The following is a 57671-nucleotide window of genomic DNA, read 5'->3' on the forward strand; positions in this document are numbered from 1 at the left end:
AGCCTGAAACCCCGAAGGGGCGGCCGCCAGGCCGGGCTTGACATCCGGACCGCAGCCCCCACAATCCACCAAACCACGGGGATGGCCCAAGGACAACAGAACCCCTAAAAGCCCCAACCACAACCCCAACAGAACCGACCGGCGCCCGACGGAGACGAAGCACCACCGGCACCTTGACAACTACACAGCGGAAAAGAAAAAGGGGCACCGAGCAACAAGCCCAGCACCCCTGATCCCGAAGACCGAGATCGGAAGATCACACGGTGAACCCGAGAGCACGCAACTGCTCGCGGCCTTCCTCGGTGATCTTCTCCGGCCCCCACGGCGGCATCCACACCCAGTTGATGCGGAAGTCCTTCACCAGACCACCACCGGGGCCACCGGTCAGCGCAGCCCGCGCCTGGTCCTCGATGACATCGGTCAGCGGGCAGGCCGCCGAGGTCAACGTCATGTCGACGGTGGCGGTGTTGTCCTGCTCGACCCGGATGTCGTAGACCAGGCCGAGGTCGACGACGTTGATCCCCAGCTCGGGGTCCACGACGTCGCGCATCGCCTCCTCGACGTCCTCCAGCGCGGCGACCTCCGCGGAGGGCGCGGCCTGCTCCGGCAGTGCCTCGGCGGTCCGCTCCACGTCGGTTTCCTGCTGCACCGGGGCTGCTTGCTCGCTCATGAAGCCTCCTCGACAACTACGCGGGACACCGCGTCCTTGAAAGCCATCCAACCCAGCAGCGCGCACTTCACGCGCATCGGGTACTTCGCCACGCCTGCGAACGCGATGCCGTCCTCCAGCACGTCCTCGTCAGGTTCCACCTTGCCGCGGCCGTGCATCAGCTCGCTGAACGCCGCTTCGGTGACCATCGCCTCCTTCAGCGGCTTGCCGACCACCAGGTCGGTCAGCACCGACACGGAGGCCTGGCTGATCGAACAGCCCTGCCCCGCGTAGGACACGTCCTCCACGATCGCGTCCTCGTCGGTGCCGGTCAACCGCACCCGAAGGGTGACCTCGTCGCCGCAGGTGGGGTTCACCTGGAACGACTCGGCGTCGAAGGGGTTCCGCAGCCCGTGGCGGTGCGGGTTGCGGTAGTGGTCCAGGATGATCTCCTGGTACATCTGCTCCAGCTGCATGAAGAATCCCCGGCAGGGTCCGGGTCAAGCCACCCCGAAGAAGCGCTGCGCCTCGCGCACCGCTTCCACCAACGCCTTGACCTCGTCCAGTTCGTTGTACAAGTAGAAGGACGCTCGCACGGTCGCCGGAATTCCCAACCTGCGGTGCAGCGGCCAAGCGCAGTGGTGCCCGACCCGGACCTCGACGCCCTGGTCGTCCAGCACCTGACCGGCATCGTGCGGGTGCACGCCGTCGACGGTGAACGACACCGTGCCACCGCGGTTCTCGGTGCTGGTCGGGCCGATGATGCGCACGCCGTCGACAGCCGACAGCTCCCGCAGCGCCAGCTCGGTCAGCTGCCGCTCGTGGTCCTCGACGCGGTCCATGCCGATCGCGTTCAGGTAGTCCACCGCCGCACCCAGGCCGATGGCCTGGGAGGTCATCGGCACACCGGCCTCGAACCGCTGCGGCGGCGCGGCGAACGTGGAGCGCTCCATGTGCACCAGCTCGATCATCGAACCGCCGGTGATGAACGGCGGCATCGCCGCCAGCAGTTCACGCCGGCCGTAGAGCACCCCGATGCCGGACGGGCCGAGCATCTTGTGCCCGGAGAACACCGCGAAGTCCACGCCGAGCGCCTTGAAGTCCACCGGCTTGTGCGGCACCGACTGGCAGGCGTCGAGCACCACCAGCGCACCGACCTGGCGCGCCCGCTCGACGATCTGCTCCGTCGGGTTCACCGTGCCCAGCACGTTCGACTGGTGGGTGAAGGCCACCACCTTGGTCCGCTCGGTGATCACGCTGGCCACATCGGACAGGTCGAGTCGGCCTTCGTCGGTGACGCCGAACCAGCGCAGCGTGGCACCGGTGCGCTCGCACACCTGCTGCCACGGCACCAGGTTCGCGTGGTGCTCCATCTCGGTCACCACGACCTCGTCGCCCGGGCCGAGGCGGAAGCGCTCGGCTTCCGCCCCGGCCGTCGCGGCGTTGCTCATCGCGTAGGCGACCAGGTTGACGCCCTCGGTGGCGTTCTTGGCGAACACCACCTCGTCGGCGTCGACCCCCACGAACTGGGCGATCCGTTCTCGGGCGCTCTCGTAAGCGTCCGTGGCCTCCTCGGCGAGTTGGTGCGCGCCGCGGTGCACAGCCGCGTTGGAGTGCTCCAAGAAGGCACGCTCCGCGTCGAGCACCTGGCGCGGCCGTTGCGAGGTCGCCCCGGAATCGAGGTACACCAGGCGTCGCCCGTCGCGGATGGTGCGTCCCAGGATCGGGAAGTCCGCGCGGATCGCCGCCACGTCCAACGGCGTGCTCGCACCCTCGGTGCGAGGAGGCTGAACGGTCATGACTGGGCTGCCGCCTCCTTCTTGCCGGTGAAGCGCACGTAGCCGTTGGCCTCCAGCTCGTCGGCCAGCTCGGCGCCACCGGACTCCACGACCTTGCCGTCGGCGAAGACGTGCACGTAGTCCGGGGTGATGTGCTTCAGGATCCGGGTGTAGTGCGTGATCAGCAGAACGCCCTTGCCGCCCTTGGCGTGGTAGCGGTTGACGCCCTCGGAAACCACCCGCAGCGCGTCGACGTCCAGACCGGAGTCGGTCTCGTCCAGGATCGCGAACTTCGGGTCCAGCAGGTCCAGCTGCAGGATCTCGTGGCGCTTCTTCTCACCACCGGAGAAGCCCTCGTTGACGCTGCGCTCCGCGAACGACGGGTCGATGTCCAGGTCGGACATGGCCTGCTTGACTTCCTTGACCCACTTGCGGATCTGCGGGGCCTCGCCGCGGACCGCGGTCGCCGCGGTGCGCAGGAAGTTCGACATCGACACGCCCGGCACCTCGACCGGGTACTGCATGGCGAGGAACAGACCCGCGCGGGCCCGCTCGTCGACGCTCATCTCCAGCACGTCCTCGCCGTCCAGCAGCACCGTGCCGGAGTCGATCTGGTACTTCGGGTGACCGGCGATGGCGTAGGCCAGCGTCGACTTGCCGGAACCGTTCGGGCCCATGATCGCGTGGGTCTCACCCGAGCGGACGGTCAGGTTGACGCCGTTGAGGATCGGCTTCGCGCCTTCCTCGGTGAGGACCGAGCCGTGCAGGTCCTTGATCTCCAGGGTGGCCATTCTTCTTCGTTCTCCTGTTTCAGGCTTGCGGGTCAGGCGCCGACGACGGCGAGTTCGGCCTCGATGGCGGCTTCCAGCCGCTCCCGGACCTCGGGCACGGCGATCTTCTGCAGCAGCTCGCCGAAGAACCCGCGGACCACCAGGCGCCGGGCCTGGTCCTGCGGGATGCCCCGGGCCATCAGGTAGAACAGCTGCTCGTCGTCGAAGCGGCCGGTGGCGCTGGCGTGGCCGGCGCCCTCGATCTCGCCGGTCTCGATCTCCAGGTTCGGCACCGAGTCGGCCCGCGCACCCTCGGTCAGCACCAGGTTGCGGTTGAGCTCGTAGGTGTCGGTGCCCTCGGCCTCGGCGCGGATCAGCACGTCGCCGATCCACACCGAGTGCGCCGAATCGCCCTGCAGCGCGCCCTTGTAGAGCACGTTGCTGCGGCAGTTGGGCACCGCGTGGTCGACCAGCATCCGGTGCTCCAGGTGCTGGCCGGCGTCGGCGAAGTACAGCCCGAGCAGTTCGGCGTCGCCGCCCTTGTCGCCGTAGCTCACGGTGGTGTTCACCCGCACCAGGTCACCGCCGAGGGTGACCGCCAGGTGCCGGAACACCGCGTCGCGGCCCAGCGTGGCGTGCTCGGAGCTGACCTGGGTGGCGTCGTCGGCCCAGTCGTGCACCGACACGACGCGCAGCTGCGCACCGTCGGCGACGACGAACTCGATGTTGTCGCCCAGCGTGCCGGAACCGCGGTAGTCGACGACGACCACGGCTTCGGCGAACTGCTCGGCGCGCACCTGCAGGTGCCCGAACGCGACCTGGCCCTCACCGGGACCGTGCACCGTGATGGTGATCGGGCCTTCCGGCTTGGTGTCCTTGCCGATGGTGACGACGGTGGCCTCGGTGAACGAGCTCCAGGCCTGCGCGGCGATCCGGTCGGCGGGGATGCCGCCGTTGCCGATCCGCGCGTCGTCGCGGCCCACGGTCTCCACGGTCGCGCCCTCGCCGGCGACCTCCACCTTGATGTTGCCGGTGGCGGTCGCGGTGCCGTCGTGGAGGCCCTTGAGCCGCTTCATCGGCGTGAACCGCCAGTCCTCCTCGCGACCGCCGGGGACCTCGAAGGCCTCGACGTCGTAGGAGGTGAAGCGCGAGCCTCGGGACGACTGCGGGATCCCGGTGCCGCCGCCGTGCGAGTGCTCGCCGAGGCCGTGCTGGGCGTCGGTCTTGGTGGTGCTCGTCATCTCAGCCGACGGCCCCTTCCATCTGCAGCTCGATCAGTCGGTTCAGTTCCAGTGCGTATTCCATCGGCAGCTCGCGGGCGATCGGCTCGACGAAGCCGCGCACGATCACCGCCATCGCCTCGTCCTCGGTCAGACCGCGCTGCATCAGGTAGAACAGCTGGTCATCGCTGACCTTGGACACCGTCGCCTCGTGGCCCATCGACACGTCGTCGACGCGGACGTCCACGTACGGGTAGGTGTCGGAGCGGCTGATGGTGTCGACCAGCAGCGCGTCGCACTTGACGTTGGACGAGGACTGGTGGGCGCGCTTGGCGACCTTCACCAACCCCCGGTAGGAGGCGCGGCCACCACCGCGGGCGATCGACTTGGAGACGATCGTCGAGGAGGTGCGCGGCGCCAGGTGCTCCATCTTCGCACCCGTGTCCTGGTGCTGGCCCTCACCGGCGAACGCCACCGAGAGCACCTCGCCCTTGGCGTGCTCGCCCATCAGGAACACCGACGGGTACTTCATGGTGACCTTGGAGCCGAGGTTGCCGTCGACCCACTCCATGGTCGCGCCCTCTTCGGCCTTGGCGCGCTTGGTGACCAGGTTGTAGACGTTGGTCGACCAGTTCTGGATCGTCGTGTAGCGGCAGCGGCCGCCCTTCTTGACGATGATCTCCACGACGGCCGAGTGCAGCGAGTCGCTGGAGTAGATCGGCGCGGTGCAGCCCTCGACGTAGTGCACGTAGGCACCCTCGTCGACGATGATCAGGGTCCGCTCGAACTGGCCCATGTTCTCGGTGTTGATCCGGAAGTAGGCCTGCAGCGGGATGTCCACGTGCACGCCCGGCGGCACGTAGATGAACGAACCGCCCGACCACACCGCGGTGTTCAGCGCGGAGAACTTGTTGTCGCCGGCCGGGATGACCGAGCCGAAGTACTCCTTGAACAGCTCCGGGTGTTCCTTCAGCCCGGTGTCGGTGTCCAGGAAGATGACGCCCTGCTCCTCAAGGTCCTCGCGGATCTTGTGGTAGACGACCTCCGACTCGTACTGGGCGGCCACACCCGCGACGAGGCGCTGCTTCTCGGCCTCCGGGATGCCCAGCTTGTCGTAGGTGTTCTTGATGTCCTCGGGCAGGTCTTCCCAGCTCTGGGCCTGCCGCTCGGTCGAGCGGACGAAGTACTTGATGTTGTCGAAGTCGATGCCCGACAGGTCGGCGCCCCAGTTGGGCATCGGCTTGCGGTCGAACAGCCGCAGCGCCTTGAGCCGGTCCTCGAGCATCCACTCGGGCTCGTCCTTCTTCGACGAGATGTCGCGGACGACGGTCTCGTTGAGGCCACGGCGGGCGCTGGCACCCGCAACGTCCGGGTCGGCCCAGCCGTACTCGTAGCTGCCGACGCTGGCCAGGATCTCGTCCTGGCTCAACTGCTGGTCAGCCGTGGTGGGTGTGCGCTGCTCCGCAGCGGCAGTCATACGGACTCCCCTCCATCAGGAATCGGGGCGGTGTTCGGGTCGGGATCCGCGAACCGCGTGGTCGGCACGTGCGTGGTGCAGACCGAATCGCCGTTCGCGATGGTGGCCAGCCGCTGCACGTGGGTGCCGAGTACTTCGGCGAAAGCCGCTGTCTCGGCCTCGCACAGCTGCGGGAAGTCCGCAGCGACGTGCGCCACCGGGCAGTGGTGCTGGCAGAGCTGCTCGCCGCTTCCGACGCTTCGCGTCGAGGCAGCGTAGCCCTCCCTGGTGAGCGCGTCGGCAAGGGCCTCCGCGCGTTCGGCAGGGCTGTCGGCGGAGGCCAGCGCCTCGCGGTGGTTGGCCACCAGGGCGGCCATCCGTCGCTCGGCGAACTCGCGCACCGCCTGCTCACCGGCGTTCTCGGCGATGAATCGCAGCGCCGCCACCGCCAAGTCGTCGTAGGCGTGCCCGAACCGCGCCCGTCCCACCTCGGTGAGCAGGAAGAGCTTGGCGGGTCGGCCACGACCGCGACGGCTCCGCGGGGAGGCTTCCCGGGTGTAGGCCTCACCTTCGGCGACCAGCACGTCGAGGTGCCGGCGCACCGCGGTGGGGCTGAGCCCGAGTTCTTCGGCCACCGCCGCGGCGGTGATCGGTCCCCGTTCCAGCAGCAACCGCGCAACCGTGTGCCGGGTGCGCCCATCGCCGTGCGCACCGTGCTGGGCGGCCTGGCCCGGCTCGGCCGCCGCAGCGGTTGACGTCCCGACTTTTTTCACAACACGAATGTTACCTATTTCAGCTCAGGGCACCAGGATGCGGGGCACGCCCGTGAGCTGACTCACGCGATTACGCTTCGTCGTCGTGGCGGCAGGCGAAGCGACGAGCAGACGACCAGTGACCGAAGAGGCGGCGGAGCCGCTGGACCGCGGCGAGCGGCGACAGCTCGACGTGGTCCGCCGGTTCGGCACCACCGGTTCGCTGGTGCTCGCCGTCGGCTCGATCGGCGCCGGGGCGGCCCCGGTGGACAACCCGCTGTCCGGGGCCCGGCTGATCGGCCTGCCGGTCCGGGTGCCGACGGTGGCGATGGCCTGCTGCTGGCTGGGCATCCTGATGATCGTGGTGGCCTGGCTGTGGCTGGGCCGGCTGTGCTGGCCGGGCCGCGGCCGGATGCTGTCGGTCACCCAGCTGGCCCGCACGCTGGCGATGTGGGCGCTGCCGCTGGCCCTGGCGCCGCCGCTGTTCAGCACCGACATGTACAGCTACCTGGCGCAGAGCGAGGTGGCCGCGCGCGGCTTCAACCCGTACGTGCTCGGTTCGGCCGCGGCGCTGGGCGTGGACCACCCGTTCACCGCGAACGTGCCCAACATCTGGCGCGACACCCCGTCCCCGTACGGCCCGCTGTTCCTGATGTTCGGGCAGGTCATCTCCCGCATCGTGGGCGACAACGTGGTGTTCGGGGTGCTGGTGTGGCGCGCGGTGATGCTGTGCGGCCTGGCCCTGGCGATCTGGGCGATCCCGCGGCTGGCGCGGCGCTGCGGCGTGCACCCGTCCGCCGCGCTGTGGCTCGGCGCGGCCAACCCGATCGTGCTGTTCCACGTGGTCAGCGGCATGCACAACGAGGCGCTGATGGTCGGCATCATGCTGGCCGCGATCGAGCTGGGGCTGCGCTACCAGACGGTGCCGGGCATGATCGCCGCCGGCGTGCTGCTGAGCGTGGCCGGGGCGATCAAGCCGCCGGGCTGGATCGCGCTCGGCTTCTTCGGCATCTACCTGGCGCTGCGCAAGGGCGGCCGGTTCCGCGACCTGGTCCAGGTGGCGGCGCTGCTGACGGCGGTGTTCCTGGCCACCATGACGGTGATCACGCTGGCCAGCGGCTGGGGCCTGGGCTGGATCGACACCTTCGACGTGCCCAACCGGGTCAAGACGTTCATGGCGCCGCTGACCGCGTTCGGCATGACCGGCGGCGGGCTGAGCACGCTGCTGGGGCTGGGCAACCAGACCGACGCGATGCTGGTGATCACCAAGATCGTCGGCTACCTGGTCGTCGCCGTGGTGTGCCTGCAGATGCTGTGGCTGTCCTTCCGCGGCCGCATCGAGCCGCTGGCCGGGCTGGGCATCACCTACCTGACGCTGGCGCTGGCCGTGCCGGTGCTGTGGCCCTGGTACCTGCTGTGGTCGGTGGCGCCGCTGGCGCTGGCGACCAACAACAGCCGGTTCCGGGTCACCGCCGCGGTGATCTGCGCCGCGGTGTCGCTGTTCGTGCCGCCGACCGGCGCCGGATTCCCGCTGCGCGCCTACCAGATCCCGCTGGCCGTGATCGCCGCGGCGATCGCCTTCGCGATCACGCTGTGGCTGGTGCGCGGCAAGGTGCCGAGGCTGCTGCCGACCCGCGGCGGTGTTCGGCCGGTCACGCAATAGGCTTGGATTTCGTGAGCAACGCCGATGGTCCGGCCGTCCAGCTGCGCGGGCTGAAGAAGCGCTTCGGTGACACCGTCGCCGTCGCAGGCCTCGACCTGTGCATGCCGCGCGGCAGCGTGCTGGCGCTGCTCGGGCCGAACGGCGCGGGCAAGACGACGACGGTGGAGATCTGCGAGGGATTCCAGCGCCCCGACTCCGGCGAGGTCCGCGTGCTCGGCCTGGACCCGCGCACCCAGTCCGAGGCCTTGCGGCCGCGGATCGGCGTGATGCCGCAGGGCGGCGGCGCCTATCCCGGGGTGCGGGCCGACGAGATGCTGGACCTGGTCGCCGCCTGCGCCGCCGACCCGCTGGATCCGGCCTGGCTGCTGGAGGTGCTCGGGCTGGACAACGCCCGCCGCACCCCGTACAAGCGGCTTTCCGGTGGTCAGCAGCAGCGGCTCTCGCTGGCGTGCGCGCTGGTCGGGCGCCCGGAGCTGGTGTTCCTCGACGAGCCCACCGCGGGCTTGGACCCGCAGGCGCGGCGGCTGGTGTGGGACCTGGTCGGCGCGCTGCGCCGCGACGGGGTCGGCGTGCTGCTCACGACCCACCTGATGGACGAGGCCGAGGCGCTGGCCGACCGGGTGGTGATCGTGGACCACGGGCGCGCGGTCGCCGACGGCACCGCCGCGGAGCTGACCGAGCCGGAGGACGGCAAGCAGGAGCTGCGGTTCCGCTCCCAGACCGGGCTGGACCTGAACCTGCTGCTGGCCGCGCTGCCGGAGGACTGCCAGGCCGCCGAGCTGCGGCCGGGCGACTACGTGGTGCGCGGGCACGTCGACCCGCAGGTGGTGTCCACGGTGACCGCGTGGTGCGCGCAGCACGGGGTGCTGGCGAACGAGCTGCGGGTGGCGCGCCGCAGCCTGGAGGACGTCTTCCTGGAGCTGACCGGACGGGAGCTGCGATCGTGAACGCCGAGGCCAACGCCGCGCCCCAGCTCGGCGCCCAGTTCCCGGCCGGGACCTTCGCCCCGGCGCCCGGCCGCGGCCGCCCGCTGCGGATGCTGCTGGCGCAGACCCGGGTCGAGGCGCTGCTGATCATCCGGCACGGCGAGCAGGCGCTGCTCACGCTGATCATCCCGCTGGCGCTGCTGATCGGCCTGAGCACGCTGAACATCGGCGAGCTGCCGGAGCCCCGGGTGAACTCGGTGATGCCGCGCATCCTGGCGCTGGCGGTGATGTCCACGGCGTTCACCGGGCAGGCCATCGCGCTCGGCTTCGACCGCCGCTACGGGGTGCTGAAGCGCCTGTCGGCGACGGCGCTGCCGCGCTGGACGCTCATCTCCGGCCGGGTGCTGGCGACGCTGCTGGTGGTGGCGTTGCAGGCGGTCGTGCTGGGAGTGGCCGCGGTGCTACTGGGGTGGTCGCCGGAGCTCTCCGGGCTGCTGCCCGCCGTCCCACTGCTGGTGCTGGGCACGCTCGCCTTCGGCGCGGCCGGGGTGCTGGTCGGTGGAGCGTTGCGCGCCGAGATCGTGCTGGCGCTGGCCAACGCGATCTGGTTCGTGCTGCTGCTGGCCGGCGGGCTGGCGCTGCCCGCCGCCGATCTGCCCGGGCCGCTGGGCGTGCTGGCCGGGTTCCTGCCGTCGGGCGCGCTTTCCGCGGCGCTGGACGCGGTGCTGGTCGACGGTTCGCTGCCGGGCGTGCAGCCGATCCTCGTGCTCCTCGTCTGGGGCGCGGTGTGCGGCGGTGTGGCGGTGCGCACCTTCCGCCTGACCTGACCCGGTGGCAGGGTGAGGCCATGACGGAGATCGCCCGCCAGGCCAAGAACGCCCTGGAAGTCATCCACTCGATGATCTACTTCGCTCCGGAGGCCGCGGACGGTTTCGCCGGGCTCGGTCTGGGGCGGGGCCGGATGGCGTACTACGCGGGCCGCTCGGCCGCGATGGGCCCGGTCGGGCCCGGTGTGGTGGCGGCGACGTTCTACAACTTCAACCCCGTCTCGGTCGCCGAGGCCATTCCGCGCGCCTGGTCGATCGCGCCGCCGAGCGCGGTGGTCGACACCCGCTTCCGCGCGGCCGATGCGGCGCTGCGCCGGATGCTCGGCGATGCCGTCGGCTCCGCGACTGTCGCCGAAGCAGCCGAGCTGGCGCGCGAGGCCGCCCAGGCGTGCGGTCCGGAGGGCAAGCCGCTCTACGCGGCGCACGCCGACCTGGAGTGGCCGGATGAGCCGCACTTGCAGCTCTGGCACGCGGCGACCCTGCTGCGCGAGTTCCGCGGCGACGCGCACATCGCGGCGCTGCAGCGCGCCGAGCTCAGCGGCCTGCAGGCGCTGGTGCTGCACAGCGCGACCGGTGAGGGCTTCAAGCCTTCGGCGGCGCGGGAGCTGCGCGAGTGGAACGAGTCTCAGTGGGCCGAGGCCGAGCGGGAGCTGCGCGAGCGCGGCCTGGTCGGGGACGACGGCGGCATCAGCCAGGTGGGCGTCGCGCTGCGCGAGGAGCTCGAGGCCGAGACCGACGCGATGTCGATGGCCCCGTGGCGCGCGCTGGGCGAGGCGAAGTCGGCAGCGCTGATCGACAACGGCCGCCAGCTGACCCGAACGCTGCTGAAGGCCGGTGCGGTTCCCCGCGATCTCTTCGGCCGGGACTGAATCAGGCCTGCGAACGGGTGATCGGCGGGCCGCGGCTACCATCGGACCGTGCCGCTTCCTACTTGGATCTCCCGCCCGTCCCCGCGCGTCGTGCGCAACCTGGCGCTCGCGGTGCTGGTGATGCAGGCGCTGATCTCGGTGACCGGTGTGACGGTTCGCGTGACGGGTTCCGGGCTCGGCTGCCCGACCTGGCCGCAGTGCTTCCCCGGCAGCATGGTGCCCATCGAGCACCCCGAGGTGGCGACGCTGCACCAGGTGATCGAGTTCGGCAACCGGCTGCTGACCGGTGTGATCGGTTTCGTCGCGCTGGCCTGCTTCCTGGCCGCGCTGCGGTGCGCGCCGCGGCGCCCGCGGCTGATCCGGTTGGCGCTGATCATGCCGCTGGGCGTGATCGCGCAGGCGATCATCGGCGGTGTCACGGTGCTGGTGAACCTGGCCTGGTGGAGCGTGTCGGTGCACTTCATGGCATCGGCGGTGCTGATCTGGCTGGCCACGATCCTCTACAAGGCCACCAAGGAGGGCGACCGCGAGCCGGTCGGCGTGGTGCCGACGCCGATGCGCAGGCTGCTGGTCGCGCTGACCGCGGTGACCGCGGCGGTGCTGATCGCGGGCACCCTGGTGACCGCGGCGGGCCCGCACGCCGGTGATCCGGACACGCCGCGGCTCGACCTGCCGGTGCAGACCCTGGTCCAGGTGCACGGCCTGCTGGTGATGGCCTACGTGCTGATCCTCGCGGTGTTCGGCGTGTGGCTGCGCAGCGCCCGCCCCACCAAGGCGCTGCTGAAGACCTACGGCTCGGCCTGCGCGATGGTGCTGGTCCAGGGCGTGATCGGATCGGTCCAGTACTACCTGGGCGTGCCGGAAGCGATGGTCGTGCTGCACATGGCGGCGGCCACCCTGGTGATCATCATCACCGCCCTGCTGTGGGGCGAGTCCCGCCACCGCGGCCCGCTGCCCGAGCCGGCCACCACCGCGAAGGACGCCGAGCCCGCGGCGGTCTGAGCTCAGCCGAGGATGCCGCGGTCGTAGCCCGCGGCGACGGCGGCGGCCCGGTCGTTGACGCCCAGCTTGCCGTAGAGGTGGGTGAGGTGGGTCTTGACCGTGGCCTCGCTGACGAACAGCTCGGCGGCGATCTCCCGGTTCGACCGGCCTCTGGCCACCAGCCCCAGCACTTCGCGCTCCCGCGCGCTCAACGGCTGCTCCCCCGGTGATCGCACCCGCGACACCAGCCGCGAGGCCACCGCGGGCGAGAGCACCGTCCGGCCCGCTGCCGCCGCTCGCACCGCGGCGAACAGCTCGTCGCGCATCGCGTCCTTGAGCAGGTAGCCGGTGGCGCCGGCTTCGATCGCCGCGAGCGTGTCGGAGTCGGTGTCGTAGGTGGTGAGCACGAGGACCTTGCAGCGCCGGCCGCGGCGGACCAGCTCGGAGATCGCCGCGACACCGCCGCCGCCGGGCATCCGCAGGTCCATCAGCACCACGTCGGGATCCAGCGCGACGGCCATCGCCACGGCCGACGGCCCGTCCCCGGCCTCGCCGAGGACCTCGATGTCGGCCGCCGCGTCGAACATGCCGCGCAGGCCGTCGCGCACGACGGGGTGGTCGTCGACGATCAGCAGCGTGATGGCGCGCTCAGGCATGGCGCACCAGCGGCACCCGCGCGGAGACGGCCGTCCCCGTTCCGGGCTCGGACTCGACCTCGAAGACACCGGCGACCCGCTCGGCGCGGGCGCGCATGCCGCCCAGCCCGAAACCGCTCGTCGAGCTGCCGGTGACGCGGCCCGGATCGAAGCCCCGACCGTCGTCACGCACGTCCACGCTCACCTCTTCATCCATGTAGGACAAGGTCACTCCCACTCTCGTCGGCTGCGCGTGGCGACCGGCGTTGGCCAGCGATTCCTGCGCGATGCGCAGCAGGGTCGCTTCGATCTCCCCGTGCAGCGGCACCGCCTCCCCCACCACCGCGAGCTCCGCCCGCACGCCCGATCCCGCCGCCCACTCCTCGACCACCTTGCGCAGCGCCACCGGCAGTTCGTCGTGCTCCAGCGCGCTCGGCCCCAGGTCCTGCACCGACCGGCGCGCCTCGCCCAGACCGTGCCGGGCCAGGTCCGCGGCCCGGTCGACGTGCCTGCGCCCTTCCGCCGGGTCCTCGCTTTCCACCGCCGCTTGCAGCTGGGTGATGATCCCGGTCAGGCTCTGCGCGATCGTGTCGTGGATCTCGGCGGCCAGCCGTCGCCGCTCGTCGCCGACCCCGGCTTCCCGCGCTCGGACCAGCAGCTGCGCTTGCAGACCGGCGTTCTCCTCGTGGGCCTGCTTCAAGCGGGCGTTGGCCCGCTCCAGCTCCGCGATGGTGGCCGCCTTCGCCCGGGCGTTCTCCTCCCGCTCGTGCTCGATCCGCATGAACAGGAGCACCAGCCCGCTGTTGAGCGTGAACAGCGCGCCGAAGGCGGCCCACTGCAGCGGGCTGGTGAACGGCATCCCGCCCGACTGCGATCCCGCCATGATGATCGCGGTGGCCAGCAGCCCGACCTTGACCGCCCGCGGGCGCAGCCACGTCCCGGCGTCGAAGTAGCCGAGCGTCGCGTAGACCGCGAAGAACGGGTTGAGGTAGGTGAGCGCGAAGGCCAGCACGGTCCGGAGCGCGTAGTAGATCTCGCCGGCCGCGCCGCGCTCGGACACGACCCGATGGATCCTCGTCCAGCACAGCTGCAGCACGAGCGCCAGCAGTGCCAGTGCGACGAGCGTCTCCGGCCGGCCGTTGCGCATCACCGGCTCCGCCGTGACCAGGGAGATCAGCGTCGCGATGCCCAGCAACGCGTACGGACCCCAGCTGACGTGCCATTCCCGCCGTTCAGGCACAGCCCGTTCTACTCCCACCGGAACCAGCGCACTGCGGCGCCGGAGAGGATCGACGTCCAGAACACCACGATCGCCAGGTGCCCCCAGCCCGGCCAGGCGCCTCCGGCAGCTCGGTCGAGAGCTGCCGACGCCGCCCCGAGCGGGGTGAACTCGACCGCGCGCTGCAGGACGTCCGGCATGACCTGCACCGGGATCCACACACCGGCGGTGAACATCATCGCGAGGAAGGCTACCGTCCCGATCACCCCGGCCGTCTTCGTGCTGCGCGGCACCGCGGACAGGGCCGCACCGAGCGCGAGCACGCTGAGCACCGCGAGGACCAGCGTCAGCACGTAACCGGCGAGCCCGTTCGGCAGCTCGACGCCGAAGGCGACGCGCCCGACGGCCAGCGCCAGCACCACCGCGCACAGCACAGCAGCCCCGTGCAGGACGGCCTGCGCCGCCAGCAGCGCAGCCGGCTGCATCGGCGTGGTCGACGCGCGGCGGAGGATGCCGCGCTCTCGGTAGCCGGCGAACACCGGCGGCATGGCCTGCACCCCGGCCATGATCATCGACATCAGCACCACCACCGGGACGTAGAGGTCGATCACCCGGCGGCCGCCGAGGTCGGGGTTCGCCTCCCGGAAGGCGGGGATCAGGCCGAGGATCACCAGCAGCACGGTGGGCGCGGCGACGATCCAGAACAGGCTGCCCGGTTCGCGGAGGAACAGGCGGGTTTCGGCCTTGAGGACGGCTGCGTTCATCTCAGTGCTCCGATCCGGTCAGGGCGAGGAAGGCTTCGTCCAGCGTCGCGTCGGTGACGCGCAGCTCGCGGGCGGCGATGCCGCGGCGGGCCAGCAGCGAGAGCACCGATTCGACGGTCTCGTCGGTGCCGTTGACGACCAGCCGGTCGCCCTGCGACGTCGCCGATGCCGCTCCGGGCATCGCGGCCAGCTCGGCCGCGTCGAGCCCGCCTCGCGGCACGAAGGACATGACGACCGAGGCGGGCGACCGGTTGATGAGCCCGCTCGGCGCGTCGAGCGCCACCACCTGGCCGCGGTCGAGCACCGCGACCCGGTCGCACAGCCGCTGCGCTTCCTCCGTGAAGTGGGTGACCAGCACGACCGTGACGCCGCTGGCCCGCACCTCCTCGATCAGCTGCCAGGTGTCCCGGCGGGCCCGCGGATCCAGGCCGGTGGTGAGCTCGTCGAGCACCACGACCTGCGGATTTCCGATCAGGGCCAGCGCGATGAACAGCCGCTGCTGCTGGCCGCCGGAGAGCGCGGCGAAGCGGGTGCCGAACCGCTCGGTGAGCCCGAGGCGTTCCGCGAGCGCCTGCCAGTCCGCCGGGTCCGGGTAGCAGGCGGCGTGCAGTTCCAGCGCTTCGCGCACGGTGATCTTGGGTTGCAGCTGGGCGTCCTGGAGCTGCGCGCCCAGGACGCGGGTGAGCCGGTCGCGATCGGCTGCCGGGTCGAGCCCGGCCACCCGCACCGTTCCCGAGTCGGGTTCGCGGAGCCCTTCGACGCACTCGGCGGTGGTCGTCTTGCCCGCGCCGTTGGGGCCGAGGATCCCGAAGATCTCCCCCGCTTCGACGGCGAAGCTGATCCCGTCCACGACCGGTCTTCCGGCGTAGGACTTGCGCAGCCCGTCGACTTCGATGATCGCCATGCCCAGCAGTGTCGCGAGCAGCGGCGGCACCGGGCATCGACCGGCTCGCTCGACCTGGCATCAGCCGATCGGCTGATGGGTCAGAAGCGGAGCTTGGGCTTGCCCTCGCGCTCCCAGCGGCGCCACAGCTCGGGCATCTCACCGGCCAGCCACTGGTAGAACTCGTGCACGGTGCGCAGGCGACGGGCGCGTTCGCCCTGGCCGCTGAACATGCGCAGCCCGGCCGCGGTCAGCTCCTCCAGCGCGGTGACCCGCTGCATCCGGTGCCGCACCAGCTCCGGCCAGCGGTCCTCCTCCACCCGGTACAGCGCCGCTTCGCGGCCCTGCCGGGTCGTCTTGGAGACCACGCCGAGTCGCATCAGCAGCCGCACGTTGGTGCTGATCGAGCCGGTGCTGGCGGCCAGTGCCAGGGACAGCTCGGCGGCGGTGCGCTCCGGCGGGTCGCAGACGAGCAGGAACGCCAGGACCCGCCCGGCGATCAGCGGCATGCCTTCGCTGGCTTCGAAGTGCGCCGCCATCTGCTCGATCCACTCCGACATGGCCGGTCGGTCGGTGCGCTGCACGTAGTCGGGCACGACGGCTCCAGGTGATCGAGTTCAGTACTCGCTGAAAAGGTAAACCACAGCGAAGACTTCGACCAGCCGCCGACCGGCGTGTCGCGGAGCGGACGAGATCAGCTGGTGCGCGCGCCCATCGTCCGGCGGTGCCCGGCGCCGATCTTCATCGCGCCGACGGTCTCGCCGTCCCACTCGTGGGCCGACAGCCCCTCGACGGCCTCGACCAGCGCGTTGCCGGTGGCAACATCGGGCACCATGACGTCGCCGAAGCGGCCGTCGTCGCCGACCAGCACGACGCGGGCACCGGCCTGGCCCAGGTTCTCCACGACCGCGCGAGCGGACTTGCCGTGCGCGGCGACGAACGCCTTGGCCGTCGCGATCGCCTTGGGCGAAGGTGCGGTGGTGGTCTCTTCGGTAGCCGTCATGACCGAATCCTAAATGAGCCCGCCGGGAAGATCCGACGGCGCGGGCCGGTTGCAGCAGACGAGGACGACAGCGAAGGAGTCAGCATGCGAGCCATCCGGGTAGCGGCCAACGGTGGGCCCGAGGTCCTGCAGCTCACCGAGATCGAGGCACCGGAACCGCAGCCCGGCCAGCTGCTGGTCGAGGTCGCCGCGAGCGGGGTGAACTTCATCGACACCTACCAGCGCAGCGGCGTCTACGCGATGCAGGTGCCGTTCACCCCCGGTTCCGAGGGCGCCGGCGAGGTCGTCGCGGTGGGCGAAGGCGTGACCGGCTTCGCCGTCGGCGACCGCGTCGCCTGGGCGATGGCGCCGGGCAGCTACGCCGAGCGGGCGCTGGTGCCCGCCGACAAGGCGGTCCGGGTCCCGGCCGGCGTGGACATCCGCACCGCGGCCGCGGCACTGCTGCAGGGCCTCACCGCGCACTACCTGGTCACCTCCACGCACCCGGTGCGCACCGGGGAGACCGCGCTGGTGCACGCCGCCGCGGGCGGCATGGGACTGCTGCTGACGCAGCTGGTCAAGCACCTCGGCGGCAACGTCATCGGCACCGTGTCCACCGCCGAGAAGGAGAAGCTGGCGCGCGAGGCCGGGGCCGACGAGATCATCCGCTACACCGAGGAGGACGTGGCCGCCACGGTCGCCGACCTCACCGACGGGCGCGGCGTGGACGTGGTCTACGACGGGGTCGGCAAGACCACCTTCGACGCCAGCCTGGCCAGCCTCCGCCCGCGCGGCCTGCTCGCGCTGTTCGGCGCGGCGAGCGGCCCGGTGCCCCCGGTGGACCCGCAGCGGCTGAACTCGGCGGGTTCGGTGTTCCTGACCCGCCCCAGCCTGGCGCACCACATCCTGACCCGCGACGAGCTGGACTGGCGGGCCGGTGAGCTGTTCGACTGGATCGCCACCGGGGTGCTCGACATCCGCATCGGCGGCACCTACCCGCTGGAAGACGCCCGCCGCGCCCACGAGGACCTGGAAGGCCGCCGCACCACGGCGAAGCTCCTGCTCCTGCCGTGATCGCCCTGCCTGCCCCGGTCCGCGTGACCGGGGCGGGTCTACAAGGACGGCCAGCCGAGGACCGGCAGGCCCAGCGCCGAGTCGACCGCCAGCGCCACGAACACGATCATCAGGTACGTGTTGGACATGTGGAACAGCTTCATCGGCTTGGTCTTCTCGCCGCGCTTGGTCGCCGCGTGCAGCCGGTGCGCCAGCAGCAGGAACCACGCGCCCGCCAGCACCGCGAAGGCCGCGTAGAGCCAGCCGGTCGCCGGGACCAGCAGCAGCGTCCAGAGCACCATCAGCCAGGTGTAGGCGACGATCTGGCGCGAGACGTGGGTCGGCGCGGCGACCACCGGCAGCATCGGGACGCCGGCGCGCTCGTAGTCGTCCTTGTACTTCATGGCCAGCGCCCAGGTGTGCGGCGGCGTCCAGAAGAAGATCACGCCGAACATCACCAGCGCGGGCCAGTCGATCCGCCCGGTCACCCCGGCCCAGCCGATCACCACCGGCATGCAGCCCGCCGCGCCGCCCCAGACGACGTTCTGCGCGGTGCGGCGCTTGAGCACCAGGGTGTAGACGAAGACGTAGAACAGGATCGTGCCGACCGCCATCGACGCGGACAGCAGGTTCGCCGTCGCCCAGAGCCAGGCGAAGGAGCCCACGCCCAGCACGATGCCGAAGACCAGCGCGTGCCGGGTGGACACGGTGTGCCGCACCAGCGGGCGCGCCCTGGTGCGCTTCATCACCTGGTCGATGTCGGCGTCGGCCACGCAGTTCAGCGCGTTCGCGCTGCCCGCGGCCATGGTGCCGCCGATCAGCGTGGCGATCACCAGCCACGGCGACGGGATGCCCCGCTCGGCCAGCAGCATCGCCGGGATGGTGGTGACCAGCAGCAGTTCGATGACCCGCGGCTTGATCAGGCCGACGTAGGCCTTCAGCAGCTCGGCGGGGCGGCGGGCGTGCTGCTGGCGGGAGGTGTCGGCGGTGGTGGTCACGGCGCTGCGCTCACCGACGACATGGCACTCCTTGGGCATCTCGGACGACCGGGGCCGACCCTCGCGTGACGCGGGGATCAACCGCCTGTGAATAGTAGGCGCGCTACTGAAGCCCGCCACGCGCGGGTGGCCGGGAAACCCTCGGTGACCCTGGTCACGCAGCGTTGCCGGTATTCTGGGGGCGTTCGGCGATCAGCCGGAGATCCGGTCGCCGTGCAGCGCGAATTCGACCCCTTGGCGCAGGGTCGGCGCCATCGCACCGCCGCCCCCGCAGGCGGCGGGACGGCAATTGAGACGGGTCGGCGCGTGGCCGATCGGACACGACTAGGCTGCCCGTCGGACGAGGGATAACCGCGGTTCGAATCGGTCCAGCGACCGCATTCACCCGTCAACGGGATACCGCCGAAGGAAAAACTTGGAGCTGCGTCCGTGTCCGTCACCGACGACCTTGCCCGCTTGACCACCAAGCGACTGCCCGAAGACTGGAGCGAGCTGGACCAGCGCGCGGTGGACACCGCTCGCGTGCTGGCCGCCGATGCGGTGGAGAACTGCGGCAGCGGCCACCCCGGCACCGCGATGAGCCTGGCCCCGGCGGCCTACGCGCTGTTCCAGCGCGTCATGCGGCACGACCCGAACGACCCGGAGTGGATCGGCCGCGACCGCTTCGTGCTGTCCGCGGGCCACTCGAGCCTGACGCTGTACGTGCAGCTGTTCCTGTCCGGCTACGGCCTGGAGCTGGAGGACCTCAAGCAGCTGCGCAAGTGGGGTTCGAAGACCCCGGGCCACCCGGAGTACGGGCACACCGCCGGGGTGGAGACCACCACCGGCCCGCTGGGGCAGGGCCTGTCCACCGCGGTCGGCATGGCCTTCGCCGCCCGCCGCGAGCGCGGTCTGTTCGACCCGGAGACCGCCGCCGGTGAGAGCCCGTTCGACCACCACATCTACGTGATCGCCTCCGACGGCGACATCGAGGAGGGCGTCACCTCCGAGGCGTCGTCGCTGGCCGGTACCCAGCAGCTGGGCAACCTCACGGTGATCTACGACGCGAACGAGATCTCCATCGAGGACGACACCGCGATCGCGCTGTCCGAGGACACCGCGAAGCGCTACGAGTCCTACGGCTGGCAGGTCCTCACCGTGCACGGCGGCGAGGACGTCAAGGGCCTGCTGGAGGCCATCGAGACCGCCAAGGCCGAGACCTCCCGCCCGACCCTGATCGTGCTGCGCACGGTGATCGGCTACCCGGCCCCGACCAAGATGAACACCGGCAAGGCGCACGGCGCCGCGCTCGGTGCCGACGAGGTCGCCGGGGTCAAGAAGGCGCTGGGCCTGGACCCGGAGCAGTCCTTCCAGGTCGACGCCGAGGTGCTGGCGCACGCCCGCGAGGTCGTGGCCCGCGGCGAGGCCGCGCACGCCGAGTGGAAGATCGCCTTCGACAAGTGGGCGGCGGCCAACCCGGAGCGCAAGGCGCTGCTGGACCGGCTGGCCACCCGCGAGCTGCCCGCCGGCTGGCAGGAGAAGCTGCCGAGCTGGGAGGCCGACGGCAAGTCCATCGCCACCCGCAAGGCCTCCGGTGAGGTGCTCAACGCGCTGGCCGACGTGCTGCCCGAGCTCTGGGGCGGTTCGGCCGACCTGGCGGAGAGCAACAACACCACGATGAAGGGCGTCGACTCGTTCGGCCCGGCGTCGATCTCCACCAGCACCTGGACGGCCGACCCCTACGGCCGCACGCTGCACTTCGGCATCCGCGAGCACGCGATGGGCGCGATCCTCAACGGCATCGCGCTGCACGGCGGCACCCGCCCCTACGGCGGCACCTTCCTGGTGTTCAGCGACTACATGCGTCCCGCGGTGCGGCTCGCCGCGCTGATGAAGGTCCCGTCCATCTTCGTGTGGACGCACGACTCCATCGGCCTCGGCGAGGACGGCCCGACGCACCAGCCGATCGAGCACGTGGCCTCGCTGCGCGCCATCCCGGGCTTCTCGATGGTCCGCCCGGCCGACGCCAACGAGACCGCGGCGGCGTGGCAGAAGATCCTGGAGGACCCGAGCGGCCCGGCCGGTCTGGCGCTGACCCGCCAGGGCGTGCCGACGCTGGAGGGCGTGAGCACCGAGGGCGTGGCCAAGGGCGGTTACGTGCTGGCCGAGGCCGGCAACGGCGAGCCGCAGCTGGTGCTGATCGCCACCGGCTCCGAGGTGCAGCTGGCCGTCGAGGCCAGGAAGGTCCTGGAGGCCGACGGCGTTGCCACCCGCGTGGTCTCGATGCCGTGCGTGGAGTGGTTCGACGCGCAGGACGAGGCCTACCGCGAGCAGGTGCTGCCGAAGTCGGTCAAGGCCCGCGTCTCGGTCGAGGCCGGCATCGCGATGCCCTGGTACCGGTTCGTCAAGGACGCCGGCGAGTCGGTGTCCATCGAGCACTTCGGCGCCTCGGCGGACTACAAGACCCTGTACAACGAGTTCGGCATCACCGTCGACGCCGTTGTCGCGGCGGCCCGGCGCAGCCTGAGCAACGCCCAGCAGGCGTGAGCGGAGGAATCCCTGTGACCACCAACCAGAACCTCAAGGCGCTCAGCGAGGCCGGGGTGTCGATCTGGCTGGACGACCTGTCCCGCCAGCGGATCACCTCGGGCAACCTCGCCGAGCTGATCACCGACCAGGCGGTCGTCGGCGTCACCAGCAACCCGACGATCTTCGCCAACGCGCTGTCCAACGCGGCCGACTACAACGAGAAGGTCCGCGAGCTGGCGGCCCGCGGCGCGAGCGTGGACGACACCGTCCGCGAGCTGACCACCGCTGACGTGCGCGACGCCGCGGACATCTTCCGCAACGTCCACGAGCAGTCCGGTGGTGTCGACGGCCGCGTCTCGCTGGAGGTCGACCCGCGGCTGGCGCACGACACCGACCGCACCGTGGCCGAGGCCGTGGACCTGTGGAAGGCCGTGGACCGGCCGAACCTGATGGTCAAGATCCCGGCCACCGTGGAGGGCCTGCCCGCGATCACCCGCGTGCTGGCCGAGGGCATCAGCGTCAACGTCACGCTGATCTTCTCGGTGCAGCGCTACCGCGACGTGATGGACGCCTTCCTGGCCGGTCTGGAGCAGGCGAAGGCCAACGGCCACGACATCGCCCAGATCGCCTCGGTCGCGTCGTTCTTCGTGTCCCGCGTGGACACCGAGATCGACAAGCGGCTGGAGAAGATCTCCGGTGGTGAGGCGCTGCGCGGCAAGGCCGCGATCGCCAACGCCCGCCTGGCCTACGCGGCCTACGAGGAGGTCTTCGGCGGCGAGCGCTGGAAGGCGCTGGCCGCCGACGGCGCCAAGGCGCAGCGTCCGCTGTGGGCTTCCACCGGCGTGAAGGACCCGGCCTACTCCGACACCCGCTACGTGGACGAGCTGGTCGCGCCGAACACGGTGAACACCATGCCGGAGGCGACGCTGAAGGCCACCGCCGACCACGCCGACGTGCGCGGCGACACGGTCAGCGGCACCGCCGCCGCCTCGCAGCAGGTCTTCGACGACCTGGCGAGCGCGGGCATCGACCTCGACGACGTGTTCGCGGTGCTGGAGCGCGAGGGCGTCGAGAAGTTCGAGAAGTCCTGGAGCGAACTGCTGGACACGGTCGCCCAGCAGCTCGAGCAGGCCAAGTAAGCGTTGTGGCGGGGCCGGTTCGCGAACCGGCCCCGCCGCCGCGTCTCCGGGCCGCACCTGCCCGGATGGGCGACACTGTGGTCGCACGAAGTTGGCTTCCAAGATCGAATCCCGGAAGGCCAGATCGAACTGGGGTTCGACCCAACAAGTCGAGCGCTGTTAAGGAAGTACATGGCAACCGAAATTTCCGTCGACATTCCCGATGTGGCGCTAGCGGCCGAGGCCCGACCGCTGGTCGAGCGGTTGGCCGCCGATGCGGTTGCCGGCAAGCTCGCCGCCCAGGACGCCGCGCTGTGGGGTCCGGACGCCGAGCCCGAGGCATCCATCCGGCTGTCCTGGACGACGCTGCACGAGAGCTCCCGCCCGCTGCTGGCCGAGATCGACGCGCTGCGCGCCGAACTGCACGCCGAGGGCCTGGACCGCGTGGTGCTGGCCGGCATGGGTGGCTCGTCGCTGGCCCCTGAGGTGATCACCGCGACCGCCGGGGTTCCGCTGGTCGTGCTGGACACCACCGATCCCGGCCAGGTCGCCGACGCGCTGGCGGGCGATCTGGACCGCACCGTGCTGGTGGTCTCCTCGAAGTCCGGCACCACCGTCGAGACCGACTCGCACCGCAGGATCTTCGAGCAGGCCTTCACGCAAAACGGAATCGATCCTGTGACCCGGATCATCGTGGTCACCGATCCCGGTTCCCCGATGGAGACGGCCGCCCGCGAGGCCGGCTACCGCAAGGTCTTCACCGCCGACCCGCACGTGGGCGGCCGCTACTCGGCGCTGACCGCCTTCGGCCTGGTGCCCGCGGGCCTGGCCGGTGCCGACGTCTCGGCGCTGCTGGACGACGCGGCCGCGGCGTTCCGGCGGCTGAGCACCGATGACGCGGACAACCCGGCCGTGCAGCTGGCCGCCGCGCTCGGCGCGGCGCACGCCGGTGGCGCGGAGAAGGTCGTGTTCGCCGACACCGGTTCCGGCATCAAGGGCTTCGGCGACTGGGTGGAGCAGCTGATCGCCGAGTCCACCGGCAAGAACGGCACCGGTCTGCTGCCGGTCGTCGTGGAGGGCACCGACGCGCCCGGTTTCGCCGACGCGGGCGAGGACGCCACCACGGTGGCGGTCGGCCCGGCCGTCAAGGGCGCGAAGATCAGCACCACCGGTCCGCTGGGCGGGCAGTTCCTGCTGTGGGAGTTCGCCACCGCGCTGGCCGGCCGGCTGCTGGGCATCAACCCGTTCGACCAGCCCGACGTGGAGGCCGCCAAGAAGGCCGCGCGGGCGCTGCTGGACGGCCCGGCCGGTGGCCCGGCCGCGACACCGGTGCTGGTGGACGGTTCGATCGAGGTGCACGCCTCCGGCGAGTGGCTCTCCGCCGGGGTCGGCACGGTGGCCGAGGCGCTGCGCGCGTTCCTGGCCGCTGCGCCGAAGAACGGCTACCTGGCGGTGCAGGCCTACCTGGACCGCCTCGACGACGCCTCGGCCGCGGTGCTGCGCCCGGAGCTGGCGCGCCGCAGCGGGCTGCAGACCACCTTCGGCTGGGGTCCGCGGTTCCTGCACTCCACCGGCCAGTACCACAAGGGCGGTCACCAGAACGGCGTGTTCCTGCAGATCACCGGCGACGCCGAGCAGGACCTGCAGGTGCCGGAGCGGCCGTACACGCTGTCCGGTCTGCAGCGCGCTCAGGCGCTCGGCGACGGGCAGGTGCTCGCCGACCACACGCGGCCGGTGCTGCGGCTGCACCTCACCGACCGCGCGGCCGGACTGGTCGAGCTGGTCAAGGCAGTGCAGGACCTGGCGCGAGGAGGTGCGCGGTGACCCCGCCCGACCAGCAGTGGCAGAACCCGCTGCGGGATCCGCGGGACAAGCGGCTGCCCCGGATCGCGGGCCCGTGCGGCCTGACGATCTTCGGCGTGACCGGTGACCTGTCCCGCAAGAAGCTGATGCCGGCGATCTACGACCTGGCCAACCGGGGCCTGCTGCCGCCGGGCTTCGCGCTGACCGGGTTCGCCCGCCGCGACTGGGCCGACCAGGACTTCGGCCAGGTCGTCTACGAGGCGGTCAAGGAGCACGCGCGCACCCCGTTCCACCAGAGCGTCTGGGACCGGCTGGCGGAGGGGATCCGGTTCGTGCCGGGTTCCTTCGACGACGACGAGGCCTTCGACCGGCTCGCCGAGACCGTCAAGCAGCTCGACGCCGAGCGCGGCACGGGCGGCAACCACGCCTTCTACCTGTCGGTGCCGCCGTCGGCGTTCCCGACGGTGCTCAAGCAGCTGTCCCGCTCCGGGCTGACCGACCAGTCCGGGGACAGCTGGCGGCGGGTGGTCATCGAGAAGCCGTTCGGCCACGACCTGGAGAGCGCGAAGCACCTCAACCACATCGTCAACGAGGTGTTCCCCGAGGACTCGGTGTTCCGCATCGACCACTACCTCGGCAAGGAGACGGTGCAGAACCTGCTGGCGCTGCGCTTCGCCAACCAGCTGTTCGAGCCGATCTGGAACGCGCACTACGTGGACCACGTGCAGATCACCATGGCCGAGGACATCGGGCTGGGCGGTCGCGCGGGCTACTACGACGGCATCGGCGCGGCCCGCGACGTGATCCAGAACCACCTGCTGCAGCTGATGGCGCTGACGGCGATGGAGGAGCCGGTCTCCTTCGCGCCGCAGGACCTGCGCGCGGAGAAGGTGAAGGTGCTCTCGGCGACCAAGCCGGTCGGCCCGTTCGACGAGACCACCGCGCGCGGCCAGTACACCGGTGGCTGGCAGGGCGGTTCGCTGGTGCCGGGGCTGCACGAGGAGGGCGGGTTCGCCGCCGACTCGATCACCGAGACCTACGCGGCGATCACCCTCGAGGTGGAGAGCCGGCGCTGGGCCGGGGTGCCGTTCTACCTGCGCAGCGGCAAGCGGCTGGGCCGCCGGGTCACCGAGATCGCGGTGGTGTTCAAGCGCGCGCCGCACCTGCCGTTCGACAGCACGATGACCGAGGAGCTGGGGCAGAACGCCCTGGTGATCCGGGTGCAGCCGGACGAGGGCGTGACGATGCGCTTCGGCGCGAAGGTGCCGGGCACCTCGATGGAGGTGCGCGACGTGACCATGGACTTCGGTTACGGGCACGCCTTCACCGAGTCCTCGCCGGAGGCCTACGAGCGGCTGATCCTGGACGTGCTGCTGGGCGAGCCGTCGCTGTTCCCGGTCAACGAGGAAGTCGAACTGTCCTGGAAGATCCTCGACCCGGTGCTGGAGCACTGGGCCGAGCGCGGCAAGCCGCAGCCCTACAAGGCGGGCACCTGGGGCCCGCCGTCGGCGGACGCCATGCTGGCCCGCACCGGACGCGTCTGGAGGCGACCGTGATCATCGACCTGCCGTCCACCACGACCTCGCAGGTCAACAAGAAGCTGGTGGAGCTGCGCGAGACCGGCGGCGCGGTCGCGCTGGGCCGGGTGCTGACGCTGGTGGTCGTCACCGGCGACGGCACCGAGGTGGAGAAGGCCATCCAGGCCGCCAACGACGCCAGCCGGGAGCACCCGTGCCGGGTGATCGTGGTGGCCAGCGGCGCGCGGCAGGCCGCGCCCCGGCTGGACGCCCAGATCCGCATCGGCGGTGACGCGGGTGCCTCCGAGGTGATCGTGCTGCGGCTGTACGGGCCGCTGGCCGACGAGGGCGCGGGGTCGGTCGTCCCGCTGCTGCTGCCGGACGCCCCGGTGGTGGCGTGGTGGCCCACCAACGCCCCGGAGGTCCCGTCGAAGGACCCGATCGGCGCGCTGTCGCACCGGCGGATCACCGACGCGGCCAACGAGGCCGACCCGATCGCGGCCCTGCAGAAGCGCCTGCAGTCCTACGCCGACGGCGACACGGACCTGGCCTGGACCCGGCTGACCTCGTGGCGCGCGATGCTGGCCTCGGCGATGGACCTGCCGCCGCACGAGCCGGTCACCTCCGCCACGGTGACCGGTGCGGCGGACTCCCCGTCGACCGATCTGCTGGCCGGGTGGCTGGCCAGCTACCTGCAGGTCCCGGTGCGCCGGGTGGACCACCCGCGCGGGCCGGGCATCGTCTCGGCGGTGCTGGAGCGCCCGTCGGGCAACGTGGAGATCGTCCGCCCGGACGGCAAGGTCGGTGTCCTGACCCAGCCGGGGCAGCCGGACCGCCGGGTGTCGCTGCACCGCCGCGAGGTCCGCGACTGCCTCACCGAGGAGCTGCGCCGCCTGGACCCGGACGAGATCTACGAGGCCACCCTGGGCGGCCTGGACAAGATCGTCCGCGATGACGAGCCGGAGCAGCAGGAGGACGAGTCGTGACCCGCGTGGTGGTGCACGACTCGGGCGAGCTGCTGGCCGCCGCGGCGGCAGCGCGGCTGATCACCGCGCTGGTGGACGCCCAGGCCGCGCACGGCGTGGCCTCGGTGGTGCTCACCGGTGGCCGCACCGGCATCGGCGTGCTGGAGCAGGTCCGCCGCTCCCCCGCCCGCGACGCGGTGAACTGGTCCGATGTGGACGTCTACTGGGGCGACGAGCGGTTCCTGCCGGACGGCGACCCGGAGCGCAACGAGACCCAGGCCCGCGAAGCGCTGCTGGACCACGTCGCGGTGAACCCGGAGCGGGTGCACCCGATGGCCCCGTCGGACGGCAAGTTCGGCGCGGACGCGGATGCGGCCGCAGCGCACTACGCGGAGGTCCTGGCGACCAAAGCGGCCCCGGCCACCGACATCGCGGTGCCCCGCTTCGACGTCCTGCTGCTGGGCGTCGGCGAAGAGGGCCACACGGCGTCGCTGTTCCCGGACACGCCGTACGTGAAGGAGGCGGAGCGAACGGTGGTGGGCGTCCACGACTGCCCGAAGCCGCCGCCGACCCGCATCTCCCTGACCCTCCCGGCGATCCGGGCGGCGTCGGAGGTCTGGCTGATGACGACCGGAGCGGCCAAGGCCGAACCGGTAGCGGCAGCCCTGGCCGGTGCGAAGCCGGTGGACATCCCGGCAGCGGGAGCCCGCGGTCGCGACCGCACGCTCTGGCTCCTGGACGCGACAGCGGCGACCCAGCTCCCCACCGGAAGCTGACCCCAACAGCGAGTGGCGCCCTGACTTTCCGGGGCGCCACTCGGCGTTTTCAGCTCTCGCAGCTCAGCCCTCAGCAGACTGCGCTTCGTCAGCGAACACCTCGTCGAAAGACCTACTGCGCTCACTGCCTAACCTGCCGAGATACCATCCCCTACGGTCTTCGTTGTCCGCTAGATACTCATTCAGCACCTGGCCGCGCAACGCTCGGTGCCTCGAGTGGAGTCAGTATGAACGGTGACGGGGAGCCACGTCGCCTAAGGTCGTCACGGCACCGTTCACGCAGCCACTTCATCAACCTCGTCAACGGTGCCAGCTTCGATTCCAACAACCTCAACCTCTACCCCCCACTCCTCCAGCAAGTTCACCGTCTGCGCAAGCGCGACCTGCGAAAACGCGAACAGTGAGTCCGGAGTGAGCGCCACCCCCTTCTTGAGCAGGATCGCGAACACAACACGCTTTGGCTTGAAGTCCTTCGGGATGATACGACCACTGACATCCTGTACCTTGCGTACGAACCGTTCACGGATCTGAGCGTTACCAAGCAGCATCTGCACTGCCACAAGCCCCTGGTGGAACAGGTGACTCAGAGCATCGGACGCGCTCGCCTGCTTGACCATGACCAGCGTGCCGTCAGCGGAGAGCAGATCGCAAACTTCCAGCGTGTCCGGCGATTTCAGCGGATTCCTCACCGCTTTCTTATCCAGGCAAATAAGTCCGGCGGATGGGCATCGTCGTGGGGCGTTTGCGTTGTAGTCACCTTCCTTCTCCCCCGGTTCCCACTTCGGCAGCTCCACTGACGCACTCGGGACAATCACCCGAGTCACAGTGTTGACGATCTCGGGCAAGTAGCGTTCGCCGAGCTCGTACCACTGGTTGTCAGTGAGGTGGAACCGGCGGGATCCGAGCGACACATTGGCTTCCAACCACCGGATCAGTGGGTCAGTAGCGAGATCAGCCGAGACCCGATCGTGGACACGCCGAAACAGTGCCACTTCCGCATCACGCAACGCCGACGCACGATGACCGGCCCGGTGCATGGCCAATCTCTTCAGCACGTAGTTCAGGTCAAACTCGTCGGAGTGACGCCACTCAGACTTACTGATCTTGATGCGGTAATCCCGCGCCGCAGCGATCTCATCAAGACGGTTGTACGGCATCGCGGCGGTGACGAGCCCACCGTCCGGATCACCCAACACGTCGTCCAGGACTTGATCCAGCTCTGCCAGAGTGGCTTCATCACGAACCGGCCGGACATGCTCGATGAATTCCAGCGCGCGGTGAGGCCGGTTCTGACAGCACACCCGAGCGACCTCGCGGATATCGGCTACCAGGTTCTTCGCCTCGATACCGAGCGGAAGCTGAAGCCCGAACCCTCCGTCGACTCGAACGAGCGTTTCATTGCCAAGGCGGGTCCGCGTCAACGCCACCCCGTGGACCTCGCCTGCGACCTTACGCACGATCCGCAGATACTCGTTGACGCCGAGGCGGCTCACCGGCGCACCGCCCGCAATCATGGTGATATCCGTGCGCCCCTCACCCAGCACTTTCGACGTCATCCCGAAGACCGCGTTGGGGTCCACCGCCCGAAGTGCGAACGACAGGCCAAAGTTCGTGTCCTTAAGCCGGTCAGGAATCAGCCGGAATCCCTGGTCAAAACCGATGGCGTAAACCTGACCGTCAACGGCCAGCACCAGCACTGCGGAAGATCGCCAGCTCGGCTCGACCACGTCGCATCCTGTGGTGCGCCGGACTTCTGGGCACCATTCCGCCTCATCGCGCACGTCGTTCACGATCACGAGCAAGGCCGGGACACCAAGCTCGGCGAAGTGCGGCGCCACCTGAACTTTGTGATCAAGTGCATCGAGGCGGTCGCGATCCAGCGCTTTCCGCAGACCGTCGGTGGTCGCTGGTATACCGACAAGTCGGTAGAGCGTGTGCTTGGACGTGTTGGTCGTCACGTGCTTCTCCACGGTTCCGCGCCGGAGTCAGACCTCCGAGCCAGACGGGGAAGATCGGAACCACTTCGACAGTGACAGCTGGTTCGGAACGCCTCCATCGTTTCCCCGATAAAGGGGCTTATCAGAGAAGAACTGGACTAGTATCCCGAAGGGGCTAACGTTGCCATGATCGGAAAGGAGGGCAGCCGTGACGGATCCGGAAGCCACGTTGACGCTTAGTGACATCGCCGCACTCGCACATGTGCAGCGTGCAGTGGTGAGCTCGTGGCGCAAGCGTCCTACGGTGTACGGCCGATCCTTCCCGTTTCCGTCACCGATCGACGACACGCCCGGAAACCCGCGGTTCCGCCAAGAAGAGGTCGTCAAATGGCTGCAAGCCACCGGGCGGGGCAACAACCCGGACATCCACTTGGATGCCCCGGCATGGAGCACTCCCGACGGTGTGTCGCTTGAGGAGCTCGTGGCCCTGCTGTGTCTACGGTCCATCACCGGCGAGGAGCTCGGCGAGCTGCCACACGACGCGCTCGTGGACCTAGCGGAGGAGATCGACCAGGAGGATCAGTTCCTGCTGCGCGAGATCCGCACTTCTACCAGCGCCGGAGCGCGCCATACGGACGACGTCTCCGAAGCCTCCCATGGACCGGCCGAGGCGTTGGATCTGCTGGAACGAGGTCGTGTCGGCCGCGAACACGCCACCCGTGGCCTCACCGATGCAGCACTTGACCTGGTGCGCACGGTCGCGACCGCGTGTGCACGGGAGCTCGCTCCTGCCGGCGTTCCCCTAGTTCACACCGGCGGATCGCACCGGCTATCTCTAACGGTCGCGGTCGACTTCGCCGAACTGATCGTGCCCGACTCCGAATCGGGCGATGATCATCGCGCCCTGCTTCAACGCGCAATGATCCAAGGCATCGAGACCAGCAGCGACACCGCACTGCCGAGCGTCCACCTCCACTCAGTCCTCGGCTCGGATACGAGCTCCACGCTCGACGAGATCGACGGGGTCATCCTGGGGCTGGGACAATCGGATGTGGCGGTGATTCTCGGTCCGGCGTCGGCGCTGTGCGACGAGCTCCAAGGAAACGACGAGCAAAACCGGGCAGAAACGCTCCGTCCGGGCAATGTGGTCTTTGCCGCCCGACTACCTCGCGGTCTTTGGCGAGAGGCACATCGTCAGGCGCTCGGGCTATGGGTCTGCGCCGGACGTGGTGACGCACGGTTGCGGGTCACCGACATCGCGACACTCGACGATCTCGATGCCCCCGACGTAGCCGCGGACGTCGTGGCCGCGCTACGAGATGACTCATCCCGAGCGTTCCGCTATGCGCGGTTGCGCGAGCTCTCAGCTGTCCTGGGCAAGCAACCCGTCGTTCCCCGGGGAACTCGCGCGGCACGGTTCGTCACCACCGAACCCACCGACCACCGCGACCGTGTCATCGCCGCAACCCAACGCACTGCCGAACCGCTGCCCGGATTCGACGTCTTCGTCGACCCCACCATCGGCACCATAGATGTAAGCGGACTATCGCTAGGGCAGCTGCAGCAACAAGGGCTTCTGAAGATCAAACGAGGGAAGCGCTACGACCAGAGTAATCACGACCCAGACGGCACGGTCGACGTTGTCGACGCGTCCGGACCAACGGGCATTCGACTGGACGCATTCAAAGCCACCCAGCTCTATCCGCACGCCACCCGCACTGAGCCCGGCGACATTGTGTACGTCAAGGACAGGCCAAAGGCTTGGGTCGACCCGATCGGAGGATCGCTGCTTCGGGCTCCCGCCCGGGTCTTCCGCCTGGCCCGCGGGGCTGGGATCGGCCCGCATACGCTGGCAGCGATCATCAACCGACTTCCGGACACGGCCGGTGATCCCCTGGCGTGGAACATCCCTAACCTGGGGAACGGCGCGGAGGGACTTGACGCCGCGCTCGCCGCCGCCTCCGCTTACGAGGCACGACTGCGCGAGCGCTTGGCCGCTGTCCAGGACTTGACCGGACGCATGATCAACGGGGTCGCCGAAGGTGCGATCACCATCGCCGGCCACGGTGAGAACAGAGGAAGAAGGATCGAGGATGCCTCCCCGCAAGAAGAAGGAGCCGTCGGCGCCGTCGACGATGAAGGAACTCAAGGACACGCTCTGGAAGGCCGCTGACAAACTGCGTGGTTCGCTGTCAGCCAGCCAGTACAAGGACGTGATCCTCGGGCTGGTGTTCCTCAAGTACGTCTCCGATGCCTACGAGGAACGCCGAGATGCCATCCGCGCCGAACTCAAGGCCGAGGACTACGACGAGGAACAGATCGCCGAGCTAATCGACGAACCTGAGGAGTACCAGGGCTACGGCGTGTTCGTCGTGCCCCCAGTCGCACGATGGTCATACCTCGCGGAGAACGCGAAGGGGACCTTGTTCGCTGGCAACGAGCACTCCAAGACGATTGGGCAGCTCGTCGACGAGGCGATGGCGGCGGTCATGACGGAGAACCCAACGCTACAGGGCACACTCCCCCGCCTCTACAACAAAGACAACATCGACCAGCGCCGCCTCGGCGAGCTGATTGACCTGTTCAACAGCGCCCGTTTCTCCCGCCAAGGTGAGCACAAGGCCCGTGACCTCATGGGCGAGGTCTACGAGTACTTCCTCGGCAAATTCGCCCGCGCCGAAGGCAAACGCGGCGGTGAGTTCTTCACTCCACCCAGCGTTGTCAAGGTCATCGTCGAGGTCCTCGAACCCGACAAAGGCCGTGTCTACGACCCGTGCTGTGGTTCGGGCGGCATGTTCGTGCAGACCGAAAAGTTCATCTACGACCACGATGGCGACCCGAAGCAGGTCGCGATCTACGGCCAGGAAAGTCTCGAAGAAACCTGGCGCATGGCCAAGATGAACCTTGCCATCCACGGAATCAACCACAACGGGCTCGGCTCTCGCTGGGGTGACACCTTCGCCCGCGACCAGCACGCCGAAGTCCAGATGGACTACGTGATGGCGAACCCACCATTCAACATCAAGCACTGGACCCGCAACGAGAACGACCCACGCTGGAAGTACGGTGTGCCCCCAGCCAACAATGCCAACTACGCCTGGCTCCAGCACATTATCTCCAAGCTCAAGCCCAATGGCGCGGCCGGTGTCGTCATGGCCAACGGCTCGATGTCGTCGAACTCGAACGGTGAGGGCGCGATCCGTGCACAGATCGTTGAAGCCGATCTCGTCTCCTGCATGGTTGCCCTACCCACCCAACTGTTCCGCAGCACCGGAATTCCGGTCTGTGTCTGGTTCTTCGCAAAGAACAAGAAAGCCGGAGACTACGCAGGAGTCGACCGCTCGGGCGAAGTTCTGTTCATCGACGCCCGCGAGATGGGCTACATGGTCGACCGCGCCGAACGCGCGCTGTCCGATGAAGAAATCGTCCGCATCGGCGACACCTACCATGCCTGGCGCGGAACCCGCTCCGCCGCCAAGAAAAACCTCACCTACGAGGACGTGCCCGGGTTCTGCAAGTCGGTGACGCTGGCCGAGATCAAGACAGCCGACTACGCCCTTACGCCCGGACGCTACGTCGGAGCGCGCGAAGTCGAAGACGACGGAGAACCCATCGACGAGAAGATCGCACGACTCACCAAGGAACTCCTGTCGACGTTCGACGAGTCAAACCGACTGGAACAGGTCGTACGCGAGCAGTTGGGGCGGATCGCATGAAACTTGACGACCTATGTTCACACATTGTGGACTGCGAGCACAAGACCGCACCGATCGACGAGTCCGGCGAGTACTTCGCCGTGGGAACTCCGGCCATGCGCGATAACTCCATCAACTACAGCGAAGCCCGCCGGATCAATCGCGTAACGTACGAAGCCTGGACCCGGCGACTCGATCCCAAGCACGGGGACATTCTTCTCGCACGAGAAGCACCTGTCGGGCCGGTAGTGCGGATTCCAGCCGAAGAAAACGTCGCTCCCGGCCAACGCACCGTACTGCTTCGACCTGATCCATCGGCGGTGGACTCGCAGTTCCTCTATTACTACTTGATCTCACCGATCAGGCAGTCGGATCTGCAGGTCAACGCTTCCGGGTCAACGGTTCCACACCTGAACGTCGCCGACGTACGCGCTTTCCCCACGCCGAACGTGCCGAATCTTCCCGAGCAGCGGGCGATTGCGGAGGTATTGGGGGCACTCGACGACAAGATCGCCGCCAACGAACGAGCCCAGCGGCTCGCAAGCCAGCTCGCACGAGCTTTGTTCGATCGCGCAGCGAAGCTCGGCGTCAGGCACATCGTTCGCGATGTCACGGAGATCATCACCAGAGGGGTCACACCGAAGTACACCGAGGACGGCGGCATCACTGTTCTCAATCAGAAGTGCGTCCGGAACCAAAGGGTCAACCTGGCACCAGGCAGGGCCACCTTGTCGTCGTCCACACGCGATAACAAGATGCTACGTCTCCACGACGTGCTGGTGAACTCAACCGGATTCGGAACCCTGGGGCGTGCAGCGCGCTGGATTCGCGGTATGGACGCGACCGTCGATTCCCACATCAGCATCGTGCGCTTCGACGCGAACCTCGTTGATCCCGTTTGCGCTGGCTTCGGCCTGCTGCGTCTTGAGAAGCAGATTGAGAGCCTTGCCGAAGGAAGCACCGGTCAGACGGAGCTTCGGCGCGACCTTCTCGCAGGGCTCGAAATCCTCGTCCCGCGCAGCGAAGAGCAGCAAGCGGTCGGAGCCGAGTTGGCGACGCTTGATGCCCATGCTCTCGCTCTCGAAGAAGAGTCCCATATGCTCGCGAAAACCCGCGACTCCCTCCTTTCCCTCCTGATGTCGGGGAAGGTTCGGGTTCGTGATGCCGAAAAGGTCGTTGAGGAGGCCGTGTAAATGTCGCAGGTCGGGTTCAGTGAGGCGGACTGGGAGCAGCTCGCGCTGGAGGAGCTGGCGGAGCGGGAGTGGCAGCACCTGCCGGGTACCGCGATCGCTCCGGGCACGGAGCATGGTCGCACGTCCTGGGATGACCTAGTGCTCAAGGATCGTGCGGTGGCACGGATGCGGGTGTTGAACCCGCAGGTGCCCGTGCAATGGCTGGAGCAGGCGTTCGCGGAGCTCGTCCAGCCCGAATCGCAGGACCCGATCAGCGAGAATAGGCGGCTGCACGATGCACTGGTGCACGGCTACCGCAAGATCACCTATGTAGATTCAGACGGTGTCGAGCAGACACCGACGATCCGCCTGGTCAGTCACCGGCCGGAGGATAACGAGTTTCTGGCCGTCAACCAGGTCACCGTACGATCGCTGGAGCATGAGCGGCGATTCGACATCGTCTGCTATCTCAACGGGTTCCCGGTTGCGTTCTTCGAGTTGAAGCAGGCGGGGGCAGAGCAAGCGGATCTCGGTGCCGCGCACGCACAGCTCGACACGTATTTGCGTGAGTTTCCGATGACGTTTCGGTTCACGGTACTCACCGTGATCAGCGACGGCATCACTGCTCGTTACGGAACACCGTTCACTCCGCTTAATCACTTCTCGCCATGGAATGTCGACGACGACGGCAAACCGATCAACCCCGACGACGTCGGCGAAAGTCAGCACCAGCTGGAGCTGGAGTACCTCATCGACGGGGTGTTCAACACCGAACGATTCCTCCAGTTGCAGCGCAACTTCGTCGCGTTCGACGAAGGCGCGGACGGATACGTGAAGCGGATTGCCAAGCCACACCAGTACTTCGCGGTTACCAAGGCCGTCGGCACCACCGTCGAAGCCGCGGCCAGTAACGGCAAGGCCGGCGTTGTCTGGCACACCCAAGGCTCCGGCAAGTCGATGGAGATGGAGCTCTACACCCATCTCGTCGGCACCCAGCCCGCGCTGAAGAACCCGACAGTCGTGGTCATCACCGACCGAAAAGAACTCGACGGCCAGCTTTTCGACACCTTTGACCGGTCACTGCTGCTTGCGGAAAGCCCTGTTAAAGTCACCACCCGGTTGCAGCTGCGCAAAGAGCTGACCGACCGCACCACCGGTGGTATCTACTTCACAACGCTGCAGAAGTTCGGGCTCAGCAGGGCTGAAAAGGACTCCGGGGCTGACCACCCACTGCTGTCGAATCGGCGCAACATCATCGTCATCGCCGACGAAGCGCATCGCAGTCACTACGACGACCTCGACGGCTACGCCCGACACCTCAAGGACGCGCTACCGAACGCGGTACTAATCGCGTTCACCGGCACACCGATCTCGTTCTCCGACCGCAACACCCGCGAAGTCTTCGGCCGGTACATCGACATCTACGACCTGAGCCGAGCGGTCGAGGACGGCGCGACGGTCCCTGTCTACTTCGAACCCCGGCTCATCAAGATCGGTCTGACTGAGGACGTCTCCGAAGACGATCTCGATCAGGCGGCCGACGAAGCCACGACCGGGCTCGATGACGTCGAACGCGCCCAGGTCGAACAGTCCGTCGCAGTCATCAACACCGTCTACGGCGCGCCCAAGCGCATCGCCACACTGGCCTCCGACATCGTCAAGCACTGGGAGACTCGCTCGTCGGCGATGGAGAAGTTCATCTCCGGGCCCGGCAAGGGCCTGATCGTATGCAACACGCGGAAGATCTGCGCCGACCTCTACACCGCGATCAAGGAATTGCGTCCCGACTGGCACGACGACGCCATCGACAAGGGTGTCATCAAGGTCGTCTACTCCGGGACCGCCTCCGACAAGCCGCCAATCTCGCAGCACGTGCGCAGAGAAGGCGAGAACAAGACCATCAAGCAGCGCCTACGCGATCCGGATGATTCACTACAGCTAGTGATCGTCAAGGACATGATGCTCACCGGCTACGACTCGCCGCCACTGCACACCCTCTACCTCGACCGGCCGCTCAAGGGCGCGCTGCTCATGCAGACTCTCGCGCGCGTCAATCGCACGTATCTGGGTAAAGAGGACGGACTCCTCGTCGCCTATGCGCCTCTGGCCGATAACCTCAACAGAGCGCTCGCCGAGTACACCCAAAGCGACCAGGAGAACAGGCCTGTCGGCAAGGACGTCAAGGAAGCCATAGCACTCACCACCACGCTGCTGTCCCAACTTGAAGTGCTCTGTTCTGGATATCCATGGCGCGAAACGCTAAAGAAGAACGGCAAAAAAGGGTTCGTCTACGCCGCGCAAGGACTCACCAACCACCTCCGCTCCGCTAACACCTCTGGAAACCAGGTTAAGCCAGGCGAGGAGACGCTCGGTGACCGGTTCCGAAAACTCAGTAACCAGCTCGCCCGAGCCTGGGCACTGTGCTCCGGTAGCGAAGAGTTGGAAGAACTTCGCCCCTCCGCACGTTTTTTCGAAGAAGTTCGGGTATGGATGGCGAAGTTCGACGCGCAGGAACGGCGGGCCGAAGGTAAACCCGTTCCCGAAGACATCCAGCGAATGCTCGCCGCTCTCGTTGACGAATCCACCGGCACCACCGGCATCGTCGACATCTATGAGGCCGCGGGCATGCCCAAACCGTCGCTGTCCGAGCTCACACCTGAGTTCCAGCAGAAGGCGCAGCGAGCCAACAACCCGCATTTGGCCATCGAGGCGCTACGATCACTGCTAACCGAGGAATCAGGCCGCGTCACCCGGTACAACCTCGTCCGGCAACGGGCGTTCTCCGAACGAATCACCGAACTCATGCGCAAGTACACTAACCAGCAGCTCACCTCTGCCGAGGTCATCGCTGAACTCATCGAGCTGGCCAAGGAAGTCGCTACCGAAGGCGACCGAGGCAAGAAGTTCGAACCGCCATTGGACACCGACGAACTCGCCTTCTACGACGCCGTCTGCACCAACGAGTCCGCCGTCGACCTTCAAGGAGATGACGTACTCGCTCAGATTGCCCGCGAGCTTGTCAGCATTATGAACCGGGACAAGAAGACCGACTGGACCGTCCGCGACGACGTCCGCGCCAAGCTTCGCTCGTCGGTGAAGAGGCTGCTGGTTAAGTACAAGTACCCGCCGGACAAGCAGCCCGAAGCCATCAAACTCGTCATCGAACAGATGGAGACGATGGCGCTACGAGACGCAGCACGGACGCTTTAACCCACAGCCCGCTCATGTCAGCAGATGAGCGACGCCGCCGTTCGGATGAACGCATCAGACCGACAGGACCAAACAACAGTAACCTCGCCGAGCTCGAGAAGCTCACCGGTTACATTGCCTGAACGCACTGAACCAGCCCAGGAGATCCACGTGCCCGAAGCTGAAATTCTCCTCGACGCAGACACCCTTCTCGAAGGACTCCAGGCGCTTCGAGAACGTCGCGACGAGTCGATCGAGACCAACATCGACATCCTCCGTGATCCAGCACGGAGGATCCAAGAAATCAGATTCGAAATCGACGATCAACTGGCCGAGAGCGAATTCACCATGGTGGAACAGTCCGTTACTCACGCGATCGGCCTCATCAACACGGCAGTCGACGACGCGCAGCTCGACGAACTTTGCCGCCTGGCATCGATCCACCTTCCCGGCGACCCGGAGCCGAACCCGTTCGAAGCACCCGACCCCAATGCGTTCCTTCGCACCGTTGGGCCCGAGCTCCCAAAGTTCGGAGAGATAGCGCCTCGGGCTTCATACGACGAAGACGCCTTCATCGACGCGCTAAAAGCTCATCGTGACGTATGTGCGCAACGCATTCGTGACCTTCTGGAGCAGTTCTCCTCTGACTTATGGCCAACGGCGTTGGAGTACGCTGGAGTCGGAAGTGCCAGCGTCCTCGCAGCAACGCTGGAGGCATGCCAAAAACTCGCCGATGACCTACGCGAAGCGTACGAGCTGTGGATCCTCTGGCTCAACGAGCTTTACACCGACAACCCGTCCCATCTCGGCACCGTCGGCGAAGTCACGCACGACGCAATGAACTTGTTCATCAAACGACACCGCACTGGTGGACTGAGCTCCCAGTAGCGAAGTTCGAGTCGCTGGCAGCCGAACCCCCTGTTCAAGGAAGTCTAGTGTCGAGGGGTCAGACTCTATGCCGCTGATCTCTCGACACTATAAACTGCCGCCCAAACAAAAGCCCAGGTCTTCGACCTGGGCTTTGCGCTCCTCCGACTGAACTCGAACCAGTAACCCTTTGTTTCGTGTTCACTGAAGATGCGCTGCACGCAGCGGTGGGCAGCCCTGAAGTCATGCACGGGCAGCGCGCCCACGTTCTGCGACTCATCGACGACAACGGCGCGATCGTGCAGGTACTGCCTCACGGGGTCTACCAGAACCCGGAGCTGGGTGGCGGCTTCACGGTATTCGGCTTCGGCGACAAGGGAGGCCCGGTCGGCTTCTCCAACGTCGTCTTCGGGCCATCGACCTACTACCACGACCAGAGCGACACTGAGATCATGCTCCGTGGGTTCGACCACCTTTGCGAACTCGCACTGAGCCTCGAGGAATCCCGAGAGCTCATCGAGAAGACCCTGGAGAGTTCCTGATGAGTCGACGCGAACAAGACACCAGCTGGTTCAAGAGCACGCGAAGCACCTCGGGCGGGGACAACTGCGTCGAGGTGCGTCTGCTCGACGACGCTGTGCGGGTTCGCGATTCGAAGGCTCCTGACGACGGCGTGCTGGCCTTCGACTCAGCAGCTTGGAACGCGTTCCTCAGCTCATTACGCAGCTGACAGCGCGCACCTCGGCACCCGCACGGAAGTCATTGCGGGGTAAGGACTAACGGCGCACCCGAGCACGTCTGATGTGTCGGGTGCCTTCGCCGTGCAGTCCGGCGAAGGCACCCTTTCACGGCGTCACCGCTTCTCAAGCGGGGATCAGCCCATTACGACAGGTGGGCCAGGATTGCTGCGACCTCTCGGGCTCGGTTGAAGAAGCAGACGTGGCTGCCGTCGACGGAGTGGACGTCGAACGGGTTGTCCGGGGTCAGGTCGTCCGCTTCGGCGATCATCCTGTCCTGCATCGCGATCGGGATGCACCGGTCTTCGGTGAAGCGGACGTAGGAGTGCGGGATCCGGCCCCAGGCTTCGGCTCGGAGCTGGGCGTCGGCCGTGGCCGGGGCCATCGTCTCGTCCGGGTCGAGGGTGTTGAGCAGGGCCCGGAACTCAGCGTCGGTGCCGTCCGCCATCATCGCCGCCTTCAGCTCGGCGAACAGTTCTCCGGCCACACCGCGCCAGTTGATCCGGGCGGCTCCCAGGGCCTCCGGGTCGCCGATCATCGCCGACGGTGCCGCGTCGTCGAGCAGGTTCGTGGCGTGCTCGGGCGACGTGCTGTACTCGGCCATCGTCCGGGTGGTGGCGCTGCACCACGCCGACAGGTAGACGATCCGGCCCAGCAGTTCGGGGATCTCGTTGCCCACGGCGCTGATCGTCACGCCGCCCATGCTCGAGCCGACGAGGATCACCGGGCCGTGCTCGGCGACGCGTCGCACCGCTGCGATCACGTGCTCGACGTTGTCGGCCAGGTCGATCCCGGCCATCGGCGACGGGGCCTCGGTCAGTTCGGCGAGGTCCTGCGGGTTCCGGTAGTAGGCGGCGGGTTGCCGCGCCGCGCCGTGTCCCGGCAGGTCGACGGCCAGCGAGCGGTGTCCCAGCAGCGCGAGTTCCTGCTGCAGCGGCACCCAGCTCTGGGCGTTGCTGGACGCGCCGTGGACTAGGACGAAGGTGGTGTTCATGGGTTGTCGTACTCCCGGTCGGACGCCGGAGCGTCAGATGTGCGGTGCCGTCAGCGGGCACCGGGAACGGATTCGGGGAGGACGCGCGGAAGCGGCGGCCTCAGGCCGGAATCCGGGTGCGGGCGTAGACGACTGCGAAACCCATGCGCAGGACGTTAGCAGCTGTGGTCAGGAGAGTTCCGCGCAGAGGTCGCGTTCCTCGCCGTCGGCTCGGCGGACCAGGCGGTAGTCGTCGGAGATGTCGACCGCGTAGTGACCGGTGAGCAGGTAGAGCCCGGGGTCGTGGTTGCTCTGGCCGGGGCCGAAGCCCATCAGGACCGGGCCGCTCCAGTCCCAGGTGACCACGCCGTCGGGCCGGTAGGTCAGGAACGCGTGACCGCTGGCGTTGGCTTCGACGGACTCGCCGGTGGCCAGGTTGGTGACCCGGTCGATGAGCGGCCCCTTGTACTCCTCGCGCTTCACCGAACCGTCCGGGTAGGTCTCCACCACCCGCTTGACCACCTCGTCCACCAGCTGTTCGACGCGCACGTCGAACGCGCACCTGGTACCGGCCGGGGCGGTGGAGGGCTCCGACGGCGCGGGCACCCACTCGCCGGGCGGCTCCGCGGCGGCGCTGCCCGCCGGTCCCAGCAACGCGACCGCGGTCAGCACCGCGACTCCGCTCGTGCGCATCAGGCCTCTCCCGTCCCGAGATGGAGGCCCCACGCTAGCGGCGTCTTCCGGCCGACCGGCCGGTGTCCCGCCGAACAACACCCGATCGGCCGTCACGCGTGGTCGAACGCGAAGTCGGCGAGCACGGCGCGGTGGTCGCTCCCCCGGGTCTCGACCACGTCGGCGCCGGTGGACGTGATGCCCCGGTAGAGCACGTGATCCAGGCGGACCAGCGGTGCGACCGCCGGCCAGGTGAAGCCGAAGCCCGCCGGTTCGGCTTCCCGGAGGGTCCGCAGCAGCGGGCCCATCTCGCGATCGGTGGTCGCGGTGTTCAGGTCTGCGAGCACGACCACCCGCTCCGCCCGGTCCGCGACGAGCGCGGTGCGCAGCTCGGCCAGGCCCCGGTTGCGCTCGGCCACGGAGTCCGGTCGCAGCGACGGCAGGTGCGCCACGTACACCGCGATCGGGCTGCTCGGAGTGCGGATCCGCGCCCGCAGGGCACGGGTCCACCCCATCCCCAGGTCCACCGGCTCGACGGCCTCGATCGGGTACCTGCTCCACACGCCCACCGTGCCCAGGAGCTCGTGGTGCCGGTAGTCCGCCCCGAGGGCTTCCCCCACGGCTGAGCGCGCCGGGCCGGTCAGCTCCTGCACACCGATCACGTCCGCTCCGGTCGCCGCCAGGTCCGCGGCCGTCGCCGCCGGGTTCTCGTTGGCCGCGAAGACGTTCTGGCTGACCACCCGCAGGTCGCCGGAGGCCGACGCCCGCGGGAGCAGGGCGGTGCCGAACGCCGCGCACCAGACCACCACCGGGACCAGCACGGCCGCTGCGGCGCGGGTCCTGCCGACCAGCCCGAGCACCACGAGAACCGGGATGAGCAGGCCGAGCCACGGCGCCGCGCTGTCGAGCAGGGTGCCCGCGCCGCTGATGTCGGGCACCAGTTCGTGCGCGCCGAGCAGCAGGGTGAGCACCCCGCAGCCGATCAGGACCGTCACCCGCAGCCGGGTCGATCCGCTTTGGTCGCTGTTCACACCCGGCAGGTTCGGTGCCCGAGATGAGAGCTGGATGAGAGCTTGCATCCTGGTGGGATGCGGATTCTGGTCGTCGAGGACGAGACGTCGGTGCGGGACGCGGTGGTGCTCGGTCTGCGGAGCGAGGGCTACGAGACCGGCACCGCTGGTGACGGCGCGCAGGCGCTGACCGAGATGGCCCGGTCGCAGCCGGACGCGATCGTGCTCGACCTGCTGATGCCGTTCATGGACGGGCTGACGCTGTGCCGCCGGCTGCGCGCGGGCGGTGACCGGACGCCGATCCTGGTGCTCACCGCGCGCGATGCCGTGACCGACCGGATCGCCGGGCTGGACGCCGGCGCCGACGACTACCTGGTCAAACCGTTCGACCTGGAGGAGCTGCTCGCCCGCGTGCGAGCGCTGCTGCGGCGCAGCTACCCCGAGGACGAAGCGGTGCTGCGCGTCGCCGACCTCACCGTGGACACCGCGGCGCACCGCGTGCTGCGCGGGGACCGGGTGGTCGAGCTCAGCCGGACCGAGTTCGCGCTGCTGGAGGTGCTGGCCCGCAACGCGGAGCAGGTGCTGCCCCGCGAGGTGATCACCGAGCGCGTGTGGGGCACCGACTTCGGCCCGGCCTCGAACTCGCTGGAGGTCTACGTCCGCTACCTGCGCCGCAAGCTGGAGGCGGGCGGCGAGCCGCGGCTCGTGCACACCGTGCGCGGCATCGGCTACCGGCTCGGTGCGCGATGAGGCGCCGTTGGCCGCTGCGGCTGCGGATCGCCGTCGCCACCGCGCTGGCGGTGACCGTCGCGGTGGCGGGCATGGCGGTGGCCGGGTACGCGATCGTGGCGCACGAGCTGGACCGCTCGCTGAACCTCGGGTTGACCCGCGAGGTCGCCCGCTTGGTCAGGCTGGAGCAGGCCTCCCCCGGGGCGTGGTCGCCCGCCGGACCGTGCGTGTTCCTCGCCGCACCGGCATGCGTGCAGAAGGTGGACGTCAGCGGTCGCGTCGAGGGCGACAGCGCGTTGCCGGTCGACGAGCGCACCACGGCCGTTGCCGCTGGTCGCAGCGGAGCGTTCTTCAGCGACATCGTGCTGGAGGGGTTCCCGGTGCGGATGCTGACCGCTCCGCTCGCGACCGGCACCGCCGTCGAGGTCGCGGTCCGCTCCGACCGGGTGGACGAGAGCCTGCGGCGCATCAGCCTCGCGCTGCTGGCAGCGGGCGCGGCCGGGGTCGTGCTGGCGGCCGTCGCCGGGTTCGCGGTCGCCCGGGCCGGGCTCGCACCGGTAGCCGCGCTGACGTCCACGGCCGAGCGGGTGGCCCGGACCCGCGATCCCCAGGAACACCTCGATGTTCGCGGCGACGACGAGATCGCCCGGCTGGCAACGGCTTTCAACACGATGCTCGGCGAGCTCCAGCAGGCGCTCGGCGCGTTGCGGGAATCGCTGACCGCGCAGCGGCAGCTCGTCGCCGACGCCTCGCACGAGTTGCGCACCCCGTTGACCGGTCTGCGCACCAACATCGACCTGCTCACCCGGGCGGACCGGTTGAGCCCCGGGCAGCGGGCGGCGACGATCGAGGCGCTGCGCGCGCAGGCCGTCGAGCTGACCGGGCTCGTCACGGATCTGATCGACCTGGCGCGCGGCGACGAGGCACCGGCCGAGGAGACCGAGGACGTCCGGCTGGACGAGCTCGTCGAGCGGTGCGCGGCCGTCGCCCGCCGCCACCACCCGGGCATCACCTTCGAAACCGACCTCGAACCGACCGTTCTCGACGGGGTGCCGCGCACGCTGGCCCGGGCCGTGACGAATCTGCTGGACAACGCGGCGAAGTTCAGCCCGGCCCGCGGAACCGTGCAGGTCCGGCTGCACGGCGGGGAGCTCGTCGTGCAGGACCGCGGGCCGGGCATCGCGGCGGCCGAGCTGGACCGCGTCTTCGACCGGTTCTACCGCTCCGCCGCCGCGCGCGGTCTGCCCGGCTCCGGTCTCGGCCTGGCGATCGTCCACCAGGTGGCCACCGCGCACGGCGCCACCGCCACCGCCGAGTCACCGCCCGGCGGTGGGGCGTTGTTCCGGCTGCGGTTCCCGGCGACGTGATCCTCAGGTGCCGAACTGCCAGGACGTGAGGTACTCGTGCTGGCGGGGCGTGAGCTCGTCGATGGTGATGTCGTAGGCCGCCAGCTTGGCCACCGCCACCTCGTCCTCGATCTCCTGCGGGATCGGGTGCACCGCCGGTGCCAGCTCGCCCGCGCGTTCCACCAGGTAGCGGACCGCCAGCGCCTGGGTCGCGAAGGTCATGTCCATCACCTCGGCCGGGTGGGCTTCCGCGGCGGCCTGGCCGAGCAGGCGGCCTTCGGCCAGCAGCAGGATCCGGTGGCCTTCCGGGAGGGTGTACTCCACGCAGTTGTCGCGCAGGTAGCGGCGGCTGGTCGCGGTGCTGGTCAGGTCGTCGACCGCGATCTCCAGGTCGAAGTGCCCGGAGTTGCCGACGACCGCGCCGTCCTTCATCAGCCGCATGTGCTCGACGGTGACCACGTCGCGGTTGCCGGTCGTGGTGATGACGACGTCGGCTTCGGCGGCGGCGCGGTGCATCGGCAGCACCCGCAGGCCGTCGAGCTTGGCCTCCAGCGCCCGCACCGGGTTCACCTCGGTGACCACGACGTCGGCGCCCATGCCGCGGGCCCGCGCCGCCACGCCACGCCCGCACCAGCCGTAGCCGGCCACCACCACGGTCGCCCCGGCCAGCAGGATGTTGGTGGCGCGCAGGATTCCGTCGATGGTGTTCTGCCCGGTGCCGTAGCGGTTGTCGAACAGGTGCTTGGTCAGCGCGTCGTTGGTGGGCAGGACCGGGTAGCGCAGTGCGGCGTCGGCGGCCATGTTGCGCATCCGGATCACGCCGGTGGAGGTGATCTCGGTGCCGCCGACGATCGCGGGCAGCAGTTCCGGGCGCTGCTCGTGCACCGTGGCGGTCAGGTCGGCGCCGTCGTCGACGATCAGCGTGGGCTCGATGTCGAGCGCGCCCTTCACCTGCTGGTAGTAGGTTTCGCGGTCGCAGCCGCGGATCGCGAAGACCTCGGCGCCCAGGTCCCGCTGGATCGCGGCGGCGACGTCGTCCTTCGTGGACAGCGGGTTCGACGCGCACAGCGCCACTTCGGCGCCGCCCGCGACCAGCGCGCGGCACAGGTTCGCCGTCTCGGTGGTGACGTGCAGGCAGGCGGCGATGCGCGCGCCGCGAAGCGGTTTCTCCGCCGCCCAGCGCTCGGTCAGGCCGGCCAGGACCGGCATCCGGCGGTGGGCGAACTCGATCTTGCGGGCGCCGTCGTCGGCCAGCGCCGGATCGCGCAGCAGGGGCATCGGGTGCTCCTCTCCTCGGTGGACCAACCGAGTCCACCGCGCCGCCGGCGCGGGAACCAGAGCACGAACCGGGCGTCAACCCGGCATCTGGTGAAACGAGCTGGAGGCGGGCGGGTTCCACGCGTAACGTCGCCGGGGTGGCACGCCAGTCCGACCTCGCACAGAAACGCCGCAGCCGCGGCCACACGCAGGAGACGCTCGCGCACCGGCTGGAGGTGGACGTCTCCACAGTGGCGCGGTGGGAGCGGGGCGCTTCCACGCCGACCCCGCGGATGCGGGAGGCGCTGGCCCGCGAGCTGGGGCTCTCACTGGACCAGCTCGCCGGGCTGCTGCCGCACCCCGCCGTCGTCCGGGAAGTGCCCGCCGTCGACCCGGTGGAGCTGATCAAGGACGTCTGGACCTCGGCCGAGCGCGACGGGCTCGCCGCACGCCTGGCGGAGAACGCCCCCGCGCCCGGGCTGACCGGTGATCGCGCGGTGCGCGTGGCCCACCAGTGGCTGATCACCCCGCCGCCGCCCGCGGTGGCGTGGCGGAGCGAATCCGGCCAGCGCGTCGGTTCCGGCGCGCTCGGTCGCCTCCAGGCCCGGTTGCGGTACCTGCACCACGCCGACGACGTGATGGCCGGTGGGGACCTGCACACCACGATCCGCGGTGAGCTCGCAGGCACCGCGGCGCTGCTGCGCTCGTCGAGCTATCCCGAGGAGATCGGCCGCGGACTGCTGCGGGTCATCGCCGAGCTGTGCCAGCTGGCGGGCTGGTCGACCGCCGACGCCGGGCACATCGCGACCGCCGAGCGCTACTACCTCAGCGGGATCCAGGCCGCGCACGCCGCCGACGACCCGGTGCTTGCCGCGCAGGTGGTGTCGGCGCTGGCCGGGCACCTGACCGAGTACGGCAGGGCGCGCGATGCGGTTCTGGTGGCCAAGTCGGCGCAGGCGCGCATCGACGGCCTGGGGCGCGACGCCGCGACGCCGACCGTGCGCGCGCTGCTGCACGCGCGGGCCTCGTGGGCGCACGTGGCGGCGGGCGAGCCCGGTCAAGCCGCCACCGCTATCCAGCGCGCTCAGGACGAGTACGGGCGCCGCCGCGACGGCGATCCCGATCCGGCGTGGGTCTACTGGCTGACGCCGGAGGAGATGGACATCATCGTCGGCCGGGTCGACACCGCGCTGGGCCGCACCCGGCAGGCCCGGCAGCGCTTGACCTCGGCGATCCGCAGCTGCGATCACCGCCGCGTCCGCGAGACCGCGCTCTACACGACCTGGCTCGCGCACGCGCACCTGCGCGCGCAGGACGTCGACGGCGCCTCGGCGCTGGCCGACCGCGCCCAGCAGCTGAGCGAGACGATCCCCTCCGACTACAGCGAGCGCGCGGTGCGCCAGCTGACCCGGCAGCTGGCGGCGGTCCGCTAGCAACTGCTCAGACTGTTCCTGGTTCTTTGTCTTTGAAACGCCGGAGGCGTTTAGCCCACCCTCGCAGCTCGCACCGCCGCGGGTTCTCAGAGGTTTCCTGGCGAGGACGGCCCCTCCGCCGTGTATTGGTCATACATCAGGCTGGGCACCCGCAGTCCAGGAAGCCTCTGAGGTTCCGCTACCCGCACCGCCACGCAAAACGAGCAGGGACAGTCTCTTCGGGTGGTAATTCCTCGCCATTGCAGCGTCGGGAGGGCCGCGGACCGTACCCTGTGCCGCGGTCGACGATGAGCGGCGGAGGCGAGCTGAATTGACCCGAGCACAGGGGTTGCGCCGGATCCGGGCCGACGTGCTGGTCCTGGCGCTGGGGATGGTGGCGGTCCTGCTGGGCGTGTTCAGCACCGCCGGTGCCGCGGCCAAGGCGCCGAGCACGGCGATGCGCGGGGTGTGGATCGCCTCGGTGGCCAACATCGACTGGCCGAGCAAGCCGGGCCTGTCCGCCGAGCAGCAGCAGGCCGAGTACCGGAAGCTGCTCGACCAGGCCGTGAACAACAAGTTGAACGCGGTGTTCGTGCAGGTCCGGCCGACCGCGGACGCGTTCTGGCCGTCGCCGCACGAGCCGTGGTCGCACTGGTTGAGCGGCGAGCAGGGCAAGGATCCCGGCTACGACCCGCTGAAGTTCGCCGTCGACGAGGCGCACCAGCGCGGGCTGGCGTTCCACGCCTGGTTCAACCCGTACCGGGTCAGCATGCAGGACGATCCGCAGGCGCTGGTGCCCGAGCACCCGGCGCGGCAGCACCCGGACTGGACCTTCGCCTACGGCGGCAAGCTGTACTTCGACCCGGGCGTGCCCGCGGCGCGCGAGTTCGTCACCGAGGCGATCATGCACGCGGTGCGCAACTACGACGTGGACGGCGTGCACCTGGACGACTACTTCTACCCCTACCCCGTCGAGGGCGAGCAGATCCCTGACGAGGACACCTTCGCCGAGCACGGCGGCGACTTCACCGACATCGCCGACTGGCGGCGCGACAACGTGAACCGGCTGGTGTCCGATCTGGACACCGAGGTGCACGAGGCCAAGCCGGACGCGCAGTTCGGCGTCAGCCCGTTCGGCATCTGGCGCAACGCCTCCAGCGACCCGGACGGCTCGGACACCAACGGGCTGGAGTCGTACTCGGCGATCTACGCCGACACCCGCAAGTGGGTCCAGCAGGGCTGGGTCGACTACATCGCCCCGCAGGTCTACTGGCCGATCGGCCACTCGGCCGCCGACTACGCGAAACTCGTTCCCTGGTGGTCGGAAGCGGTCGCCGGCACCGACGTCGACCTCTACATCGGGCAGGCCGCCTACCGCGTCGGCCAGGAGGGCTGGACCGATCCGGGCGAGCTGTCGGAGCACCTGGCGCTCAACGCCGAGAACCCCGGCGTCAAGGGCGACATCTACTTCAGCGCGAAGTCGCTGACCAGCAACGCCGCCGAGGCCATCGCCCGGGTGGTCGAGGAGCACTACGGCGGCTGATCAGTCGCCCGGCTCGTCCCGGTAGATCTGCAGCCGGAGCTCGCGCGCCTTGGTCATGTGATCCCGCGCCAGGTCGTGCGCCCGGTCCGCGTCGCGCTGCTCGATCGCGTCGATGAGGGCGTGGTGCTCGGCCAGAGCTTCGGACCAGCGGCCCGGGACCTTCAGGGTGGTCGCCGGGTACCGGGTGAGGTGGTTGTTCAGGCGGGTCAGCAGGTCCACGATGGTGCCGTTGTGGCTGGCCACCCAGATCGCCTCGTGCACCGCGCGGTTGGCCGCCGCCATCGCGGGCGGATCATCGGTCGCGGTGCCGTCCATCGCCGTCTGGGCGCGCCGGATGCGGATCAGGTCGAAGTCGCTGCGCCGCTGGGCGGCGGCGGCGGCCGCGGTGGCCTCCAGGGAGATCCGGACCTCGTAGATCTCCAGGATCTCCTCGGGGCTGCGGGTGCGCACCCGCATGCCACGCTCGGCGCGTTCGACCAGGCCGTCCTGCTCCAGGCGGCGCAGCGCTTCGCGCACCGGTGTGCGGCTGGTGCCGTACTTCTCGGCCAGCACTAGCTCGACCAGTTGGGCCCCGGCCTCGAACGTGCCGTCGACGATCTCGCCGCGCAGCCGGTCGTACACCTCGGACAGCGCTGCCCCCTCCTTCTGCAGATCCGCTCGCGGCGGAGCACTCGACGAGCCACAGCATACCTCGGTATGCATTGCGCCCTCAGGCGATCCGCACGGCCAGTCCCTCCAGGCCCGGCACCGCCGGGAACCGTTGCAGCACCTGAGGATCGTGGCCGGGCACGATCAGCTCCGGGCGGTCCGCCAGCGCGTGCAGGACGTCGAAGGCGTCGTACATCGTCGGCAGGTGCGTCACCACCCCGTAGGGCTTGCGCTGCTCGACGTTCTCGTAGAAGTGGGACGCGTCGGCGGCCAGCACCACGTTGCCCGCCGCGGTGCGGACCCGCACCACCTGCAGGCCCGGGGTGTGCCCGCCGACCCGGTGCGCGGTCACCCCCGGCACCACCTCGTGCACCCCGTCGACCAGGCGCACCCGGCCGGTGAAGTTCTGCTCCACCAGGTAGCCGACGTCGGCGGGCTCCACGAAGTGCGCCAGCTGCCCGCGCGAGGCGTGCCGGGACGTCCAGAACGCCAGCTCCGACTCCTGCAGCACCACCTCCGCGCGCGGGAAGTCGGCCACGTGCCCGGAGTGGTCGTAGTGCAGGTGGCTGATCACCAGGTGGCCGATGCCATCCGGCTCCACGCCCAGCGCGCGGATGGTGTCCATCGGGGAGCGCAGGTAGTCGCGATTGCCGCGCCGCGCCGCCGTTTCCGGGGTGAAACCGGCGTCGAAGAGCACCGCGCGGGAGTCCGAGACGGCCAGCCACACGTAGTAGGAGATCGGCCAGTCGTCCAGGGCGCACGGGTCGTGGCCGTAGAAGTGCTCACCGCGCACCGACGCGCCCCGGTGCGCGAACCTGATCGCGTAGACCTGGAACTCCTCAGCCACGGCGCGCCGACCTCCCGGCCCCGGCACCGGCCAGCCGCCCGAACACCGCTCCCGAGGTCAGGCCGCTGCCGCCCGGGTAGTTGCCGGAGAACAGCCCGCCGACCATCTCCCCCGCGGCGTAGAACCCCTCGATCGGCCGGCCGCCGGTGTCCAGGACCCGGGCGGACTCGTCGACGTGCAGGCCGCCGAAGGTGAAGGTGATGCCGCAGCCGACGACGTAGCCGTAGTACGGGGCGGTGTCCAGCGCCTGCGCCCAGTTGGACTTGGGCGGGTCGACCCGGGCGGCGCGGCCGTCCTTGACCGCCGGGTCGAACGGTTCGTCCATGATGGACTCGTTGAACTCCTCGACGGTGCGCTGCAAACCCGCCGCGTCGACGCCCAGCTCCGCGGCGAGCGCGGCGAGCGAGCCGGCCTGCGCGCCCGCGATCGGCCGCGAGTCGTACTCCTCCTTGCGCAGCAGCGGGCGGGTCTTGGCGTCGAAGAGCTGGAACGCGCGGCCCTGCGGCTGGTGCAGGATCTCCCGGCCGTACTTGGCGTAGGTGTAGTTGCGGAAGTCCGCGCCCTCGTCGACGAAGCGCTCGCCGTCGACGTTGACCACGATGCCGATCGGATAGCTCTGCCGGGTCAGCTGGTTGGTCAGCTCCCGGTTGCCGCCGGTCGGGCTGCCGTCGGCGTCCCAGGCGACGCTGTGGCAGGAACCCCAGTCGCCGTGCGGGGCGGCGCCGAGGGCCAGCGCGAGTTCGAGCACCTCGCCGGTGTTGGTGGGCGTGCCGCGGACCAGGGCGCGGTCCCAGCCCTCGCCGAGGTGCTCGGCGCGGCGCTGCGGGTCGGACTCGAAGCCACCGGCCGAGAGCACCACGGCTCCGGCGGCGATCCGGTGCTCGGCACCGGCGGAATCGCGGTAGGTGACACCGCGCTCGGCCTGGTGCAGCGCGGTGACCTCCGCCCCGTAGCGGATCTCCACACCCGCTTCCAGCGCGGCCTCGGTGTGCTGGGCGATGAGCCCCTTGCCGCCGTCGACGGTGCCGACGAACAGGCCACCGGAGAACACCCACTTGCCGTCCGAGAGGTAGGACTGCCGCTCGTACATCAGCCGCCACCTGATGCCCTTGGTGGCCAGCCAGCGCACCGCGTCGGCGGAGCGGGAGACCAGGACCTCGGTCAGCACCGGATCGCACCTGCCGCCGGTGACCCGCCGCATGTCGGCCGCGAAGGCGCTCGCCGGGTAGGCGGGCACCACGGAGTCGGTGTGCCGCTCGTCGGGTTCGAGCAGGTCGGCGAACTCCTCGATGCCGTCGATGGCGAACCGGAACGCACCCGCGGTGTAGAACGAGTTGCCCCCGGCCGCGGCTTCGGGCGCCTTCTCCAGCAGCAGCACCTTCGCGCCCTGCTCCACGGCCGAGTGCGCGGCGGAGAACCCGGCGTTGCCGCCGCCGACCACCACCACGTCGAACTGGTCGGTCATCCTTCGTCTCCCTCGTCGTCGGAGGTTTCGGTCATGGGGCGCCCGGTCCAGCGCTCCCAGAGCGTGGCGATCGAGGCGTAGTCGAGCCTGCCGAGCCCTTCGGCGACGCCGAGCTCGTAGACGGTGTGCGCGCCTTGGATGCCGAACAGCGGCACACCGGTGTCCTGGGCCATGGCCAGCGCCAGGGTGGAGTCCTTGCGGGCGGCCTCGGTGGGCATGCCGCCCTCGTAGTCACCGCGCAGGATCCGCTCCGCGAAGCGGTGCGTCAGCGGCCGCGTCAGCCCGGCTTCCGGCCCGGACAGCAGCGCGGCCAGCGCCGAACCGGACACCCCGGTGGCCGCGGCCAGCGCCCCGGCCTCGGCCAGCACCACCATCACGGCGTGCGCCACCGCGTTGTTGATCACCTTCGCGGCCATGCCGCTGCCCACCGGGCCGAACCTGGTGGTGGTCGCGCTGATCGCGCCCATCACCCCGGCCACCTTGTCCACATCGGACTCCTCGCCGCCGACCAGCAGCGTCGCGGTGCCACCGGCCATCTGGGCCACGCCCGAGAGGATCGCCGCGTCCACGACGCCGATCCCGTGCGCCGCGCAGATCCGCTGCTCTTCGAGCACGTCGGCGGGGTTGACCGTGCTGGTCTCCAGGATCACGCCGCCCGCGCGCATCCGCGGCGCGAGGTCGGCGATCACCTGCAGCGAGATCTTCGGCGCGGGCAGCGAGAGCACCACGACGTCGGTCTCCGCGAGGTCGGCCACCGATCCGGCGGCGGTGACCTGCGGGTGCTCGACGGCCCGCGCGACCCGCTCCGGATCGAGGTCGAACACGCGAAGCGGACCACGCGCGGCTAGGCGCCCGGCGACCGCACCGCCCATGTTCCCCAGGCCACACAGCGAAACGGCGTCGCTCACCGGCGTTCTCCTTCCAGTTGACGAGTTCGTCGGGAAAAGAATTCAGAGGCGGATCGAGAAGGGGTCCGGGGTCTGGCCGGTCAGGTCGATCATCACGTTCTTCGTGCTCAGGTACTCGTGCAGCGCTTCCTCGCCGCGTTCGCGGCCGTAGCCGGACTTCCGGGTCCCGCCGAACGGGGCCTGCGCGGCGCTGGCGCGGTAGGTGTTCACCCACACCGTGCCCGCCCGCAGCCGCTTGGCGACCCGGTGGGCGCGGGTCAGGTCGTTGGTCCAGATCCCCGAGGCCAGGCCGAAGTCGCTGTCGTTGGCGATCGCGACGGCCTCGTCGTCGTCGGCGAACGGGATCGCGCTGAGCACCGGGCCGAAGATCTCCTCGCGGGCCAGCGCCGAGGTGTTGGCGACGTCGGCGAACACCGTCGGCCGCACGAACAGGCCCTCGCCCAGCGCCGGTTCGTCGACCGGCGCGGCACCGGCCACCGCGCGGGCCCCGGACTCGACTCCGGCGGCGATGGCGCGCTGGATGCGGTCGCGCTGCGGCCGGTTGGCGACCGGCCCCATCTGCGTCCGCGGGTCCGCCGGATCGCCGAGGCGGATCTCCGCGGCGCGCGCCGCGACCGCCTGCACCACCTGGTCGTAGACCGATTCGTGCACCAGCAGCCGACTGCCCGCGATGCAGGTCTGCCCGCCTGCCGCGAAGATCCCGGCGACCGCGCCGGTGACCGCGCGGTCCAGGTCGGCGTCGGCGAAGACGATGTTCGGCGACTTGCCGCCCAGCTCCAGGGTGACCGGGACCAGGTTCTTGGCGGCGGCAGCGGCGATCGCGCTGCCGGTCGGGACGCTGCCGGTGAAGCTGATCCGGTCCAGGCCGGCGTGCTCGGTCAGCGCGATCCCGGCCTGCGGGCCGCCGGTCACGATGTTGATCACGCCCGGCGGGAATCCGGCCCGCTCCACCAGGTCCGCCATCCGCAGCGTGGTCGCCGAGGCGTGCTCGGAAGGCTTGACCACCACGCAGCACCCGGCCGCCAGCGCCGGGGCGAGCTTGTTGGCCAGCAGCTGCATCGGCGAGTTCCAGGCGGTGATCAGGGCCGCGACGCCGATCGGCTCGGCCACCGTGTAGTCCAGGGCGTCCGGGGTGTCCAGCGGGATGGTGCGCCCGCAGAGCTTGTCGGCGTACCCGGCGAAGAACCGGTAGTTGCGGGCCGCGAAGCGCGCCTGGCCGGTGGTCTCGCGGACCAGCTTGCCGTTGTCGGCAGACTCCAGCCGCCCGAGCTCGTCGGCGTGCTCCTCGACCAGCCCGGCCAACCGGTGCATCAGTTCGGCGCGGCGGATGCCGGGAGTCGTCGACCAGCCGCCGTCGAAGGCGGCGCGGGCCGCGGCGACCGCGGCGTCGACGTCCTGCGGGCCGGCGTCCGGGACGGTGGCGAACTCGGCGGCGGTGAAGGGGTTGATCGCGGGCAGCTCCTGCCCGGTGGCCGCCCGCACCCGCTGCCCGCCGACGAGCATCCGGAATTCGGGGTTGGTCATGTGGCGCGCTCCGTGTCGGTCGTCGGCTTCGCGGCGCGCCTCGACATCCTCGGTCCACATCGGCACGCCGTTGTATACAAAAGAATACGCACAGCGCGATGCCCTATGTCAAGCAAGGATCACCAGCCCACGAACAAGAGAGCGCACAAGGCAGAAAGGGTATTGACGCCGAAGGACGCAAACGTATCCTGCTGCATACAGTCGCGCTCCGCTGCATCCGCAGCGGCCGCCGTCGTCCCCCGCGGAGAGGAACAACGATGTCCGCTGCGATCGCGACCAGCGTGTGCTGCCTGGTCCTGATGTTCGCCATGGCGATCACCTTCAACGTCAACATCGGCGCGCTCGGCTTCGTCGCCGCGCTGGTGGTCGCCACCGTCGGCGGGCTGTCCTCGGACCAGCTGCTGGAGTCCTTCCCGGCCGACATCTTCGTGCTGATCGCCGGGGTCACGTACCTGTTCGCGATCGCCCGCGAGAACGGCACCGTCGAGCTCATCATCCGGACCGGTGTGCGGCTGGTCGCCGGCAAGGTGGCGCTGATCCCGGTGGTGTTCGGCGCGATCGCGGCCCTGCTGGTGGCCTTCGGGGTCTTCCCCTCCGCGGCGCTGGCGCTGCTGGCACCGCTGGCGATGACCTTCGCCGCGCAGTACCGGGTCAGCCCGCTGCTGATGGGCCTGATCGTGCTGCACGGCGTCAACGCGACGGCGATGTCACCGCTGAACTCCTACGGCGCGGTCACGCAGCGCGTGCTGACCGAGTCCGGGCTGGCCGACGTGTCGATCTGGTCGGTGTTCACCCTCTTCCTGGCGATGTACCTGCTGCTGATGACCGCGGTGTACTTCGCCTTCGGCGGCCTGCGGCTGATCCGGCGCGGCCACGGCGCGGAACCGGCCGTCGACGGCGTCGGCGCGGAGGTGACCAGCAGCGATGTCACCGGCGAGCAGAAGGTGACGTTGCTGGCCATCGCCGCGCTGGTGGTGCTGGCGCTGGGCTTCGGCCTCGACGTCGGGATCACCGCCTTCGGCCTCGGCGCGCTGCTCACCCTGTTCTTCCCGAAGCGGGCCGACGGCGCGATCCGGGGCATCTCGTGGAGCGTCATCCTGCTGACCTCGGGGCTGTTCGTCTTCGTCGGGGTCGCGAAGGAGGTCGGCGCGATCGACTACGCCTCCCACGCGATCGGCAGCCTGGGCGACCCGGTCCTGACGACGCTGCTGGCGTTCCTGGTCGGCGGCGTGGTCTCGGCGTTCGCCTCCACCACCGCGACGCTCGGCGCGACGTTCCCCATCCTGATCCCGCCGCTGCAGGCCGCCGACTTCCCGCACATCCCCGGCGCGGTGGCCGGTTTCGGCGTGGCCGCCAGCGTCGTGGACGTCAGCCCCACCTCGCCCAGCGGCGCGATGCTGATGGCCAACGTCCGCAACCGCGACAAGCAGGTCTACTTCCGCCAACTGGTGTTCTACGCGGGCGCGATGCTGGTCGCCGGCTCGCTCGTCCCGTGGCTCCTGCTGGTGGTGCTCGGCCTGGGCTGAGCATCCCGCGAACTCCCGAATCCGATCGCACACCGTCGCACGCCGAAGAGGTCCGATGCCGCACACGATCCGAGCACCGCAGCCCAGTTCCAGCTCGATGGCGCGCAAGGTCATCGCCGCGAGCTTCATCGGCACCACCGTGGAGTGGTACGACTTCTTCCTCTACGGGACCGCATCCGCCCTGGTCTTCAACCGGCTGTTCTTCCCGCAATTCTCCTCACTGGCGGGCACGATCGCCGCTTTCGGCGCGTTCGCAGCGGGTTTCATCGCCCGGCCGGTCGGAGGTGTCCTCTTCGGGCACTTCGGCGACCGGGTCGGCCGCAAGTCCATGCTCATCTACAGCCTCGTGGGGATGGGCGCCTCCACCGTCGCGATCGGCCTGCTGCCGACCTACGCCCAGATCGGCGTCCTGGCGCCGGTCCTGCTCGTGCTGTGCCGGCTCGTCCAGGGGTTCGCCGTGGGCGGCGAATGGGGCGGCGCGGTCCTCATGTCCGTCGAGCACTCCCCGGCGCACAAGCGCGGGCTGGCGGGCAGCTGGACCCAGGCCGGCTCCCCCGCCGGGCTGGTCCTCGCGACCGCCGCGTTCGGCGGCTTCTCGATGCTGCCCGAGGACGCCTTCATGAGCTGGGGCTGGCGGGTGCCGTTCCTGCTCAGCGCGGCCCTGGTCGTCGTGGGCATGTTCATCCGGCTCAACGTCATCGAGTCGCCCGAGTTCCAGGAGGTGAAGCAGGCGGGCGGGCGAACCAGGCTGCCGATCGTCGACGCCGTCCGCGACCACCCGCTCAACATCCTGCTCGCTGTCGGTTGCTGCCTCGCGCCGTTCGTCAACTTCTACCTCGTCGCGACGTTCGTCCTCACCTACGGCACGTCCTCGCTGGGGCTGGAGCGCTCGGCCGTGCTGGTCGTCGTCGCGATCGCCGCGTCGCTGGAAGTGGTCACCATCCCGCTGGCGGCGGCCCTGTCCGACCGCATCGGCAGGCGCAAGGTCTTCCTCACCGGTGCGGCCCTGTTCGCCGCGTTCGCCTACCCGTTCTTCCTCGTCAACGAGTCCGCGAACTCGACGTGGGTCCTCGGCCTCACCTGCGTCGTGGGGCTCTCGCTGATCCACCCGCTGATGTACGGGCCGATGGCCACCCTGTTCGCGGAGATGTTCGCGCCCGAGGTCCGGTACAGCGCGGCCTCCCTCGGCTACCAGCTCGGCGCGATCTTCGGCGGCGGCTTCGCACCGCTGGTCCTGACCGCGCTGCTGGCCACCGGCGGTGGTTCCGCGGCCGCCCTGCCGCCGTACCTGATCACCGTGAGCGTCCTGACCTTCGCCGCCGTCTTCTGGGCCACGCAACCGGGCCGCGCGCATTCGACCGAACGAAGGGACCGCTGAGTTGACCACCGCACTGCTCGACGCCGACCTCGCACGATGGATCGACGCCTGCCGCGGCGACCGGGAGCTGTCCGGCCTCGCCGCCGCGACGACGGTCACCTTCGGCATTCGCTCCGACGACTGGTCGGCGCTGTTCGGCTTTCACGACGGACGGCTCGCCGAACCGGTCGGCAGCCCGGACTTCGTCCTGGTCGCGGCCGCCGCGGACTGGAGCAGGTTCTTCCAGCCCGTGCCGCCTCCGGCGTACCAGAACTTCTTCGGCATGCTCATGCGCGTTCCCGGCGCGCGGGTCGAGGGCAGCGAACTGGCGATGGCGCAGCACGCGCACCTCGTCCGCCGGGTGCTGGAGCTGGGCCGGGAGGCGATCTCCGGTCCGCGGGCCGCCCCGGCCTCGCACCCGGCCCCGGGCAAGGCGCACCTGCGCCCGGGCTACGTGCGCATCGACGTCCGCGGCGAACCGGTGGAGATCTTCTACGAGGAGGCGGGCGCAGGCCCGGACGTCCTGCTCCTGCACACCGCGGGCGCCGATGCCCGCCAGTACCACGACCTGATGGCCGACACGGCGCTGACCTCGCGCTGCCGGCTCGTCGCGTTCGACCTGCCCGGCCACGGCCGTTCCGGCCTGCTGCCCGGAATCGCGCCCGGCGAGTACAGCTTGACCACCGACCTGTACGCCACGACCGTCCTCGCCGTGATCGACGCGCTGGGACTGGCCTCGCCCGTGGTCAGCGGTTCCTCGATGGGCGGGGAGATCTGCCTGGAACTGGCGCACCGCGCCCCGCACGCCCTCGGCGGCGTGATCGCGTGCGAGGCCAGCGACCGGGTTCCCGGCCGGCAGGTGCCGTGGGCCAAGCACCCCGCGGTCAACGAGTCCACCTTCGTCCCGGAGTGGGTCCACGGGCTCATGGCCCCGCAGAGCCCGCAGCGCTGCCGCCGCGAGGTGTGGTGGGGCTACTCCCAGGGCGGGTTCGGGACCTTCGCGGGCGACATCGACTTCTACAGCGGTGACTGGGACGGCCGCGACCGGGTCGGCGAGATCGACACCTCCCGCTGCCCGGTGATCATGATGACCGGCGAGTACGACTACTCGTGCACACCGGCGATGTCGGCGGCAACCGCGCGCAAGATCCCCGGAGCTGTCTTCTGGCCGATGCCGGGCCTCGGGCACTTCCCGATGGCGGAGAACCCGCCGCTGTTCGCCGGGCACTTCGCCGCGGCGCTGGACCGCCTGGGAATTCCGTGAGGTCCCTCAGGTCAGCTCGGCGAAGCGCTCCACCTGGTCGCTGCTGCCCGCGACGACCAGGATGTCGCCCTCGTGCACCACCGTCTCGGCCGTCGCGTAGGTGAAGGCCTGCCCCGGCTGCTTGATCGCCACGACGGTCACCCCGTACTTCGAGCGCACCCGCGTGTCGCCGAGCGGGCGGCCCATCGCTTCGGCCGGTGCGCGGGTCTTGGCCAGCGCGTAGTGCTCGTCCTCGAGCTCGATGTAGTCGAGCATCCGGCCCATCACCAGGTGCGCCGTGGTCTTGCCCATCTCGTGCTCCGGCAGCACGACGTGGTGCGCGCCCACCCGCTCCAGGATCCGGCCGTGCTGGCGGCTGGTCGCCTTGGCCCAGATGTTCGGGATGCCGAAGTCCACCAGCAGCGAGGTGGTCAGGATGCTGGCCTCCAGCTCGGTGCCGATGGCCACCACCGCCCTGCTGAACTGGTGCACGCCGAGCTGG

51 protein-coding genes (1 of these 51 running past the window's edge) are annotated in these 57671 nt (G+C 69.5%); 26 read left to right on the forward strand and 25 right to left on the reverse strand.

Annotated elements, in window-relative coordinates:
* Positions 1-256: 256 nt before the first annotated feature.
* The 7 genes from OU416_RS34900 to OU416_RS34930 are packed head-to-tail and all read right to left on the reverse strand — an operon-like array spanning position 257 to position 6646.
* Complete coding sequence (locus OU416_RS34900) at positions 257-670, reverse strand: metal-sulfur cluster assembly factor (protein ID WP_270931348.1); 414 nt, start codon at positions 668-670, stop codon at positions 257-259.
* Positions 667-1125 (reverse strand): Fe-S cluster assembly sulfur transfer protein SufU, encoded by a 459-nt coding sequence (gene sufU / locus OU416_RS34905; protein ID WP_270931349.1) that lies wholly within the window; start codon positions 1123-1125, stop codon positions 667-669. Before sufU ends, OU416_RS34900 begins: the two co-directional genes overlap by 4 nt.
* 24 nt (positions 1126-1149) lie before the next feature.
* Complete coding sequence (locus OU416_RS34910; RefSeq protein ID WP_270931350.1) at positions 1150-2448, reverse strand: cysteine desulfurase; 1299 nt, start codon at positions 2446-2448, stop codon at positions 1150-1152.
* Positions 2445-3218: a Fe-S cluster assembly ATPase SufC gene (gene sufC, locus OU416_RS34915; RefSeq protein WP_093155507.1), complete on the reverse strand. Its 774-nt coding sequence runs from the start codon at positions 3216-3218 to the stop codon at positions 2445-2447. Before sufC ends, OU416_RS34910 begins: the two co-directional genes overlap by 4 nt.
* A 32-nt stretch (positions 3219-3250) precedes the next feature.
* On the reverse strand, positions 3251-4438 hold the full coding sequence (gene sufD / locus OU416_RS34920; RefSeq protein WP_270931351.1) for a Fe-S cluster assembly protein SufD: 1188 nt from the start codon (positions 4436-4438) through the stop codon (positions 3251-3253).
* A gap of 1 nt (position 4439) precedes the next feature.
* Positions 4440-5894, reverse strand: a complete 1455-nt coding sequence (gene sufB / locus OU416_RS34925) for a Fe-S cluster assembly protein SufB (RefSeq protein WP_270931352.1) — start codon at positions 5892-5894, stop codon at positions 4440-4442.
* Complete coding sequence (locus OU416_RS34930) at positions 5891-6646, reverse strand: helix-turn-helix transcriptional regulator (RefSeq protein ID WP_270931353.1); 756 nt, start codon at positions 6644-6646, stop codon at positions 5891-5893. Before OU416_RS34930 ends, sufB begins: the two co-directional genes overlap by 4 nt.
* A gap of 118 nt (positions 6647-6764) precedes the next feature.
* On the opposite strand from OU416_RS34930, the gene mptB reads away from it, so the two are divergent.
* The 5 genes from mptB (at position 6765) to OU416_RS34955 (ending at position 11912) form a co-directional block, all read left to right on the forward strand.
* Positions 6765-8288 (forward strand): polyprenol phosphomannose-dependent alpha 1,6 mannosyltransferase MptB, encoded by a 1524-nt coding sequence (mptB, locus tag OU416_RS34935; protein WP_270931354.1) that lies wholly within the window; start codon positions 6765-6767, stop codon positions 8286-8288.
* Positions 8289-8299: 11 nt separating this feature from the next.
* Positions 8300-9235: an ABC transporter ATP-binding protein gene (locus OU416_RS34940; RefSeq protein WP_270931355.1), complete on the forward strand. Its 936-nt coding sequence runs from the start codon at positions 8300-8302 to the stop codon at positions 9233-9235.
* Positions 9236-9324: 89 nt separating this feature from the next.
* Positions 9325-10041 (forward strand): ABC transporter permease, encoded by a 717-nt coding sequence (locus tag OU416_RS34945; protein WP_270931439.1) that lies wholly within the window; start codon positions 9325-9327, stop codon positions 10039-10041.
* Between the two features lie 20 nt (positions 10042-10061).
* Positions 10062-10910, forward strand: coding sequence for an SCO6745 family protein (locus OU416_RS34950; RefSeq protein WP_270931356.1), 849 nt, complete (start codon positions 10062-10064; stop codon positions 10908-10910).
* A gap of 48 nt (positions 10911-10958) precedes the next feature.
* A complete protein-coding gene (locus OU416_RS34955) occupies positions 10959-11912 on the forward strand; it encodes a COX15/CtaA family protein (RefSeq protein ID WP_270931357.1) in 954 nt (317 codons plus the stop codon).
* Positions 11913-11914: 2 nt separating this feature from the next.
* On the opposite strand, the gene OU416_RS34960 is transcribed toward OU416_RS34955, so the two are convergent.
* The 6 genes from OU416_RS34960 to OU416_RS34985 all read right to left on the reverse strand — a co-directional run bounded on the left by OU416_RS34960 (position 11915) and on the right by OU416_RS34985 (position 16395).
* Positions 11915-12547 (reverse strand): response regulator, encoded by a 633-nt coding sequence (locus tag OU416_RS34960; RefSeq protein ID WP_270931358.1) that lies wholly within the window; start codon positions 12545-12547, stop codon positions 11915-11917.
* Positions 12540-13766, reverse strand: a complete 1227-nt coding sequence (locus tag OU416_RS34965) for a sensor histidine kinase (RefSeq protein WP_270931359.1) — start codon at positions 13764-13766, stop codon at positions 12540-12542. The genes OU416_RS34960 and OU416_RS34965 overlap by 8 nt, the downstream gene beginning before the upstream one ends.
* 8 nt (positions 13767-13774) lie before the next feature.
* Positions 13775-14509 (reverse strand): ABC transporter permease, encoded by a 735-nt coding sequence (locus tag OU416_RS34970; RefSeq protein ID WP_270931360.1) that lies wholly within the window; start codon positions 14507-14509, stop codon positions 13775-13777.
* 1 nt (position 14510) lies between these two features.
* Positions 14511-15413, reverse strand: a complete 903-nt coding sequence (locus tag OU416_RS34975; protein WP_270931361.1) for an ABC transporter ATP-binding protein — start codon at positions 15411-15413, stop codon at positions 14511-14513.
* 80 nt (positions 15414-15493) lie between these two features.
* Positions 15494-15988: a GbsR/MarR family transcriptional regulator gene (locus OU416_RS34980; protein ID WP_270931362.1), complete on the reverse strand. Its 495-nt coding sequence runs from the start codon at positions 15986-15988 to the stop codon at positions 15494-15496.
* A gap of 98 nt (positions 15989-16086) precedes the next feature.
* A complete protein-coding gene (locus tag OU416_RS34985) occupies positions 16087-16395 on the reverse strand; it encodes a hypothetical protein (RefSeq protein WP_270931363.1) in 309 nt (102 codons plus the stop codon).
* A gap of 84 nt (positions 16396-16479) precedes the next feature.
* Between OU416_RS34985 and OU416_RS34990 the strand changes: the two genes are divergently transcribed.
* Entirely contained in the window at positions 16480-17448 is a 969-nt protein-coding gene (locus OU416_RS34990; RefSeq protein ID WP_270931364.1) for a quinone oxidoreductase family protein, read from the forward strand.
* A 38-nt stretch (positions 17449-17486) separates the two neighbouring features.
* Here the strand turns inward: OU416_RS34990 and OU416_RS34995 are convergent, their stop codons facing one another.
* Positions 17487-18464, reverse strand: coding sequence for a heme o synthase (locus OU416_RS34995; RefSeq protein WP_270931365.1), 978 nt, complete (start codon positions 18462-18464; stop codon positions 17487-17489).
* A 390-nt stretch (positions 18465-18854) separates the two neighbouring features.
* On the opposite strand from OU416_RS34995, the gene tkt reads away from it, so the two are divergent.
* The 6 genes from tkt (at position 18855) to pgl (ending at position 27112) form a co-directional block, all read left to right on the forward strand.
* On the forward strand, positions 18855-20951 hold the full coding sequence (gene tkt, locus OU416_RS35000; protein WP_270931366.1) for a transketolase: 2097 nt from the start codon (positions 18855-18857) through the stop codon (positions 20949-20951).
* 14 nt (positions 20952-20965) lie between these two features.
* On the forward strand, positions 20966-22072 hold the full coding sequence (gene tal, locus OU416_RS35005; RefSeq protein ID WP_270931367.1) for a transaldolase: 1107 nt from the start codon (positions 20966-20968) through the stop codon (positions 22070-22072).
* Between the two features lie 171 nt (positions 22073-22243).
* Positions 22244-23875 (forward strand): glucose-6-phosphate isomerase, encoded by a 1632-nt coding sequence (locus OU416_RS35010; RefSeq protein ID WP_270931368.1) that lies wholly within the window; start codon positions 22244-22246, stop codon positions 23873-23875.
* Positions 23872-25410 (forward strand): glucose-6-phosphate dehydrogenase, encoded by a 1539-nt coding sequence (gene zwf, locus OU416_RS35015; protein ID WP_270931369.1) that lies wholly within the window; start codon positions 23872-23874, stop codon positions 25408-25410. The genes OU416_RS35010 and zwf overlap by 4 nt, the downstream gene beginning before the upstream one ends.
* Positions 25407-26357, forward strand: coding sequence for a glucose-6-phosphate dehydrogenase assembly protein OpcA (gene opcA, locus OU416_RS35020; RefSeq protein ID WP_270931370.1), 951 nt, complete (start codon positions 25407-25409; stop codon positions 26355-26357). Before zwf ends, opcA begins: the two co-directional genes overlap by 4 nt.
* Before the next feature lie 5 nt (positions 26358-26362).
* Positions 26363-27112, forward strand: a complete 750-nt coding sequence (pgl, locus tag OU416_RS35025) for a 6-phosphogluconolactonase (RefSeq protein WP_372907281.1) — start codon at positions 26363-26365, stop codon at positions 27110-27112.
* Between the two features lie 275 nt (positions 27113-27387).
* Here pgl and OU416_RS35030 read toward each other — a convergent pair whose 3' ends face one another.
* Positions 27388-29070 (reverse strand): DUF6119 family protein, encoded by a 1683-nt coding sequence (locus OU416_RS35030; RefSeq protein ID WP_270931372.1) that lies wholly within the window; start codon positions 29068-29070, stop codon positions 27388-27390.
* A gap of 187 nt (positions 29071-29257) precedes the next feature.
* Here OU416_RS35030 and OU416_RS35035 point away from each other — a divergent pair, with 187 nt between their 5' ends.
* The 7 genes from OU416_RS35035 to OU416_RS35065 all read left to right on the forward strand — a co-directional run bounded on the left by OU416_RS35035 (position 29258) and on the right by OU416_RS35065 (position 38702).
* The gene (locus tag OU416_RS35035; RefSeq protein ID WP_270931373.1) at positions 29258-31222 is read left to right on the forward strand and encodes a hypothetical protein; all 1965 of its coding nucleotides are present in this window, start codon (positions 29258-29260) and stop codon (positions 31220-31222) included.
* The gene (locus tag OU416_RS35040; RefSeq protein ID WP_270931374.1) at positions 31143-32765 is read left to right on the forward strand and encodes a class I SAM-dependent DNA methyltransferase; all 1623 of its coding nucleotides are present in this window, start codon (positions 31143-31145) and stop codon (positions 32763-32765) included. The genes OU416_RS35035 and OU416_RS35040 overlap by 80 nt, the downstream gene beginning before the upstream one ends.
* Positions 32762-33937 carry a restriction endonuclease subunit S gene (locus OU416_RS35045; protein ID WP_333779674.1) on the forward strand — a complete coding sequence of 392 codons (1176 nt, stop codon included), beginning with the start codon at positions 32762-32764 and terminating at the stop codon, positions 33935-33937. Before OU416_RS35040 ends, OU416_RS35045 begins: the two co-directional genes overlap by 4 nt.
* Positions 33938-37126 (forward strand): type I restriction endonuclease subunit R, encoded by a 3189-nt coding sequence (locus tag OU416_RS35050; RefSeq protein WP_270931376.1) that lies wholly within the window; start codon positions 33938-33940, stop codon positions 37124-37126.
* A gap of 150 nt (positions 37127-37276) precedes the next feature.
* Complete coding sequence (locus OU416_RS35055; protein WP_270931377.1) at positions 37277-37993, forward strand: hypothetical protein; 717 nt, start codon at positions 37277-37279, stop codon at positions 37991-37993.
* A gap of 89 nt (positions 37994-38082) precedes the next feature.
* Positions 38083-38514, forward strand: a complete 432-nt coding sequence (locus OU416_RS35060) for a Scr1 family TA system antitoxin-like transcriptional regulator (RefSeq protein ID WP_270931440.1) — start codon at positions 38083-38085, stop codon at positions 38512-38514.
* Positions 38514-38702, forward strand: a complete 189-nt coding sequence (locus tag OU416_RS35065; RefSeq protein ID WP_270931378.1) for a DUF397 domain-containing protein — start codon at positions 38514-38516, stop codon at positions 38700-38702. Before OU416_RS35060 ends, OU416_RS35065 begins: the two co-directional genes overlap by 1 nt.
* Positions 38703-38854: 152 nt before the next feature.
* Here OU416_RS35065 and OU416_RS35070 read toward each other — a convergent pair whose 3' ends face one another.
* From OU416_RS35070 to OU416_RS35080, 3 genes are all read right to left on the reverse strand, one after another.
* Positions 38855-39703, reverse strand: coding sequence for an alpha/beta fold hydrolase (locus OU416_RS35070; protein ID WP_270931379.1), 849 nt, complete (start codon positions 39701-39703; stop codon positions 38855-38857).
* 168 nt (positions 39704-39871) lie between these two features.
* Complete coding sequence (locus OU416_RS35075; RefSeq protein WP_270931380.1) at positions 39872-40375, reverse strand: hypothetical protein; 504 nt, start codon at positions 40373-40375, stop codon at positions 39872-39874.
* A 92-nt stretch (positions 40376-40467) separates the two neighbouring features.
* On the reverse strand, positions 40468-41385 hold the full coding sequence (locus OU416_RS35080; RefSeq protein ID WP_270931381.1) for an endonuclease/exonuclease/phosphatase family protein: 918 nt from the start codon (positions 41383-41385) through the stop codon (positions 40468-40470).
* 57 nt (positions 41386-41442) lie between these two features.
* On the opposite strand from OU416_RS35080, the gene OU416_RS35085 reads away from it, so the two are divergent.
* Positions 41443-42114 carry a response regulator transcription factor gene (locus tag OU416_RS35085; RefSeq protein ID WP_270931382.1) on the forward strand — a complete coding sequence of 224 codons (672 nt, stop codon included), beginning with the start codon at positions 41443-41445 and terminating at the stop codon, positions 42112-42114.
* Entirely contained in the window at positions 42111-43460 is a 1350-nt protein-coding gene (locus tag OU416_RS35090) for a HAMP domain-containing sensor histidine kinase (protein WP_270931383.1), read from the forward strand. The genes OU416_RS35085 and OU416_RS35090 overlap by 4 nt, the downstream gene beginning before the upstream one ends.
* Before the next feature lie 3 nt (positions 43461-43463).
* Here OU416_RS35090 and ahcY read toward each other — a convergent pair whose 3' ends face one another.
* Complete coding sequence (ahcY, locus tag OU416_RS35095) at positions 43464-44717, reverse strand: adenosylhomocysteinase (RefSeq protein WP_270931384.1); 1254 nt, start codon at positions 44715-44717, stop codon at positions 43464-43466.
* 137 nt (positions 44718-44854) lie between these two features.
* Here ahcY and OU416_RS35100 point away from each other — a divergent pair, with 137 nt between their 5' ends.
* Positions 44855-46129 carry a helix-turn-helix domain-containing protein gene (locus OU416_RS35100; protein ID WP_270931385.1) on the forward strand — a complete coding sequence of 425 codons (1275 nt, stop codon included), beginning with the start codon at positions 44855-44857 and terminating at the stop codon, positions 46127-46129.
* Positions 46130-46439: 310 nt separating this feature from the next.
* The gene (locus tag OU416_RS35105) at positions 46440-47651 is read left to right on the forward strand and encodes a glycoside hydrolase family 10 protein (protein WP_270931386.1); all 1212 of its coding nucleotides are present in this window, start codon (positions 46440-46442) and stop codon (positions 47649-47651) included.
* Here OU416_RS35105 and OU416_RS35110 read toward each other — a convergent pair whose 3' ends face one another.
* From OU416_RS35110 to OU416_RS35130, 5 genes are all read right to left on the reverse strand, one after another.
* Complete coding sequence (locus OU416_RS35110; RefSeq protein WP_270931387.1) at positions 47652-48272, reverse strand: GntR family transcriptional regulator; 621 nt, start codon at positions 48270-48272, stop codon at positions 47652-47654.
* Positions 48273-48360: 88 nt separating this feature from the next.
* Positions 48361-49146: an N-acyl homoserine lactonase family protein gene (locus tag OU416_RS35115; protein ID WP_270931388.1), complete on the reverse strand. Its 786-nt coding sequence runs from the start codon at positions 49144-49146 to the stop codon at positions 48361-48363.
* Complete coding sequence (gene tcuA, locus OU416_RS35120) at positions 49139-50611, reverse strand: FAD-dependent tricarballylate dehydrogenase TcuA (protein WP_270931389.1); 1473 nt, start codon at positions 50609-50611, stop codon at positions 49139-49141. The genes OU416_RS35115 and tcuA overlap by 8 nt, the downstream gene beginning before the upstream one ends.
* A complete protein-coding gene (locus OU416_RS35125; RefSeq protein WP_270931390.1) occupies positions 50608-51519 on the reverse strand; it encodes an NAD(P)-dependent oxidoreductase in 912 nt (303 codons plus the stop codon). Before OU416_RS35125 ends, tcuA begins: the two co-directional genes overlap by 4 nt.
* Before the next feature lie 42 nt (positions 51520-51561).
* Positions 51562-53043: an aldehyde dehydrogenase gene (locus OU416_RS35130; RefSeq protein ID WP_270931391.1), complete on the reverse strand. Its 1482-nt coding sequence runs from the start codon at positions 53041-53043 to the stop codon at positions 51562-51564.
* 257 nt (positions 53044-53300) lie between these two features.
* Between OU416_RS35130 and OU416_RS35135 the strand changes: the two genes are divergently transcribed.
* Genes OU416_RS35135 through OU416_RS35145 form a run of 3 tightly spaced genes read left to right on the forward strand, consistent with a single transcriptional unit; the run spans position 53301 to position 57190 of the window.
* Positions 53301-54569: an SLC13 family permease gene (locus tag OU416_RS35135; protein WP_270931392.1), complete on the forward strand. Its 1269-nt coding sequence runs from the start codon at positions 53301-53303 to the stop codon at positions 54567-54569.
* A gap of 55 nt (positions 54570-54624) precedes the next feature.
* Positions 54625-55947 carry an MFS transporter gene (locus OU416_RS35140; protein WP_270931393.1) on the forward strand — a complete coding sequence of 441 codons (1323 nt, stop codon included), beginning with the start codon at positions 54625-54627 and terminating at the stop codon, positions 55945-55947.
* 1 nt (position 55948) lies between these two features.
* Complete coding sequence (locus OU416_RS35145; RefSeq protein WP_270931394.1) at positions 55949-57190, forward strand: alpha/beta fold hydrolase; 1242 nt, start codon at positions 55949-55951, stop codon at positions 57188-57190.
* 6 nt (positions 57191-57196) lie between these two features.
* Here the strand turns inward: OU416_RS35145 and OU416_RS35150 are convergent, their stop codons facing one another.
* Positions 57197-57671, reverse strand: partial view of a potassium channel family protein gene (locus tag OU416_RS35150; RefSeq protein ID WP_270931395.1) — the 3' portion only. 194 nt of this gene lie beyond the right edge of the window; the window shows 475 of its 669 coding nt (coding positions 195-669); its start codon lies beyond the right edge, outside the window; it ends in the stop codon at positions 57197-57199.

The organism is Saccharopolyspora indica, assembly GCF_027853965.1.
Taxonomy (GTDB): Bacteria; Actinomycetota; Actinomycetes; order Mycobacteriales; family Pseudonocardiaceae; genus Saccharopolyspora; species Saccharopolyspora indica.

Coding starts and splice junctions, on each gene's coding strand:
- OU416_RS35135 (WP_270931392.1), top strand. CDS start 53,301: ATGTCCGCTGCGATCGCGACCAGCGTGTGCTGCCTGGTCCTGATGTTC.
- sufU (WP_270931349.1), bottom strand. CDS start 1,125: ATGCAGCTGGAGCAGATGTACCAGGAGATCATCCTGGACCACTACCGC.
- OU416_RS35070 (WP_270931379.1), bottom strand. CDS start 39,703: ATGAACACCACCTTCGTCCTAGTCCACGGCGCGTCCAGCAACGCCCAG.
- ahcY (WP_270931384.1), bottom strand. CDS start 44,717: ATGCCCCTGCTGCGCGATCCGGCGCTGGCCGACGACGGCGCCCGCAAG.
- OU416_RS34950 (WP_270931356.1), top strand. CDS start 10,062: ATGACGGAGATCGCCCGCCAGGCCAAGAACGCCCTGGAAGTCATCCAC.
- OU416_RS35050 (WP_270931376.1), top strand. CDS start 33,938: ATGTCGCAGGTCGGGTTCAGTGAGGCGGACTGGGAGCAGCTCGCGCTG.
- OU416_RS34975 (WP_270931361.1), bottom strand. CDS start 15,413: ATGGCGATCATCGAAGTCGACGGGCTGCGCAAGTCCTACGCCGGAAGA.
- tcuA (WP_270931389.1), bottom strand. CDS start 50,611: ATGACCGACCAGTTCGACGTGGTGGTGGTCGGCGGCGGCAACGCCGGG.
- OU416_RS34970 (WP_270931360.1), bottom strand. CDS start 14,509: ATGAACGCAGCCGTCCTCAAGGCCGAAACCCGCCTGTTCCTCCGCGAA.
- OU416_RS34900 (WP_270931348.1), bottom strand. CDS start 670: ATGAGCGAGCAAGCAGCCCCGGTGCAGCAGGAAACCGACGTGGAGCGG.
- sufD (WP_270931351.1), bottom strand. CDS start 4,438: ATGACGAGCACCACCAAGACCGACGCCCAGCACGGCCTCGGCGAGCAC.
- OU416_RS34995 (WP_270931365.1), bottom strand. CDS start 18,464: ATGCCCAAGGAGTGCCATGTCGTCGGTGAGCGCAGCGCCGTGACCACC.
- OU416_RS35140 (WP_270931393.1), top strand. CDS start 54,625: ATGCCGCACACGATCCGAGCACCGCAGCCCAGTTCCAGCTCGATGGCG.
- OU416_RS34910 (WP_270931350.1), bottom strand. CDS start 2,448: ATGACCGTTCAGCCTCCTCGCACCGAGGGTGCGAGCACGCCGTTGGAC.
- OU416_RS35090 (WP_270931383.1), top strand. CDS start 42,111: ATGAGGCGCCGTTGGCCGCTGCGGCTGCGGATCGCCGTCGCCACCGCG.
- OU416_RS34990 (WP_270931364.1), top strand. CDS start 16,480: ATGCGAGCCATCCGGGTAGCGGCCAACGGTGGGCCCGAGGTCCTGCAG.
- OU416_RS34960 (WP_270931358.1), bottom strand. CDS start 12,547: ATGCCTGAGCGCGCCATCACGCTGCTGATCGTCGACGACCACCCCGTC.
- OU416_RS35130 (WP_270931391.1), bottom strand. CDS start 53,043: ATGACCAACCCCGAATTCCGGATGCTCGTCGGCGGGCAGCGGGTGCGG.
- OU416_RS35085 (WP_270931382.1), top strand. CDS start 41,443: ATGCGGATTCTGGTCGTCGAGGACGAGACGTCGGTGCGGGACGCGGTG.
- OU416_RS35040 (WP_270931374.1), top strand. CDS start 31,143: ATGCCTCCCCGCAAGAAGAAGGAGCCGTCGGCGCCGTCGACGATGAAG.
- OU416_RS35045 (WP_333779674.1), top strand. CDS start 32,762: ATGAAACTTGACGACCTATGTTCACACATTGTGGACTGCGAGCACAAG.
- OU416_RS34985 (WP_270931363.1), bottom strand. CDS start 16,395: ATGACGGCTACCGAAGAGACCACCACCGCACCTTCGCCCAAGGCGATC.
- OU416_RS35010 (WP_270931368.1), top strand. CDS start 22,244: ATGGCAACCGAAATTTCCGTCGACATTCCCGATGTGGCGCTAGCGGCC.
- OU416_RS35075 (WP_270931380.1), bottom strand. CDS start 40,375: ATGCGCACGAGCGGAGTCGCGGTGCTGACCGCGGTCGCGTTGCTGGGA.
- OU416_RS35065 (WP_270931378.1), top strand. CDS start 38,514: ATGAGTCGACGCGAACAAGACACCAGCTGGTTCAAGAGCACGCGAAGC.
- OU416_RS34945 (WP_270931439.1), top strand. CDS start 9,325: ATGCTGCTGGCGCAGACCCGGGTCGAGGCGCTGCTGATCATCCGGCAC.
- sufB (WP_270931352.1), bottom strand. CDS start 5,894: ATGACTGCCGCTGCGGAGCAGCGCACACCCACCACGGCTGACCAGCAG.
- sufC (WP_093155507.1), bottom strand. CDS start 3,218: ATGGCCACCCTGGAGATCAAGGACCTGCACGGCTCGGTCCTCACCGAG.